This window comes from Pseudoalteromonas sp. L21, from assembly GCF_021728035.1.
GTDB classification, from domain to species: Bacteria; Pseudomonadota; Gammaproteobacteria; order Enterobacterales; family Alteromonadaceae; genus Pseudoalteromonas; species Pseudoalteromonas arabiensis.
Genome location: NZ_JAKKCV010000004.1, coordinates 245,378 through 302,812 on the forward strand (window position 1 = coordinate 245,378; position 57,435 = coordinate 302,812).

The window sequence follows — 57,435 nt, forward strand, 5'->3', positions numbered from 1 at the left end:
GGGGTAAGTAATGTACTGATTGCCGATGATGCCTCTTATGCTCATCAGCTAGCTGAAAACTTAGCGGATCTGGTTTTATCTTTAGCAGATAACTATTCACACATTGTCGCAAGCGCAACAACAACGGGTAAAAACTTTATGCCACGTGTTGCAGCACTTTTAGATGTTGCACAAATCTCAGAAATCATTGACGTAATTGATGCAGATACCTTTAAGCGTCCTATTTATGCGGGTAATGCGATTGCGACAGTTAAATCACTTGATAGCAAAAAGGTGATTACCGTGCGTGCCAGTAGCTTTGATGTTGCATCAGAGCAAGCACCAGTGTCTGTAACAAGTGTTACGGGTAAAGGTTCAGTTGGTTTGAGTGAGTTTGTATCAGAAGAACAAACTGAATCAGAGCGTCCAGAGCTGACAGCTGCACCTGTAGTTATTTCAGGTGGTCGCGGTATGCAAAATGGTGAAAATTTTGCACTATTAAATGGCATTGCCGACAAACTTGGCGCAGCCATTGGTGCTTCACGTGCTGCTGTTGATGCGGGCTTTGTACCAAATGATATGCAAGTCGGTCAAACGGGTAAAATTGTTGCCCCAGATTTGTATATTGCTGTGGGTATCAGTGGTGCAATTCAACACTTAGCGGGTATGAAAGACTCAAAAGTGATTGTTGCCATTAATAAAGACCCTGATGCGCCAATTTTCCAAGTCGCTGACTACGGTTTAGTTGCTGATTTATTTGATGTGTTACCAGAGCTAGAAAGCGCTCTGTAATTCATAACGATTCTGGTTGTTAAAAGCTGTTGCACTTAGGTGCGCAGCTTTTTTTATTTCTCGAGGTTAAAACTGAACCGGGAGGTAACCATGTTCTCGTATTTTATCTTTTACTTTTTGCGATTTAAATAAGGCTGCGAGTTTCACACCTATCTCCTTAGAACGAGGGGATTGTGTGTTTACAATTAAAATGAGCGGTCGTACAAAGGCATATTCACCATCACTTATGCTTTGCAAATTAGGTTTAACGCCATTTATTGATAGAGTCGTTACTTTATTGATGCGACGATCATTTTCAAGATTACTAATGGCGCCATACGAGTCATAGGCAATCGCATTTGGAATACGCTGAACTATACCAAGTGCTTGATTGAATTGGTTGTACAGTTCGACTTTTTGATTTGAAAATAAACCCCTATTACCTGCATTTTTGAGTCGTATAAAGTTACTTTCAGGGTCTTTGATATAGTCCAATTCTAAAAATTCTAAAAATACATCGAAGCTGCCATGATGAGTCGCTTTACTAAAAAGCAGTATTTCATCGTTTTTATTGCTTAATTCTGGCGTTAACTGAGAGGCGTCTGACCATTTAGTTATTTTTCCTTGATAAATATTTTTGAGAGTCGTGATACTCAAATTTTTAATATTTAGTTCGCTGTTAACTATAAATGTTAACGCATCTTGCGCAATGACTATCTGCCTTAAATGAGGCCATTGTTCTTGCTCTTGCTTCGTTAGGTACCGTGATGTTGTACCTATGTCGATAAGACCTTCAGCAATCGCTTTGACACCTTTGTCACTGCCCATCGGTCTTATCTGCAATGTGTTGCCTAAAGCGAGACTTATATCATCTTTGAGTGGGGTTAGTAACTCGGTCACAGACGTTGAACCCGCAATTAAAATAGGTTTTGTATTAATATCTTCATCAAGTGCGAAGCTAGACTTACCTAGAAAAATGAAAGTCAGTGTGAGTACTTTTAGTGAACGAACGAACATAACCAATAATAGATCCTTTTTTGGCAAGTCTTATGACTATAGAACATTAACTAAAAATTTCTAGAGTGAATTGTTTTATAATGATTTTTAGGCATAAAAAAACCAGCCAATAGGCTGGTTTTCTATAAATACTAAAATTAGTATGTTGCACTACCTTTAGTACGTGGGAAGGCGATAACGTCACGAACGTTGCCCATACCCGTTACATAAGCCACTAAACGCTCAAAGCCTAGACCAAAACCAGAATGTGGCACAGTTCCGTATTTACGTAGATCACGGTACCAGCTGTAGTCTTCTTTATCTAAGCCCATTTCTTCTAGGCGCTTATCTAATACATCTAAGCGCTCTTCACGTTGAGAACCACCGATGATTTCACCAATACCTGGTGCAACAACGTCCATTGCAGCCACTGTTTTGCCGTCTTCGTTTTGACGCATGTAGAACGCTTTAATATCACGCGGGTAGTTTTTGATAACGACTGGCGCATTAAAGTGTTCTTCAGCAAGGTAACGCTCGTGCTCAGATTGTAAATCCACACCCCATTCAACAGGGAATTCGAACTTCTTGCCGCATGCTTTTAAGATTTCGATAGCATCAGTGTAATCAACTTGAGCGAAATCTTTTGTAACGAACTCTTCTAAACGAGAGATCGCTGTTTTCTCAACACGCTGTGCAAAGAATTCCATATCATCACGACGCTCTGTTAATACCGCATTGAAAACATATTTCAGCATGTTTTCAGCAAGTTTTGCGATATCTTCTAAATCTGCGAATGCAACCTCAGGTTCAACCATCCAAAACTCTGCTAAGTGACGTGACGTATTTGAGTTCTCAGCACGGAAAGTAGGGCCAAAGGTATAGATTTTTGACATTGCTGATGCGTATGTCTCACCATTTAACTGACCTGATACTGTTAAAAATGCTTCTTTACCGAAGAAATCTTCACTGTAGTCGATATCACCTTTGTCTGTGCGCGGCAAGTTTTGCATATCTAATGTAGATACCCGGAACATTTCACCTGCACCTTCACAGTCACTTGCTGTGATGATTGGTGTGCTGATCCAGTAGAAACCTTGCTCGTGATAAAAACGGTGAATCGCTTGAGCTAAGCAGTTACGCACACGTGTTACCGCGCCGATGATATTAGTGCGAGGTCGAAGATGGGCGTGTTCGCGTAAATATTCAATGCTGTGACGCTTAGCTGACATAGGGTAGCTATCAGGGTTTTCTACCCACCCTAATACTTCTACAGTGTTGGCTTGAATTTCGAAAGACTGACCTTGGCCTTCTGATTTAACCAGCACACCCGTAATTGATACAGAACAACCGGCAGTTAAACGTGTAACTTCATCATAATTATTAAGTGAATTAGGTACTACCGCTTGAATAGGATCAAAACACGAACCGTCATGAACGGCTAAAAATGAAATTCCTGCTTTTGAATCGCGGCGTGTACGGATCCAGCCTTTTACTGTTACTTGGCTGTCTACCGCAACCTTGCCTTTTAATAGCTCTGAAATCGCTAAATGGCTCATCTTCACTCCAATGATATAAGTTGCCTAATATTTAATATGCTGTGCATTGCACTTGAATCGACTATCTTACCCTCGTAAATCAAATAAAAAAACATTTCAGGCATACTCTTTAGTAGTTTTTCTTGATTTGGATAAAATAGCAGCAATATTTGCGTAAATTTTGCGTTTATTTAAATTCTCGCTGCGCTAATTGGTTATTTTGTGGCATTATTAACAGTTCTCAATAGGATATAGGTCCTTTAGTCTTTAATTAATTTGTATAACAGGTGCTATGAAACAAGTTTTTATTCTTCGCGGCTTACCCGGCTCAGGTAAATCATATTACGCACAAAGCCTTGCTGATGAGCTGGTAGCAGGTAATGAAAGTGATTATGTCGTGTGCGCAACAGATGATTATTTTTACAATAGCGAAGGTGAGTATCAATTTGATAAGTACAAGTTATCTGAATACCACAACCTAAACCTAGCGCGTTTTATTAATGCCTTAGCAGAAGAAATCCCGTTAGTGATTGTTGATAACACCAATATCAAAAAGTGGGAATTTATTGCTTATGTACAAGCAGCCACTGCATTGGGTTATCAAGTAAAAGAAGTGATCGTCGGTGAAATCAAAGATAAGTCTTTACAACATCTTTACGCGAAGCGTTGTGAACATAAAGTTCCACTTCGAATGATAAGTAAAATGGCTTATATGTTTGAATGGTAACGTTTAAAGGAAAAGGAAGCATCAGCTTCCTTTTTTAATGTCTAGAGGGCGTGTTGACCTTTGTGGATTAAAATTTGTTCACTCTAGGGGCGATTTAATCGCGGCGCGAGATTTGTAACCTAGTGGGCTAAGTAAAAATCGAGCAACAAAGAGTTAATCGCCCCTAGAAAGAACCCGAAGGGCAGCGCGTGTTTGGCATTGATGCTGCGTTATCGCCTATTTATGTGGAACAATCACACTACATAGGCTCTGCCTTGCCTAAATACCAAACACACTGCTGCAAAATTAATCACAAAGGGTCAACACGCCCTAATACGCCTGTTGTTCAATGGCTGCAAAAATAGCATCGCACAACTTAGTTAAGCTTTGTTCATCGCTTATGTAAGGTGGCATCAAGTAAATTAATTTACCAAACGGGCGGATCCACACACCTTGCTCTATAAAAAAGCGTTGAATTTTTGCTACATCAACACTTTGTTTAAGCTCTACAACACCAATAGCACCTAATGTACGCACATCTACTACTGCATCGAGTTGCTTACATTTAGCAAGTTGTGTTGTTAGTACATCATTTATATATTTAATTTGCTCTTGCCAAGGCTGCTCTAACAGTAAATCAATACTTGCGCAGGCCGTGGCACACGCAAGCGGGTTACCCATAAACGTTGGGCCGTGCATTAATACACCGGCTTCACCTTCGCTAATCCCAACAGCGACTTTGCTGGTGGTTAATGTCGCTGATAACGTCATCATGCCGCCCGTTAATGCTTTGCCAACACATAAGATATCCGGCTCTATATTGGCATGCTCAACAGCAAACAAGGTGCCGGTGCGGCCAAAACCTGTGGCGATTTCGTCACAAATAAGTAAAACATCATACTTATCGCAAAGAATGTGCAGGTGTTTTAAGTAATCAGGATGATAAAAATTCATGCCCCCGGCATTTTGCACTATGGGTTCAATGATAAATGCCGCAACATCTTGATGATGAGCAGCAAAATAGCTTTCAAGCGTATCCGCTTCAGCAGGGCTAAACTCGCCATTAAATTTAGCACTCGGCGCAGGTACAAAAATATGTTCAGGTAAAAAACCTGAGTACATGCTGTGCATTGAATTGACCGGATCGCAAACGCTCATGGCTGCAAAGGTATCGCCGTGGTAGCCCTTTAGCGGCGTCATTAACTTTTGCTTGCTGGTGTATCCTTGGCTTAACCAGTATTGCAAAGCCATTTTTATGGCGACTTCAACACTCACTGAGCCGCTGTCGGCTAAGAACACTTTATCAAGTGAAGCAGGTGTCATACTTACCAACTTTTTACATAACTCAACAGCAGGCTCATGAGTTAAGCCACCAAACATAACATGGCTCATTTTGCTAACTTGCGTGGTGATTGCCTCATTTAAAACAGGATGGCAGTAACCATGGATGGCACTCCACCAAGAAGCCATACCATCTATTAGGCTTTCGCCTGTTTCTAAGAAAATACGATTTGCATTGGCATGGCTAACAGGGTACACGGGAAGGGGCTCAGTCATAGAAGTATAAGGATGCCAAATATGCTCCCGATCAAAATCTAAATCTATTGGTTGTTTATTAATCATATGTAAACTTTATATCGCTCCGATTCGTTGACAATGTTACGTCAACTCGTAGACTAAGCCAATCTAACCGTCCCAATAATTTAAAAAAAGAGACTATTATGGAGCACGCAGTTGTCCGTCACGATTGGACTCACCAAGAAGTAAAAGCATTATTCGAAATGCCGTTCAATGATTTGTTATTTAAAGCGGCCAGTGTGCATCGTGAAAACTTCAACCCAAATGAAGTACAAATTTCTACTTTATTATCGATTAAAACCGGTGCTTGCCCAGAAGATTGCAAATATTGCCCTCAATCTGGTCATTATAAAACAGACTTAGACCGTGAACGCTTAATGGAAGTTGAAAAAGTGGTTGAGCAAGCGCGTGTTGCCAAAGAAAAAGGCGCAACCCGTTTTTGTATGGGCGCTGCGTGGTCAGATCCGAAAGAACGTGACATGCCTTATATTTCAAAAATGGTAAAAGAGGTTAAAGAACTTGGCCTTGAAACCTGTATGACACTTGGCATGCTAGATAACGAAAAAGCCCATGCTTTAAAAGACGCGGGCCTTGATTACTACAACCATAACCTAGATACATCACCTGAGTATTACCAACAGATCATTACAACACGTACTTATCAAGACCGTTTAAACACTATCGATAACGTGCGTGATGCCGGCATGAAAGTGTGCTCTGGCGGTATAGTTGGTATGGGCGAGCAGGCAGCTGACCGTTTTGGTTTATTAATGCAATTAGCTAATTTGCCGCAACAGCCAGAAAGTGTGCCAATTAATATGTTGGTTAAAGTGAAAGGTACGCCACTTGAAGATGTCGAAGATTTAGATCATTTTGAGTTTATTCGTACTATCGCAGTTGCACGTATTATGATGCCGAAAAGCTATGTTCGTTTATCAGCGGGTCGTACGGCGATGAATGAGCAAATGCAATCTATGTGTTTCTTTGCCGGCGCTAATTCAATTTTCTACGGTGATAAACTACTGACTACAGAAAACCCAGAAGCAGACGCTGACATGATGCTGATTAAAAAATTAGGCATGAACCCAGAAACCCGTGAAGATTATTCCGATGAAGCGGTTGCAGCATCACTTTCATCAAAAGTTGCCGATAAAGCAACATCAGAACTATTTTACGAAGCGTAACATTTAAATGGCTTTTGAATTTATTGCCGAGCATCTTATCGAGCGCCAAGCCGATGCATTACTGAGACAGCGCCAACTTGTAGAGCAATCAAGCGGGCGCTTTATTGAAGTTGCTGGTAAACAATATTTAAATTTTGCCAGTAATGACTACCTTGGCTTTGCGGATGATTTTATAGAAATACAAGCGCAGCAACTAGGTAGCCATAGCTCAGCGCTAGTGAATGGTTATAATAAACCACAGCAACAGCTTGAGCAGCGTTTGTGCGAATTATTAGGCTATGAAAGCGCTATGTTATTTAACAGCGGCTTTAGTGCTAATAGCAGCGTATTAAAAGCATTGTTTCAAGATAAAAGCGTGGCGCAATCAGCTGCAATTTTTCAAGATAAACTCAATCATGCCAGCTTAATTGATGGTGGCCTTCATTCTGCCGCTGCTATGGTGCGGTTTAATCACAACGATCTTAAGCATTTAGAATCTCGGTTACAAAAGTCAAAAGCTAAGCATAAGCTTATTGTGAGTGAAGGGGTGTTTTCGATGGATGGTGATAAAGCTCCCATTGAAGCCCTGTGTAAACTTGCTAAACAATACAATGCTTGGCTGATGATTGATGATGCCCATGGTTTTGGTGTCTTAGGTGAGCAAGGTTTAGGAAGTTGTGAGGCAATCAAGCCCGATTTATTGATTATCACCTTTGGAAAGGCACTTGCAAGTAGTGGTGCGTGCCTGCTTGCATCAGAGCAGATGGTTGATTATATGCTGCAGTTTAATCGTGAATACATTTATTCAACGGCGATGTCACCACTGATGGCAAGTTGTACTCTTGAGCGACTCGAAAAGTTATTAAAAGCGGATAAGAGACGCTCTCAGCTTTCAGAAAATATTGCTTACTTTAAAGCGCTTGCCAAAGAGCATAACTTAGCATTAATGGAATCAACAACGGCTATTCAGCCTTTGGTATTGGGCGATGCAGAACACACGCTTGCCGTTGCTAATAAGCTTAAAGATAAAGGCGTATGGTTAACCGCTATTCGACCGCCCACGGTGCCTTTTAATACGGCACGACTGAGGATCACCTTAAGTAGCGCGCATCAACCTGACGATATAAAACAGTTGGTTGATTCGCTAGTGGAGTGTTTATGAGTGTTCAACTACAAGCGCCTATAAGTGTTCAACACAGTAATAAGCTAACAACACAAACTAAGTTCTCTAAAGCGGCTGCAAATTATGCGCGTCATGCCAGTGTTCAAAAACAAGCGGCTGCACACTTATTCAAAATGATGGCAAACAAGCATCAGCAAGGTACTTGCCTTGACTTAGGTGCAGGGCCTTTAGTTAACACGGCAATGCTTAAAACACATTTTGATACTGTACTGGCAATGGACTTAAGTCATTCTATGCTAAGCACAGATCAAGACTCGCGTTGTTTAAAAGTGTGTGCTGATATGGATAACTTACCTTTACAGCAAAATTCCTTTGATTGCGTATTTAGTAATTTTGCAATGCAATGGTCTGGGGATTTAAAAGCGCTATTAAAAAGTCTTTTTTATTCTCTAAAAGTTGGCGGTAAGGTTTATTTAAGCTGTGTTGTGGATGGGTCGCTCAAAGAGATCAAACAGGCATTCGCTTGTTTAGACGAGCAAAACCATATTAATCAGTTTCATAGTGCTAGTCACATTATCGAGTATGCAAAATTGGCGGGGTTTAAACTCAATTTTGCAGCCGATAGGTGTTATATAGATACCTATAACTCACCCATAGAAGCGCTGCGTTCTATTAAAGCTATTGGCGCTACATCATTGCAAACTAAGCAAAAACGCCAAGGGTTATTAACGAGGCAGGCACTTAATCGTGTTTGTAAGGCATACCCTCTGGTTGATGGGCATGCTAGAGTGAGCTATCAAGTTGTCCTTTTAGAACTAGAAAAATAGAATTAACTCAAAAATGAAAGAATTTTTTATCACGGGTACAGACACCGATGCAGGAAAAACCCATGTCACCAGTTTATTATTAAACTTACTGGCGCAACATAAGCAGCGTGCGGTTGGTTTTAAACCCATTGCAGCAGGTGCAGAAGAAGCATTTGGGCAGCTAGTTAATGATGATGCGTTAACCTTAATGGAAAGCTCATCAATTGGGGTAAAATACAACATTGTTAACCCCTTCACCTATGAGCCACCCATTGCACCGCATATTGCAGCTGCCCAGATAGGCGATAGACTGACATTTGACAAGCTCGATGCTGCTTATGCGAATGTAAGAGCACTCAATACCGATTATATTCTTACAGAAGGTGCAGGTGGTTGGTGTTTACCTATCAACGAAACCGATTTGCTCAGTGATTGGGTTAAATCACAGCAGCTTGATGTGATTTTAGTAGTGGGTATGAAACTAGGTTGCCTTAATCATGCATTACTGACAGCTGCTCATTTTAAAGCGCTAGGTGTTAATTGTGTGGGTTGGATTGCAAATCATGTAGACCCTAACATGCGTGAGCAAGACGCCAATTTAGAAACATTAAAATCAGCATTACCTTTCCCGCTTTTAGCGATTAGTCCATATACAGACGGCACCCCTAAATTAAAAATTTACAAAACCTTACTTGAAACTTTATCTATTAACCCATAATAATTGAGTTGTTACTTTTGACATACTCTGTCACAATTGGTTGCAATTAGTTCCTTGCAACCAATTGCATAAGCCCTAAACTGAGTTGGTAGAACACCCAGATAATTTTATTAACTAACGATTTTTAACCATGTCGTTAGTTAATACAATTGGTATGTTTATTCTGAGGTTTTTATGAAGCGTGTATTTTTGTTTCTACTGACTAACTTAGCGGTAATGCTAGTGTTAGGTATTGTGTTGTCTATTGTGATGAGCGTACTGGGTATTAGCCATCGCAGTTTAGGCGGCATTTTAGTTATTTCAACCGTATTTGGTTTTGGTGGCTCGTTTATTTCGTTATTTATGTCGAAATGGATGGCAAAAAAATCAACCGGTGCACATGTGATTGAACAACCTCGTTCTGAAACAGAACAATGGTTAGTTTCGACGGTAGCAGCGCAAGCGAAAAAAGCAGGTATCGCGATGCCTGAAGTGGCTATTTACGATAGCCCTGAAATGAACGCGTTTGCGACAGGCCCAAGTAAGAACAACTCGCTGGTAGCTGTGAGCACAGGTTTATTACACAATATGAACCAAGATCAAGCGGAGGCGGTATTGGCTCATGAGGTGTCACACATTGCAAATGGTGACATGGTAACGCTTACCCTTATCCAAGGTGTAGTGAATACCTTTGTTATCTTTATGGCGAAAGTATTGGCAGGTATTGTTGATAATTTCCTAAATAGTGATGAAGAAGAGGGCGGTAGTAGCTGGACTTACTTCTTGTTCGATATGATTTTCCAAGTGCTATTTGGTGTGCTAGCGAGTGTGATTGTTGCTTACTATAGCCGTAAACGCGAATTCTCTGCGGATGCCGGTGCAGCTAAATTAGTAGGTGCAGATAAAATGCGTAGCGCCCTTGAGCGTTTAAAACAAAACCACCCATCACAACTAGAAGGTTCAATGATGGCGTTTGGTATTGCAAGCGGTAAAGGTGTTGCCGAGTTATTCTCATCGCACCCACCTCTTGATGAGCGTATTAACGCATTACGTTAATCTTAAACACGAAAAAGCCAGCTTGATGCTGGCTTTTTTTATTGTTGGTTTTTCTCGCGCTCGAGTTGTTGTGGTAATAATACCTCAACAATTTCACGGGCCGGTAAGGTATACCTAACGCCATCGAACATCACAGAAGTGTGTTCATCAATACTAGTGATCCCTGTTAAGGTCCAGCCTTCGCCACGCTCTTTACAGTAAACTGTGGTGGTAGGTTGAATTACTTTAAATTCTTCACTCATCGAACTTAATCTAATTGCTTGAAATTGCGTTTATAGTAAGACAATAATGCTAGCTCATAAAGCAAAAAGAAGAAATTAACGTGTCAAGCCACGATGACTTAGCCTTTGACTTACGCCCCATTCGTCATAAAGATTGCCAAGCGATATGGAATATTTTAAGAGATCCCCGAGTACAATCGTTTAATGATTACGGTGCTGACATAACGAAAGGTGACGTGTATGACTTTATTCAAGGCGACATAGAACGTTTTTATAATCAACAAGGCATTCGTTTAGTTATTGTTTTACGAAGTAGTGGGCAAGTTATTGGCAGTGTAGGCATATTTAACATAATAAACGGGCAGGGCATGTTGGGATTTGAATTGTCATCGCAATACTTTGGCAAAGGAATAATGCAAAAGGTACTAGATATGCTGTTTGAAAAACTAACTTCCTTTGTAACGACACCACTAAACAGTGTGGTCGCTTTAGTTGACTCAAATAACAGCGCAAGTATTAAGCTTTTAAATAAATGCGGCTTTCAACAAAATCATGCTCATTGGATAAAGTACATTAAATAATTACTATAATAGTACAATCTTGTTCTGCTAGAATTGCTACTATAAAATAGCGCCTCATTTTTAAAAAGGAGCGCTAGCAACTATGGCAAAGGCCAAAGCAATTACCAGTATTGAAAGTTACGGCATTTACAGTCATTGGGATGCAAAAGAGAAAGACCTGCCTCAAATCACCGAATTTACAACAGACGTTCCTGCACAGTTAGATATTGAATTTGGTTTTATTGTTAATATTAAAAAAGCCAAAGGACAAAAAATTAAATTTTGCGTTTACCACCCAGATATCCCCGATGAAGATGGCGAGATCATGCCACCATTTGAAGGCGAGCAGTACATTAAAACAAACGATTGGCAGTTTTACTTAGGTGATACGATATGGGCACCTGTTTGTAATAAAGTAGGTATTTGGCGCATGACTATTGAGTTAAATGGCCATATAATTGCTGATAAATCCTTTAACTTATTAAAGGAAGCCGAAGGCACTGCCACTGATTTTTGGAAGCATCGCGGCTATTAATCTTCAAACCTGAGAGGGCTATGTATCAAGGAAGTTGTTTGTGCGGAAAAGTAAAAGTAACGATTGCTGGTGGCATAGACTCAATTATTCATTGCCATTGCTCGTTATGTCGTAAAAATTCAGGCACAGCCTACGCAACCAATGGCTTTATTCAACGAGATGGTTTTAACCTCACAGAAGGGCAACAGCATCTAAGTGCCTTTGAATTTAAACCCGGCAGAATTCGCTATTTTTGTAGCTGCTGTGGCTCACCGGTATATAGCGAGAATAAAGACGATTCAAGCCGTTTACGTATTCGCTTAGGTTTGTTAGATAGTGATTTAAACGAGCGTCCCATTAGCCATAACTTTGTAAGTTCTAAAGCAAACTGGGATACGTTTGACGCAGAAATTCCATGTTATGATGGTTTTGAACCAAGTAGAGGGAAGTAATCATTATGATAGTGAACACGCCAAAACCGCCTTATTACGCCGTGATTTTCACTAATACCTTATCTGACGATACCACTGGCTATGAAGAAATGGCGAATAGAATGGTGGAGCTCGCAGAGCAACAACCAGGGTATTTAGGCATGGAGTCTGTTCGTGATGGTTTGGGTATTACGGTATCGTATTGGCAAAGCTTAGATGCCATCAAAGCCTGGAAACAAAACGTGGAGCACTTAAATGCGCAGCAGCTTGGCAAAGATAAATGGTACAGCGCGTTTACAACGCGTATTGCTAAAGTAGAACGTGATTATTCACTTTATTAGTCATTAACGTTATTAATACATATAAGAACACATCATACTATATTTGTTTGCTTTAAACCTCAGCATAGCCTTGAATTAAAATAACTATAATCAAAGTAGGGCTCAATGAGCTTGGCTTTAACAATTAACCGGAACTTGTATATATACAGTTTAAGTTTCATCACTCACATAGTTAATAAAACGACCCTATTACTCGTTTTCCCTTAAATAAAAGCTAAGGCTGTTGAATTTCAATTGCACTGGTAATGAATTAGCAAGTTTGCTAAAAATAAACCAATAAGAATTCGAGCTTAAATACGGTCGAAAAGCGCAATTTTCTTTCTATAATCATGTTTTAGCTGCTGGGGTCTGAGTGATAGTTTTAGATGAACAAAGTTGGTCATGGTTATTATTTCAAAATGAAAAAAACATGTACCTGTCAGTTGTATGCGGTAGTGTTGGTATTTTTACAGTTGAAATTGAATTAACTCAAGCTGAAATAGCTTCATTTAATGCAATTGGTCGTACTTTTATTGATGAACTGGCAAGTGGTATATCTTTTTCCCCAGACTCCTATTTACATAGGAAATCAAACTTTAGAAATGAGTTTGATTTATCTATTGCTATAGATAAATGGAGAGAATCGGCAAAATCGTAGTTACACCAAGGTTGTATATGCGTAAATAAAATAGCCGGCTTTGTACGTGCTTTACAACTTATGGTCAACTTTTTAGCCGATTTCACGGCTTTGTGTTTCACGGAGGAATCCATAAACTATATGTTATATATCCTTGGCGGTCTACCCGCAACAGGTAAGACTGAACTTTCAAAGTTTTTAGCTTCTTCCTTGGGCGCAGTTCATATTCGCATTGATACTATTGAGCAAGAATTAAAAAACTGTGGTTTTAACAAGCTACATGACGAAGGTTACAAGGTAGCTTTTGCTCTTGCGTTAGAAAATCTAAAAAGCGGCCTTTGTGTTGTAGCTGACTCAACAAATCCAGTTTTGGAATCTCGAGAAGGGTGGATAAACGTAGCAAATAAAGCTTCATCACCCTATATAGAAATTGAAGTTATCTGCTCGAATAAAGCCGAACATCGACAACGTGTAGAAAACAGGCAAACAGATATTCGGAATCTTTTACTTCCATCATGGGAAAGTGTGATTTCAAGAGATTATCATTTGTGGGAAACAGCACGTATTGTCATAGATACTGCGGGCAAAAATCCTGAGCAAAGCAAGAAAGAGTTGAGTGAGTTACTCAGTAGACACAATAAAACATAACATGAAACCTGTGTTAGTCAGTAAAAGAGCATAAATGAAATGCTTGAAATTGATGTAACCAGAATTAGTTTATTGATTGGTATTGCGACCAAAAAGCAAAATATTTGAGCAGTACATAAAATAGGGTAGGTAAAAGCCCACCTAGATGGGCTTAAGCGTTAATTACTATTTACAGAGTGTAATTAAATCCGATAGCTATACCGTCATCTTCTGTTTGTGACATTTGAGCTTCTTGCTCAGCGTTATTACTCGAAAAGTCACTAAAATCTTTACGAGCTTCTATATACAAAATAGTATCTTTAGCCATAAAGTAGTGCGCGCCTATCACGGCAAATTGACGTTTAAATACATCTTGTGGGTCGGCGTTAAAGTTAGGTTGAATTACGTAATCATCACCTGCGTCAAATACGTTATAAGCAATAAAAGTACGAATGTCGTTATCAAAGCGATAGCTTAGGATAGACTCTAAACCGACAGCATCTTTTATCAAACGACCTAAATTATCTGTATCGTGGTTTTCATTTTTATTGATATTTGCAGAGGCATACCAGCCAGGTTTGTAAAAGTCACCATATGTTATACCTACACCGTAAATTAAATCGGTAACAAGCTGATCACGGCCATCTGCATAAACAATATCGAATTCACCTCTGTTAATACCGGCAGTAAGTTTTAGATTATCCGTTGCTCTATAGGTAACAGCTGCGCCATAAGTCGAGTTAAACTCAACATTTTGCGCTGCAGGATTACCTTGCTCAAATAATAATTCGCATGAACTGCGAGATATATCCGCGATGTCGCAGGTATAAAAGTCATCCGATTTCAGCTGAGCTTGCAATGCGACATGAAATTTCCCCCAAGTGTTACGGTATTGCAGTACTTTATCACCACGGCCTGTTCCATTTACCGCACCATCATCTTTATTGTATGTATAGACACCTGCAGCGTTACCGTCCCACACTAAACTATAATTTGTATTGTAGACCACGTCATACCATGCACCCCATTGCTTTCCTATTGTTACTTGGCCATAGTCATCGTGTTTTAGTCCTACATAACCTAATCGATTATATAAAAACTCATCTTGAATTGATTCAAAGCGGTTATTATAAATTATGTCTGTGCTACCAACAGGGTTTACACCCCATTCAAGTAGTGCAAAAGCTTGCCAGCCATTTTTTAATTGTCGTTTAAAATCAAAGTTAATGCGCGATGCACCGTTTACAATTTCGGTTTCACCTTGAGTGTTAATTACTCTTGCATCAATAAAGCCGCCAAAAGTGACACTGTTTGTTTCATCTTTATAAATCTCAATGGCATTTGCTGTTGGGATTATCGTTAAGCCAGCGAGAAAAATGGCAGCGTGTGTTCTTTTCATAAAGTACCTTGTTTAATTGTTGTCCCTAATAGGTCTAAATTAACTAAAAGAATGAGAATATCAAAGCTAAAATATATGAAAAAGTGAAAAAAAATCATGAAACTCCCGCTTTGTGAGGAAAATTTATTCATTTTAGGTTCACTATGTTGAATTATCAATGGCTTACTCTAGTTAAAAAATAGACACTTTCTGACTCAACGTTCTGAGCATTAGTTTGGTATTAGGGATTTCAGCACTTAACCCATAAATAAGGGTCATAAAGTAACAGTCCAACAAGATGGCGGCTTTTACATTATTAAACTGTGGTTGTTCAGAAAACACTAAAGTTTGAATTAACTCCATATGTCGTTGTTGAAATGTTTTAGAAAATAAACGTTCACTAAATAGCACTTTATAAAATTGATGATGTAAGCAATAAAATTGGTAAAAGTATTGTGCGTAATGATTGATCTTCAATCGGGGAGGGCGATGAATATCTGTTTCTTTAGCGCGCTCTAATACATCATTAAACCTCAATTCAAGGCATGCCTCTAAAATCGCGATCTTACTCTCAAAATGTTTAAACAAAGTACCGACAGCAATACCACAAGCAGAAGATATTTGACGTGTAGACGTATCATTAAATCCATGCTCTGCGAAAAGCTGCCATGCAGTATTTAGAATATGTTGATGTGTCTTATTATGATTGCCCATAGCTATTATATTGTTTTATTTAAAGTAATTGTAAAGTGAGCGCGTTCACTTATAAAAGTGAGCATGTTCACTAAAGATAGACCTAGTTAATTAAGTTGTAAAATGACTAGGTTGTTTTAAACAATCTTTCATAGCGTGCTAAGCGGCTTTAGTTTAAAATTGCACACAGTTTCGTTTTACTTTTTTACCCGCTGGAGGGTACCGCTATCATTAGTACAGCTAATATCACCATGCAATTTGGTGCTAAACCTTTATTCGAAAATATCTCAGCAAAATTTGGCGATGGTAACCGTTACGGTTTAATCGGTGCGAATGGCTGTGGTAAATCAACCTTCATGAAAATCCTAAGTGGCGAACTTGAGCCATCTTCAGGTAACGTCAGTACAGATCCAAACGAGCGTGTTGCAAAACTAAACCAAGACCAGTTTGCTTACGAAGAGTTTTCTGTAATCGACACGGTAATCATGGGTCATAAAGAGCTGTGGGAAGTAAAAAAAGAACGTGACCGTATTTACAGCTTACCTGAAATGAGCGAAGAAGACGGCATGCGTGTAGCAGACCTTGAAACTGAGTTTGCCGAAATGGATGGTTACTCAGCAGAAGCAAAAGCAGGTGAGTTACTGATTGGTGTAGGTATTGGCACTGAGCAACACTACGGCCCTATGTCTGAAATCGCACCGGGTTTTAAACTGCGTGTGTTACTTGCACAAGTGCTGTTTTCTGATCCAGACATCATGCTACTCGATGAGCCTACCAATAACTTGGACATCTACACTATTAAGTGGTTAGAAGACGTGTTAAACCAGCGCGACTGCACCATGATCATCATTTCGCACGACCGTCACTTCTTAAACTCAGTCTGTACACACATGGCTGACATCGATTACGGCGAGCTTCGTATTTACCCTGGTAACTATGATGAGTACATGTTTGCCGCAACACAGGCTCGTGAGCGTCTACTTAGCGAAAACGCGAAGAAGAAAAGCCAAATTGCTGAGCTTCAACAGTTCGTATCGCGCTTTTCTGCAAACGCTTCAAAAGCAAAGCAAGCGACATCACGTGCTAAACAAATTGATAAAATTCAGCTTGAAGAAGTTAAAGCATCTTCGCGTCAAAGCCCATTTATTCGCTTTGAGCAAGAAAAGCAACTATTCCGTAATGCCTTAGAGCTAACAAACTTAGCGCAAGGTTTTGATAACATGCTTTTCAGTGGCCTTGAAGGCTTAGTTGAAGTAGGTGAGCGTATTGCGATTATCGGTGAGAACGGTGTTGGTAAAACAACACTGTTAAATACCCTTGCTGGTCGTTTAGCACCAAAACAAGGTGAATTTAAATGGTCAGATAACGCTAATATTGGGTATTACGCACAAGACCATGCTGACGAGTTCGAACAAGATATGAACTTATTCCAGTGGATGGAACAATGGCAACAAGAAGGTGACGACGAGCAAGTTGTTCGTAGTTTCTTAGGTCGTATGTTGTTTTCACAAAACGACATTAAAAAGTCAGTAAAAGTTATTTCAGGTGGTGAGCAAGGCCGTATGTTGTTTGGCAAAATTATGATGCATAAACCAAACATCTTATTAATGGATGAACCAACCAACCACATGGATATGGAATCTATCGAAGCGCTTAACTTAGCACTTGAAGCATACGAAGGGACTTTGTTGTTCGTATCACACGATAGACAATTTGTATCATCACTTGCTAACCGTATTTGGGAAATCAAAGACGGCAACATTATCGACTTTAAAGGTACATACACCGAGTACCTAGCAAGCAAAGAAGCATAATGTGCTTATGAGTGATTAAAAGCCATGCATGTCATGGCTTTTTTGTGCTTCTAGAGTCGCATCTTGAGGTGGTTTGGGTATATAATACCCGCCACAAAATAAGGACAAAAGTCCGCTTTTTAGAAAACAATTTTAACTGAGGTGTATTTATGACAGTTGGCATTATTATGGGTTCCAAATCAGACTGGCCAACGATGGAACATGCGGCATTAATGCTAGAAAAATTTGGCATTGAATACGAAACTAAAGTTGTTTCTGCTCACCGTACCCCTCAATTACTTGCTGACTATGCAAGCTCGGCTGCTGAGCGCGGCATTAAAATTATTATTGCGGGTGCCGGTGGTGCTGCGCACTTACCTGGTATGGCTGCGGCATTTACATCACTACCAGTTTTAGGTGTACCCGTTAAATCAAAAACACTTAATGGTGTAGATTCATTATTATCTATCTGCCAAATGCCTAAAGGTGTTGCGGTAGGTACACTGGCTATCGGCGAAGCAGGCGCTGCAAATGCTGGACTTTTAGCAGCACAAATTTTAGGTTGTCAACAGCCTGAAATCTTCGCAAAAGTTGAAGCTTTCCGTAAAGAACAAACAGACACTATCTTAGCTAACCCTAATCCCGCAGAGTAATATGAATATTTTAATTTTAGGTGCAGGTCAGTTAGCTCGCATGATGAGCTTAGCGGGTGCACCGCTTGATTTAAATGTTGTTGCCTACGATGTGGGTAGTGAAAAAATCATTCACCCGTTAACCGGTGAAGTTCACAACAGCACATTACAACAAGCTATTGATAACGCAGACGCCATCACAGCAGAATTTGAACACATTCCTGATGATGTACTAACGCTATGCTGTCAAAGTAATAAGTTTTACCCAGGTAAAGCAGCGATTAAAACTGGTGGCGATCGCGCTCTTGAAAAAGCATTACTTGATAAAACAAATGTTGAGTGTGCGCCTTATCAGCTAATTACAGAAAAAGCGCACCTTATTGCTGCTGTAGAGCGCTTAGGTAAGCCGCTTGTGATCAAAACTTGCCAAGCGGGTTACGACGGTAAAGGCCAATGGCGCTTAAAGTCTGATGATCAAATTGACCAGATCTGGTCAGAAATGGCAGATTTCATCGCATCAGGCACCGTAACTGCGCCGCACTCTATTATCGCTGAAAAGATGATTCCGTTTGACCGTGAAGTATCTATTATTGGGGCACGCGACAAAGCAGGTAACACAGTAATCTATCCACTCACTGAAAACCAACACACTAACGGTGTACTAACACTTTCAGTAGCGGGTAAAGAAAAAGCAGCAATTCAAGAACAAGCTGAGGTTGCGTTTAACAAGCTTGCGCAAGAGCTTGATTATGTGGGTGTATTAGCAATCGAATTTTTTGATGTGCAAGGCACGTTATTAGTTAACGAAATTGCGCCACGCGTGCATAATTCTGGTCACTGGACACAGCAGGGTACGCATTGCTCACAGTTCGAAAATCATATGCGTGCAGTTGCTGGTTTACCATTAGGTAGTACAGAACTACTTCGTCCTACCGCTATGATCAATGTACTAGGCCAGCCTTCTGTTCCACACTCAGTACTTGCAACGCCTGACGTTACAAGTCACTGGTATGGTAAAACGGCTAAACCTGGTCGTAAGATGGGGCATATTAATGTCTCAGCCGATAATCTTCATCAACTGGGTGAGCGTTTAGCGGCACTTGCTGAAGTGCTGCCAGAACACGATTATCCAGGTGTCGCTGCTACCAGCACCCAACTTATTTTAAACTGATCAGTTTAAATTCTAAGGAGCCGAGTTCATCTCGGCTTTTTAATATCCTAATAGAATAATACCTCTTGTCTCAAAGCACTTGCGTCAGGTTTTTCTTGCTATAGACTAATATTTTTATATTAATATTAGCTTGTTATGTTACATCCTCGATTTAGAACAGTCGTATTTGCGTTTTTTATGGCGCTGTTTATGTCTGGATTTATGTCTTTAGTGATCAGCATTTTTAACGTTGGTTTAATTGATAACATTGCAACCATTTGGCTTAAAGCATGGGCTTTTGCTTTTTGTGTGGCATTTCCTACCGTTATTTTTGTCGCACCTGTAGTGCATAAGTTAACCAATAGATTGATCAGAGCACCGTTGTGATAGCCGAACGCCCAAAACAAGTACTATTTATTACGTTATTTTTAGCATCTGCTTTGCCATTTGTTGGCTCAGCTACGGCACTTGTAGTAGGTGCTTTGTTTGCCATGCTATTAGGTAATCCATTTGCAGCGCAGTCACAAAAAATGAGTAAATGGATGCTAAAGTTGGCGGTAATTGGCTTAGGCTTTGCTGTTGATTTTAGCCAAGTAATAGAAGTAGGGCGTAGCTCTATTGTGCTTACAATCGTTAGTATTACCGCGATTATTGGCCTTGGCGAAATTTTATCGCAGTTATTTAAGTTAAATAAAAATACTGGCGTACTCATCTCATTTGGTACTGCTATTTGTGGTGGTAGCGCCATTGCTGCAATGGCGCCTGTAATTAAGGCCAAAGATCACGAAGTGGCGATATCATTAGCCGTGGTGTTTTTATTAAATGCCCTTGGTTTAGTGTTATTTCCGATGATTGGTCATTATTTTGGCCTGACTGAGCATCAGTTTGGGGTTTGGGCGGCACTGGCTATTCATGACACGAGCAGTGTAGTGGGGGCTTCCGCGGCTTATGGCGCATCTGCGCTTGCCATTGCAACAACCATTAAGCTCACCAGAGCGATGTGGATCATACCGTATACGAGTATCGCAGGTGTATTTTGGAAGTCTGATGAAAAAGCCAGTATCCCTTTGTTTATTATAGGCTTCTTGGCTGCTGCGCTGATTAATTCAAGTTTTCCAGAGTTTCAAACACTGTGGCACGCCCTTAACATAGGTGCTAAGCAAGTTTTGGTAATGACCTTATTTTTAATCGGCAGTGGCTTATCAATTTCAGTTTTAAAACAAGCGGGCATTAAACCTTTTATCATGGCGATGATCTTATGGATCATTGTCAGCAGTATTATTTTACTACTAATAGTAGACGGATTTATTTCATGAAAAATTCCTTATTAAGTTCTTCAATAGCACTTGCTACAGGCTTGTTTGCTAATAATTTAGCGGCTGCAGATCTGCGTGTTGCCACTTTCAACGTGAGCATGGACGCCACAAATTATGCTAAAAAAGGTGAGGCGGTCGATAAAGATGCTTTAAGCAAAGCATTAGCGAGTAACCACCAGCAAATTCGCAACATAGCAGAAATTATTCAACGTGTAAGACCAGATGTAATTCTACTGAACGAGTTTGATTATATTGATGCTGAAAAAGGCATTAACGTTTTTCGCAAAAACTATCTGCAAGTACCGCAAAATAAGCAGGTTGCAATTGACTATCCATATTATTTTATTGCACCAGTCAATACGGGTTTAGCTACTGAATTTGATCTAGATAACGATGGTGTAAAGGGGCATTACAAAGGCGACGCGCAGGGCTTTGGCTTCTTTGAAGGGCATTATGCGATGGCAGTACTGTCACGTTACCCAATTGGTTTAGATAAAGCACGTACTTTACAAACATTCAAATATAAAGACATGCCAAATGCGCAAATGCCCATCGACCCTAAAACAGGTAAAAACTGGTATTCTGCTGAGGAATGGCAAGCAATCCACCTAAGCTCTAAATCATTTTGGGATTTACCGATTGATGTAAAAGGAAAAACGGTTCATCTACTAGCTTCACATCCAACACCGCCAGTTTTTGATGGTGATGAAGACCGTAACGGTAAGCGTAATCACGATGAAGTGCGCCTAATTGCTGATTACATCAATAATGCGAACTACATTTATGATGACAAAGGCCAAAAAGGGGGCTTAAAAGCGAAAAGCCGCTTTGTGATTGTTGGGGATTTAAATGCGGCACCTGAAGGTGGTAAAGCTCGTCCTGAAACAACTGACCAAATTTTGAAAAACCCTCTAGTGAATACTTCATTTACCCCTTCTAGCAAAGGGGCTAAACAGTCCTATAAAGAAGAATATGCAAAAAATTACACGGCCTATTGGCAAGCCCGTGCTGATTACGTACTCCCTTCTAATTACGGTATTGAGATCAATGACGGCGGGGTATTTTGGCCAGTAAAAAGCTCAGAATTATACCGTTTGATTAAAGATCGTAATGCCTCATCTGATCATCGTATGGTATGGCTTGATATTAGCTTGAAATAAGCTGTTATTAAACGGAAAAGTTTGGCTGTTTATCCTATAAAAATTGCTATTTCATCAGTGCTTCTGCTTAAATAAGGCGAATTATAATAACCCCGTAAGAAGCACTATGAAATTCAAAACCACTGCTAATAAAACGTTAGTGGCTCTCGCAGTCGCATCTAGCTTTATGCTAGCTGGTTGTCAATCAACCGCCTCAACACCTTCTGAAGAACAAGTAAACAATGTAGCCCCTGTTGTTGTTACCCCTGCTGACACAGGCTCAGCTGAAATCACGTTAGAGCAAGCAATGGCTCACCCTGATTGGTTAGGCCGTCAGCCAGAGCGTGCTTTCTGGAATGGTGATTCTAACAGCATTGTTTATGTACAAAAGCAACAGGGTAGTGAGTTACGTGATTTATATGTGCAAGCGGTTAATAGCCAATCTGCATCACAATTAACGTTAAACAAATTACACACCGTAGGTGCAAAAAACGCAGTTTACTCGGCTGATAAAAAGCAACAGGCTTATGCATTTGAAGGTAATATCTTTGTTAAAAACCTAAGCACTGGTCAAATTACACAAATTACACACGACAGCGCACAGCAATCAAAGCCGCAGTTTTTAACGGATGGCAGCCTTGCGTATCGCCAAGGTAATGCATTTTATAAAGTTGATTTGGCAACAGGTCGTCAAGTTGAGTTAGTTAACTTACACCTAGACGATGCACCTAAAGGTGTGCAAGAGCCAGACACGTATATTGCAAAAGAGCAGCACAAACTAATTGATTACATTGCGCTGACTCACAAAAACAAAAAAGATCGTGAAGCGCGTAAAGAGCAAATTAATGAGCAAAACGACAGTATTGCTAATTCACAGTTCTATTTAGGTAAAGATAAACGTTTGGCAGACGTGCAGCTTTCACCAAATGGTCAAGCTCTCGTTGCAGTTACCACTGAAAACCGCTCATGGCGCGATGAAGGCGATATCATGCCTAATTACATTGCCGATGATGCGCGCGTAAAAGCTGAAAAAGTACGTCGTCGCGTTGCGGATGAAAAACCAATCAGCTCAGATGTTATTTACATCGACCTTAAATCAGGCGAGCAAACAACCCTTGCATTCGATACCTTACCTGGTTTTGATGAAGACGTTCTTGCAGCTGTTAAGAAAGAAAACTTCGCTCGTGATGGCAAAACTTACAAGTCTGAAAAAGCGCCGCGTGCTATCAACCTAATGATGGATTGGGGTTGGGATCAAAGTGCAATCCAATGGAACACAGATGGTTCACACGTGGCTCTTATGCTTGAAGCATGGGACAACAAAGACCGTTGGTTAGCGACTGTTGATACACAAAACAACAAACTTGTTTCACAGCACCGTTTACATGACGATGCGTGGGTTAACTATGCATACAACGATTTTGGTTGGTTGAACAACTCTGATACGCTTTACTATCTATCTGAAGAGTCTGGTTACAGCCATATTTACAAAAAGCCACTTAACGGTAAAGCAACGCAGCTTACTAAAGGCCAATTTGTTGTTTCTAACTTAACGTTAACGGCTGATAACTCAGCAATTTACTACAAAGCTAACGTTGAGCACCCAGGTCTTTACGAAATCTATCGTGTAAACCCTGCAAACGGTGAGTCTGAGCAAATCACTAACCTTGATGGCATGACCGACTACCAGTTAAGTCCAGATGAAAGCAAACTATTGCTAACCCACTCTAAGATTATGTCGCCACCTGAGCTTTACGTTGCTGATGCAAAAGCAAATACCCAAGCAACTCAGTTAACGCACACGGTATCTGATGAGTTTTTAGCGAAGAAGTTAATTGCACCTAAGATTGTTGCTGTGCCTTCAAGCCACACTGATCAGCCAATTTACGCAAAAGTATATTACCCAGCTGATTATAAAGAAGGCGAGACAGGCAAAAACCGTAAAGCGGTTATCTTTAACCATGGTGCAGGTTACTTACAAAACTCACACATGGGTTGGTCTGGTTACTTCCGCGAGTTTATGTTCCACTCACTATTGGCTTCAGAAGGCTACGTAGTCATGGATATGGACTACCGTGCCTCTAAAGGTTATGGCCGTGATTGGCGTACAGCAATTTATCGACAAATGGGTACGCCAGAAATTCAAGATTTAGCAGACGGCGTAAGCTGGATGGCAGACAACGCTAACGTAGATACAAAAGCGGTAGGCACCTACGGTGGTTCATACGGTGGTTTCATGACATTCATGGCGCTATTTACACAACCTGATTTATTTCAAGCAGGTGCAGCGCTTCGTCCGGTAACTGATTGGGCTCACTACAATGGTCCTTACACGTCGAACATCTTAAATCACCCAGATGTTGACCCAATTGCGTATGAGAAGAGTTCACCAATTTATTTTGCGGAAGGTTTGAAAAATCGCTTATTAATCAACGCACCTATGGTTGATGACAACGTATTCTTCCAAGACTCTGTGCGCCTAGTACAACGTTTAATTGAGCTTGAAAAAGAAAACTTTGAAACAGCTATTTTCCCAGTTGAACCGCATGGCTTTGTACAGCCATCAAGCTGGTTAGATGAATACCGTCGTATTTATAAGTTGTTCAAAGAAACGCTTTAGTTTTTGGACTTATACAAAACAGCCACTTATTAGTGGCTGTTTTTATATGTAGACTTTAAAACATTTATAAATACTGGCAAAGCCAGTACTGTGCCACCAAGTGCACCAATAAGATGGGCATCTATAGCCACATTTGATGCAATTAATTGGCTTACTGAATCACTAGGGCCTGCAATTTGCTCCCAAATAACTTTCGCCCATGTGCCTACGAACAACAACCAGCCTGAAAAGAGGCCTGCTTGTACGTCTTTTATCGAGCCCCAAATTATTACACCATGCAGTAATGCACTAAGTCCCGTATAAATATAAATATCAGGGCAAAATAACCACACCCCTAATCCACACCAAAGTGCAAGAACAGCGATGTTAAAAGCGTATCTAAATGGTGATGTATGCTCAGCATGTAATGCCCATATTAAAAAAATACCAGCGCAATTTAAGAAAAGATGAGGCCAATTTGCATGAACGAATTGACTCGTGAAAATCCGCCAATATTCACCATTTGTAACTAACAACCGGTTAAATTCTAAATAATCATTAAGATTAAATGCCGCAAAAAAAGTGCTTAGTAAGATTAAACATAAAGGAGGAAGTACATATAGTGGTTTCAGGGGCAGGTTGATCATGTTATTTTTATGGCTTAGAGATTTTTTGCATATTGTGCACGTTTCACACCAAGATGCCAATTAAACAACCGGGATTTAGTTTTTATGTTTTTTAAAACCAAAGCACTTATCGTGCTCTCTTCTTCATTACTGTATTGTTCAACACTTTTAGCTGCACCGGCAAAAATTGAAACAAGAGAACCAGAAGCGGCAACGGGATTTGCTGATAAGCAGGTCGTTGAAGGCGATAAATATATGGTCGCAGCAGCCAATCCTTATGCTGTAAAAGCAGGGCAAAAAATGCTTGAGCTAGGCGGTACAGCAGTTGATGCGGCAATCGCCACTCAACTCGTTCTTACATTAGTTGAACCACAATCATCAGGCATAGGTGGTGGCACCTTTATGATGTACTTTGATAATAAGTCAAAGAGTTTAACAAGTTTTGATGGCCGTGAAACTGCGCCTAGTAATGCGGATGAAACGCTGTTTTTAGATGAGCACGGTAAAGCGGTAAAATGGATTGAAGCGGTGGTTGGTGGTCGCTCAGTGGGTGTTCCGGGTATTTTACATGCCTTTGCATCAGCTCATAAGCGCTACGGCAAGCTTTCTTGGCAAACGCTATTTCAACCTGCAATTGCGCTTGCAGAACAAGGATTTGTTGTGTCACCTCGCCTGCACAAGTTACTAGCTAAAGAACTAAACCCTGGTGTTACAAAGTTGCCCGTTATTCGTGATTACTTTTTTCCAGACGGAAAGCCGCTCGCTATTGGCACTGTTAAGAAAAACCCTGAGCTTGCAGCACTTTATAAAGAAATAGCAAAACGCGGTATTGATGCTTTTTACAAAGGCGAAAATGCACAACAACTTGTTCATGCAGTGCAAAATTCAATTGTAGCGCCAGGCACACTTCGCGTAGAGGATTTAGCAAGCTATCAAAGCAAAGAACGTGCACCTGTGTGTGTTGATTATCATCAATATGAAGTGTGTTCAATGGCTCCACCAAGCAGTGGGGGAGTTGCTGTGTTACAAATTCTAGCCTTGCTTGAGCACAAAGAAATGGCAAAGCTTGAACCTAACTCAGTACAAGCACTTCATTATTTTACTCAAGCATCGCGTTTAGCTTTTGCCGACAGAAATGTATACATGGGTGACCCTGATTTTATGGCAATCCCTACCGAAGGCTTGTTAAACAAAGAGTACATTACCAGTCGCGCTAAACTTATTTCAGAGAAAGATGTTCATGCCGAAGCAGGCACGCCACCTAACTCACTTGCTTATGCACAAGATGATGCGTATGAATTGCCATCAACAAGTCATGTATCTATTGTTGACAGTGAAGGCAATGCAGTTTCGATGACCAGTTCAATTGAGATGGCGTTTGGTTCAACAGTTATGGTAAATGGGTATATTTTAAATAATCAACTGACTGATTTTGCTTTATCGCCAACAAAAGATGGTAAATCTTTAGCAAATCGTGTTGAAGCAGGTAAACGCCCGCGTAGCTCAATGTCGCCAGTCATGGTGTTTAACAAAGACGGTAGCTTGCGCTTAGTGGTTGGTTCACCCGGTGGTAGTCGTATCATTGATTATGTAGCGCAAGTGGTTATTGGTGTTCTCGATTGGAATTTAGACGCGCAAGAGGCGATCAACTTACCACGCATTACAAACCGAAATAATTATACCAGCCTTGAAAAAGGCACCGAGCTTGCAAATCATAAAGCTGAATTTGTTAACCGTGGACACAATGTTCGCATCTTAGATTTAAACTCTGGTTTACATGCTGTTGAACTAAAAGAGGGTAAACTTTACGGCGCTGCTGATCCGCGTCGTGAAGGTATTGCTTTAAGTGATAAAAGCCATTAAAAACGTGCTCAGCAGCCTTAAAGCTGCTGAGTTTTCATGTATACTAAAGAGTATGCAGTTTAGAGCATAAAATTCATTTTCTTCAATGGTCTGACAAGGTGGATTGTCATTGCAATTTCACCTTCAACAGTAATAATGTCAGGTCATAATTATGACGCATCAAAGCTTGGAAATATGACTACAAATACCGATCCAAATTATCTATATATTCCTTATTCAGGCCCTGGCCTTATTGAAACGCCGCTATTAAACAAAGGCAGCGCTTTTTCACAAAAAGAAAGAGAAAGTTTCAACCTAGCTGGCTTATTACCTCCTCGTTACGAGACTATCGAAGAGCAGGTTGAGCGTTGTTATCAGCAATATTCAAGCTTTAGCGACAACCTAAATAAGCACATTTACTTACGCGCAATTCAAGATAACAACGAAACCTTATACTACCGCTTAGTGCGTGATCATCTTGAAGAAATGATGCCTATCATTTACACACCAACAGTAGGTGATGCGTGCGAAAAATTCTCGGATATTTACCGCAGTGCCCGTGGTTTATTTATTTCGTATGAAGATCGTTTTCAAATTGATGATATCTTACGTAATGCTACAAAAGGTAAAGTTAAAGTTATCGTTGTAACGGACGGTGAGCGTATTCTTGGTTTAGGTGACCAAGGTATTGGTGGCATGGGTATTCCAATCGGTAAATTATCACTTTACACAGCGTGTGGTGGTATCAGCCCTGCTTATACATTACCTGTAATGCTTGATGTTGGTACGAATAACGAAAAACTGCTAAATGACCCAATGTACATGGGCGCACGTCATAAGCGTATCTCACAAGACGAGTATGATGAATTCTTAGAATTATTTATTAAAGCTGTTAAACGTCGCTGGCCTAGTGTGCTGTTGCAGTTTGAAGATTTTGCACAACCGAACGCAATGCCTTTACTGAAACGTTACCGTAACGACATTTGTAGCTTTAATGATGATATCCAAGGAACAGCAGCTGTGACTGTAGGTTCATTACTTGCTGCATGTCGTGTAAAAGGTGCAAAGCTTTCTGAGCAAAAAGTAGTGTTTGTTGGCGCAGGTTCTGCGGGTTGTGGTATCGCTGAGCAAATTATCAGTACTATGGTTGCTGAAGGCATTAGCGATGAGCAAGCTCGTTCTCAAATCTTCATGGTTGACCGTTTTGGTCTACTTACTGAAGGTATGGAAGGTTTACGTGATTTCCAAGATGCACTAGCTCAACCGAAAGCACATTTAAGCGAGTGGACTTACAGTGGTGAGTACGCATCACTCCTTGATGTAATGCACTGTGCACAACCAGACATCTTAATCGGTGTATCTGGTCAACCTGGACTCTTTACAGAGCAAGTTATCCGTGCAATGCATGCATCTTGTGCACAGCCAATTATTTTCCCATTGAGTAATCCTTCGAAGCAAGTTGAAGCACTTCCTGCTGATGTAATCGAGTGGACAGACGGCCAAGCAATTGTTGCTTCAGGTAGCCCATTTGATCCTGTTAATTACAATGGCCAAGTATTTCCAATTCCTCAATGTAACAACAGCTACATCTTCCCAGGTATTGGCTTAGGCGTTATTGCAGCTAAAGCAACCCGTATTACAGATGCAATGTTAATTGTCTCGAGTGAAACGTTAGCAGAGTCTTCGCCTCGCGCTAATACCGGTAAGGGTAGTTTGTTACCTGCCTTAACTGAGATTCAGGCTTTAAGTAAACGTATTGCGTTTGCTGTCGCTAAAAAAGCGATGGAAGAGGGCGTTGCATTAGAATTAAGTGATGAAGCTCTATGGGCTGCAATCGAAAAGAATTACTGGTTACCTGAATACCGTAACTACAAACGTCGTAGTATTTAATTCTTAATTTCTATTCAGAAAAAACAGGCTTTTTAGCCTGTTTTTTTATCGTTATTAAAAAATTTGCGCAATCGCCTTGTTCATATTGAATTAACCCTTTAAGGTGATAATGAACGGAGTTTAAGTTAAGGAACATGAATTATGCGTAAGTTCGTTTTTGCCACAATTGCCAGTGCAATCAGTTTAAATGTATTTGCTCAATCAGCACCTGATTCACCTCATATCTACATTCAAGGCCAAGCAACCGTTACCGCTATTCCTGATAACGTCAAGCTGACAGTGGCTATCGTCGAAGTTGATAAAGACCTAATAGCAGCAAAAAATAAAGCTGACACCACTATGGCTAAAGCGATAAAGTTAGCCAAAAGCCAAGGTGTAGATGAAAAAGGTATTTATGCTTCTAATATCTCGATTGATAGACAAACCGAATACAACAGAGAAACAGGTAAACAAAATTTTGTAGGTTACCGTGTAACGCGAAGCTTATCTCTGACCCTAGAAGACTTAAAGAAATACCCAATATTATTACAGCAACTTGTTGATTCAGGTATTAATGAAATAAATCAAACTCAATTTGTTTCTAGCCGCTATGATGAGCTGCACAAACAAGCACAAAAGCTCGCGATAAAAGATGCCAAAGCAGCAGCAAAAGAGCTTGCAAGTGATTATGGTGTAGAGCTAAAAGGTTTATATACGGCTTCGAATAGTCCTCTAAAGACCGATGTACAACCGTATATGCGTGCTGAAAAAATGATGGTTGCCGCAGATGCATCAGGTAACTACGTGCCTGATGCCTATCAAAGTGGTGAAATCACCATCACGGCCAGTAGTTACGCTGTTTACCTTATCGAAAATTAATCTTCTGAATTGGTGGTAAATTTTGCCACCAATTTTTCCCCTTTGTCTTCAGATATTCTCGCAATTGCTTTTAGCATGTTGGTAATTTGCTCTCTGTCGTAATCATTACTTGTATTACGGTCTATATCCTCTACTATCGCTTCTAAATAAATGAACAGGCTCTCTGTGGCTTCACTGTTTTCAGAGGATCTGAATAGAATATTTTTAAACGCTTCGAGTACATTAACCATTACATAAGCATCACCCTTGGCGTAATTGCGTATAGGGGTAAAGTTATCGTGCAATAGCTCGTCAAAAGATGTTTCGTGCAGATATAAATACGGCTTATCACCCTCAGCATGCTTCAGCGAGTAGTTCACATCGCTAATATTGAGCCTTTTAATGAGTAGAATACTCAACATATCGATCGCTTTTACTGCCGTACCAGGATCATTAATGCCTGGGCTCATTGCTTTTACTGCGATTTCAGAAATTTGCGTCATACCATAGCGGTAATGGTCACGAATGTATTCTTCTATATAAAAAATAAAACAAGCAAGCAGCTCTTCTACAAGTTCAGGTTTATCTGATAAATCCGTATCACACTTTAAAAAGGGATAACCTTTAACCGTAAAAAAACCTTGTTTAACCGAGATATAAATTCTGATGTTATGTTTCTTACACAAAGCACATAATTTATCACTGTGTGCACCTTTAAAGTAACCTTCTGTTTTACTTTTAATGCTATGCCAATCATCAAAGCGAGGAAAGTCGTTAACAGGGTTCTCCTCCTGCATTGAAATAATACTCTTTAGCTCCGCTTTGGTATTCTTGAATAAATCGTTGAGAACATTATCCACTTGAATTGCTTTAGAAATTGAGTGAATAAAGTAAACAAAAAAGCCCAATGAAATAAGGCCAAAAATTAATGAAAACAAGATGCCCAGAGAAGGGATCCCCGTATCTCCATCCCCAATAGTACGGATATTAATAAGCATAATAATGGTGTAAATAATGCTACCTAAATAAAAACCCAGTACAAGTTGATGTGATTTACGAGTAATGAGGCCAGGAAGTACTCTGGGAGACAGGCTGGCACTGGCACTATTTAATACAACCATTACCATCGAAAAGCTAAACACAGTGAGTGAAATAATACTGCCTGCTAGTGTGCTTAAGATGGTTCTGGCGTTTTCTTCACTGTCGACCAGTAACACACCAATGAGCTCTTTAAATTCCATCGATAAAGACGAATACTCAATTGCCGTTGTCACTAAAGCAAAAACTAAAAACATCACCGAGAGCATAGATGGGTAAAACCCTATACTGCTTATCATTTCTCGGTAGTTATCAGCTAATTTTCTTGGCGTAAACATGCACTTCCTTAAGAACAGTTAGACTTTCGATATGATCAAGTCATAATAGTTGAGAATATACAAACAGCCTAGCAATAAACTTGGCTAAGCGTCTAATGTTAAATAAAAATTTGGAAAAAATGTGATTGTTTCAATATTTGCAGCCGTTTTGGCAATAATGTACATCCAGTTAAGTTTTAGGGTAATTAACCTACGCAAAAAAAAGAAAATCTCGTTGGGAGACGGCGGAGACAGCACATTAAATGCTGCAATTCGCACCCATGGAAATTTTATCGAATACGTGCCTTTTTCGTTGATTCTGCTATTTTTAGTAGAGTATCAAGGTCTTTCAAGCCATTACTGCTATGTTTTAGGTTTAATGTTAGTCGTCGGACGCATTTGCCACAGTTACGCACTAGCAGAAAATCAATTGAAATTCCGTGTTATTGGAATGGGGCTTACCTTTTTAACTATGATACTAAGCGCAGTTTTATTATTAATCACGCGAGTTATTTAGCTTATGCAAACGTCTGTTTTTACACTTGCCTTTCTTTTATGTTGTCAAAGCGCGCTTGCAAGTGTAGAAATGGACAACTCAACATCAAGCATAACTTCAGATAATCAAACGCTCCGTGTGGTGTACCCTAAGACCATGCCAAATTTAGATGAAGAGGTGCTTTATCCGCTCATTTTACTTCGCTCTGCTTTAGAACATAGTGGTGTAAAGTTCATACTAACTCCTTCTAAACACCTTCTAGGCCAAAGCCGTGTACTAAGACAAATAGAAGTTGGTGGAGAGATCAACGTCAACTGGACCATGACAACGATTGAGCGAGAGCAACGATTATTCCCATTAAGAGTGCCTTTGTTCAAAGGTTTATACGGATGGCGTTTACTTTTAACAACCCAATCGCAATTAAAGCAGCTAGAGCAACTGCACACGTTAGATGATTTAAAGACGGTTTACTTCGTTCAAGGGCAAGACTGGCCCGATACAAAAATACTTCGAGACAACGGACTCGTTGTATTTACCTCTTTAGATTATACGTCACTTTTTAACATGCTAAATAAAGGGCGAGGGCAGTTGTTTCCTCGTTCAATTCTGGAAGTTGATATAGAAAAAGCAATATTTGAAAATGACATGGAACTTGAAGTGTTACCACAACTCATGCTGAAATACCCAAGCCCAATATATTTCTTTTTTAATAAGAACAACACTAAAATTGCTGATGCAGTCACTAAGGGTATTAATATCATGCGTGAAAATGGCGAATTTGATCGCCTTTTTTATAAATATAATGGCGCAGCAATCAATAATGCCAGCATACACACTAAGACTATTATAGAATTAGAAAATAAAGATTTACCTCCATTAACCCCTGTAAGCGATGCTTCTTTGTGGTTAACCATACAGACTGTGAATGAAAAATAAGATATTTATAATCGGTTTGCCGCGCACAGGCACAACCAGCATATGCCATAGCTTTTTAGAGCTAGGATATAAAACAGCACACACGGCTTATACCCAACAATCAATCCACAACGCAGAAGTTATTGCCGATACCCCAGTGTTCAATGAATATAAACTACTCGACAAGCACTTCGATAATTGTAGATTTATTAATTTAGAGCGCGAGCTAACTAAATGGCTGCCATCTATAAGGCAACTGCTTACACGCATGCACACCAACTTAATGCGAGAAGATGGTGGCTTTAATACTCACCTTAAACGTTGTTACTTAGATACTTTTGGCTGTTTTAATTTGTCCGATATTGAATCTGACGAATACCTAACCCAGTGTTATAACCGCCACCAAAATCAAGTTTCTGAGTATTTTAGAGGGCGAGAGCACCAGCTCTTGTCTTTGAGTGTTGCTGATGAGCAAAGTCCTAAACTACTTCAAAACTTTCTTCAAACAGAGCAAACTATCACCTTTAAACCACTGAATATAGCGGGCAAAGTAACAGCTTGGAATGACATAAAACACCCTAACAAAGTGGCCTCTACACGAAATGGAAAAATAGATAAGTCACTGGGTTACAATCACAAGATTTTATAACGTAAATGCGCTAAAATCGCCGCCATTATTAGTTAAGTTGTTCGCTATTATGTTTGAATTAAAATATCACACGCCATTTGAATGGACTGAAGGTGTTCTTGCAGACTTTGATACCTTCTTGCAAGACCATGCCGCAGCTGAAAAAAAAGCTTCGGGTATGGCTATGTCAATGCTATCTCATTATCCAGATCGTCGTAAGCTGGTTAAAGCTATGACTGATTTGGCTTTAGAAGAGATGATTCATTTTAAACAAGTACTTAAGCTTTTAATGGAACGTGATGTTTCATTAGGTAATGATCAAAAAGATCCTTATATTAAGAATATTCGCGCATTATTCAGAAATGGCCGTGATGAGTTTTTAATGGACCGATTATTAGTCGCTGGTGTTATTGAAGCGCGAGGTCATGAACGTTTCTCTTTAGTTGCCGAGGCACTTCCTGCTGGTAAAGAAAAAGATTTTTATGTAGCTATCGCCAAGTCTGAAGAAAAACATAAAAACTTATTTGTTGAACTTGCATATGAATACTTTGACAAAACAGAAGTGGATACAAGATTAGAAGAGATCCTCGTTGCCGAAGCTGAAATATGTAAGAAGATTCCGTTTACAGCTGCACTTCATTAAAAATTCATAACGTATCATTCGGTAACCCTTGATACGTTAAACAACTTTTAAAAACAACAATTAAGTGTTTAGAGAATGCTCAAATCAAGACAAATTAATGAAATAAACAGTTAGTATTCATCTTACTGTCCTATAGTTAAAAGGAACTAACTTTAAGGACAGAAGCATGAAATGGATGATGACTTTCACCACGCTATCATTAATAGGAATAGTAGTTGCTGGTAACACAATTTACTTCGAGGTTGAGCACTTTCGTTCAAATGATACGCCTCGCGAAATAACGCCTAGTATGTATCGCTCACTTATGTGGCATAGTGGTATCTACAATAATGAAGAGTTTTTGCAAGTCGCTAAAAGCTGTTTTAGTGACGGTAAAATCGATACACGAGAATATGCAAAACTGACAAATCTAGCAAAAGAAATCAGTGGGCCAGTTATCTATTTACAAGAAACAAATGAGCAACTTTGGCATGCTCGTCAACAATACAAACAATACCTTGAAGAAAATACAGCCACCAGACTTGCCACTTTAAACTAAATGGAACTGTTCTGGTTAATTAAACGTTCAAGTTCCACAATAGTTGGCTTTCCGCCTAGATAGTTGGTATCTATATGGTAAGTGTTGCCAAGCCAATAGGGGGTTTGAGTCGTGTTATGGCCATGAATTGAAAAACTAATACTGGGATTATCTTCGACTATCCTCTGCTTTACTATTGTTCGTTCCCACAAAAGAGCGGAGACCGCAAGTTGTTTATCATTAGCAGGAACTAACCAATTCCAATTATGCGATACTGTGTGCGATAAACCAATTTTAGCCCCTCGATAATCCAATAAATATGAAAGAGGGCGATTGCGTAAGTAATTGCAAACAAATTCAAGTTCTTCATCACTCGTATCTATATGCCAGCGACCACCATTTTTAACCCATAACGAAAAGTAATCTTTATCGTGTGTAAGCAAAGATTCTAGCAACATATGTTCATGATTACCCAGCGACATGTAAACCCCCAACTCTATAAAGCGTTTGATGAGTTTTACACTATCAGCACCTCTGTCTATAACGTCACCAAGCGAAAATAGCACATCGTGGTTTTTATCAAAATTTACAGATTTAAGCGCTTGCTCAAACTTAGCCAAATCAGCGTCTAAATCGCCAATGACAAATACACGCTTATTAGCATCAAAATGAACTTTAACTTGTATTGGGTTTTGTAAGTGAGCGTCACAATTCACTAAATTCAAAATAGACTCCTTTAATTAGTCAATGAGTTAAGGGTAACATAACTCGTTGCTATTTAATCACTGGCTGGTTATCATTTAACCTCACCTTTAGGAGTAGATGCCAACATGAACAACTAAACCTGTTATCCAATTTCATTCTATCTTTTTGGACCAGCAGGGTTAGTAGGCGTTGCTCACTATCACTTTACATTATGTTACTTCTTGCGTGATCAACCGCTTATACCAATTCGCTTAATTAAATATATTATTGTGAATTGGTATCACTGCCCCTGTCATACAGGAGGCACTATGCCACACCTTCAAGCTTTTAATTTATGTTATCAACATGGCAATGGCGATGTTGTTTTTAACAAACTCTCATTTTCACTCACTGCTAAAGTCACTGCGTTAGTCGGAAGAAACGGCTGTGGTAAATCAATATTAGCGTCGATACTTGCTAAGCAAAGAGAACCTAACTCTGGCACGGTTGTTTGTAATTCAACCCTCGGTTTTTACTGGCAAATGGACGATGTAAAGCAAACGGATGACCAAACAATCGCAGAGGCTATTGGGCTAGAGCACATCTTTAATGCTCATGATGCGATAAGCCAGGGGCAAGTTACAGAGCAAAATCTAACTTTGCTCGAGGGGAATTGGGACTTAGCAGAGCGCTTTAACGCAGAGCTTTTAAGGCTCGATGTTAAAAACAAAGGCCACAACTCATTAAGTAAACATTTAAGCGGTGGCCAGCTTAGCCAATTAAAGCTTTGGGCACTATTTACCTGCATTAAGCCCGACATTTTAATACTGGATGAGCCATCAAACCACTTAGATGCAAAAGGCAAAAGCGGGCTTATAAAGCAAATAAATAGCTTTAAAGGGCAGATATTACTGATAAGTCATGACCGAGAACTGTTAGAAGAAGCGCATGAAGTTTGGGAGCTAACATCCCTTGGTTTAACACAATATTGCACGTGTTTTTCACAATACCATAGTCAAAAGCAGCAGCAAGTTGCTGCCCTTGAAAACAAGTTAAACCACATTGTTAAACAGCAAACTAAACTTAAAGCAGCAGAGCAATTACAAAAGCAAAAAGCACAAAAGCGAGCAAACCAAGGTGCAAAACTTAGAAAGTCTGGCAGCCAACCCAAAAAGTTGATGGATACTAAAAAAGATAAAGCCAGCGCTCATTTATCATCACAAAATAAAAATACCGCTAAACGAGAAGGCATACTGACTAGTAATAAACAAGAGCTTTCTAGCCAGCTTGAACAAACTAAAGCGCAGCAATTTTATTTAGCACAATCAAATAAAGCTAAGCATCATAAAGTACTTAGCCTGGAGGACGTTGTATTATCACACGGCACACAAAAGCCGTTAAATTTTCAGGTGTTCTGTGATGATAAAATTCATTTAGCGGGCGCAAATGGCACTGGTAAATCAACCTTACTTAAAACTCTGACATACGACATACCAGTAAAAGCAGGGCAGTTACATTGCAATCAAGCACTCTATTATTTAGACCAATATTTCACATTAATAAACAACCAACTAACCCTGCTTGAAAACATCATGACTCACTGTAAAAACCTAGATGAGAGCACAGTACGTACTTTACTTGCCAGTATGGGCTTTAGAAAAGACGCGGTTTTTAAACACGCCGCATTTTTAAGTGGCGGCGAAAAAATGAAGCTCGCCATGTGTATCGTCAGTAATATTGAAAGCACTGCATTTTTGTTATTAGATGAACCGGATAATCATCTCGACCTTGAATCAAAACAGCTTTTAGCTCAGTCATTACAGGGTTTTAAAGGTGGGTTTATACTCGTAAGCCATGATAAATACTTTGTAGAAAGCATCGGCTGCTGTAGGCAAATTGTGTTATAAGCTCGATGTGTAAAATTCCCATCGTTATTCATCGAATAACGACTCAGCCCCAATTAACGGGATTCGCCACATATTTAAGGCTAAAACCTAAGTATTACCCGCTTTTAAATGGCACGGTCAATGTAACAACAGTTAACGCTCTAAAATAAATCCAGTTTATAGAATAAGGAAAAATAAAATGAAAGATGAAAAGTACATATCATTAGTGTGTGATTGTCTATTGGCTTTTCAGATGCTTGAAGAGGGTTTAAAAATATCGATAATAGGATCGTATGAAATCATAGCTAAATCAACTCCCGAAGAAATTGATTTTAAGTTTGATTATGGCTCTATTGATGACTTAGCCCTTAAAATGCTGATAAAAAAGTATATTGCAGTAACAAGTAATAATGAGCTAATTCAGGCTTTAAAAAGTAAAGATCTTACAAAGTGGAGAAACTTTTTTGCTCACAATGCCTTTCACCATGAGTTAATGAAACGTAATTCTAAGAGTCAATATACAGAACACTCTTACGAGGATTTAATGTTAGTCCGAAAAAATACATAGATTAAACAATGACTTGACCAAAGAAGTTATAAAGCTTAGGAAAGTGAAAGATTCTATATAAAAGTTAACAGAGACTTCTTTAAGCTCCTAGACATGCTCGATCTAAAAATATTAGGGAATAATATATGAAGAAAAAATGCAATTCGCAAAGTGCATTCGCATTAATAAAATTCTTTACTCATAAGGAGCACTACTTAAGTTTTTTAGCAGGAACAAGTTTGTTCAGGACGCCTCATTATTATCGAACTTGTGAAGATATTGGAAGAGGTGATCGTAATGAATCTTGTGTACTGTTTTGGGAGCAAGGATTAAGCGGAATAAAACCTAAGTTCTTTAACCCAGACGGCACTGAAAATATCAATAAAGCCTTCAAAAGCCTTCTAGTTTATCCTATTCATGAGCAACATGATGCTTGGATGCAATCTTGGTCTATTATAGGTCCGAACAATGATTTCGATGGATCTTTGGAGAAGATGCAGCAAGAATTTGGCTCTTTTTTTGTTATCTTACCTGCTAAAAGGATTGAGGATTATGCACATTTAGTGGAAAAGTCTAGCGGGTTAAAAGTCAGATTTGGTTCTGTTCAATACTCAGAAGATCCAACAAAGCGGTCACTGACAGTAAAAGATTCTAAGTATAGTTATCAAAAAGAGTTCAGGTTCTTTGCTGGAGAGTGCTCTAAAGGAATGTTAGAAGACAAGTTTTTCAAATTACCTAAACTTGGAAAGTTGTTACTTGATGTTCAGAGCTTAGAACTCACTTCACCTAATGGTGTGATTACATATTGTTCTGTAGGGTACAAAGGTATAGTAACAGTGAAACCTTGATGGAATAGTGAAAAAACCGCACAAAGTGTGCGGTTAAGTTTAAGCAGTTTTTTTGTCACCGTATTTTAAAACAATATCCTTGAGGGCTAGTTGATCGCCCATTTTAATTAAGTCATTACCAATTGTTTTGAGGGTTTCACTGGCTTGGACTAAATCATGTAAGTGGGCTATTTGCTGTTCAAGGGATTCAGTCTCAGATTAGTTGTAATGTATCGATTGATGGTCAAAAACAGAAAACACATAAGAAGCGTAGGATACACATTTAAAACGAACGGGGAAACACCGACAATATGACCGAAAATAAAGTATTTAACATAATATAAATTATAGGAAGTTAACTATCTAAGCATAGTTCAACCTATCCGCTGCGCACACTAAGTCCAATACTAGACGGTATCGGACATTTTACTGTTGTTTTATCGTATTATTCATTTTATTAGTGTCTGTTTCTTGAGCTTACTTATCTCATGACTTATATTAAAACTATCAACTTGAGATGTAACGATAAGATGTAACAATATGGAATTTGTGAAGCCGTTGGAACCTATTTTGATAATTGATGATATGCAAGACATCAGAGATTATCTAAACCAAATTTTGACTGGTCTTGGCTTTGAAGATATTTTAGAAAGTCGAGATTTTGAATCAGCTAAAACTGTTATCGAAGAAAAGTCACCGAACGTTATCTTTCTTGATATTGAGCTACCTAATACTGATGGTACGGAAATTCTTGAATACTTAAACGACCACCACCCACATACACATGTTGTTATGTGCTCTGGCCATAACAGTCTTGAGAATGTTCAAAACACCTGGGAACTCGGTGCTAAAGGTTTTATCGCCAAACCATTCAACGCAAAAAAAGTCGACTCTGTTATGAAACGTCTAGAATTGATGGAAACCATAACAAATTAAGTAGTTTATGAATTCGACAATCCAACTCGTTATAGATGACCTATCAACGGTTATTTTCGTTAAGCAACAACAAATAAAACTCGCCTTAACGTGTTTATTTAGTGAAGGCCACCTGTTAATTGAAGATTTACCAGGTATGGGAAAAACCACGTTATCTCATGCACTTGCGGCTGTTCTTGGCTTATCGTATCAGCGAATTCAATTCACCAGCGATTTATTACCCTCTGACATACTTGGTACAAACATCTTTGATGCCAAAGAGCATAGCTTTTCATTTCATCAAGGCCCTGTATTTAGCCAAGTTGTTTTAGGCGATGAAATTAATCGTGCTGGTCCTAAAACGCAAAGTGCACTGTTAGAAGCAATGGAAGAAAAACAAGTGACGGTAGATTCTGTTAAGCACGCCCTACCATCACCATTTTTTGTGATTGCTACTCAAAATCCAGTGCATCAATCAGGCACTTATCCTTTACCTGAGTCGCAATTAGATCGCTTTTTTATGCGTATTAGTTTAGGTTTTCCTGACAAACACGCTGAAAAAAATCTCATTTTAGGGTTAAACAACCGTAACTACGATGACTTGCCCGTTCGTATTAATCCTGGTCAACTTGCTGTTATCCAAAAAGAAATTAATACGGTAACGATAAGTAATGCGGTTGTTGACTATATACTTGAGCTAGTTGCGTTTACTCGCCAAGATAACCACTTTGTAAACCCATTATCACCAAGAGCCAGTATTGCGCTTGCCCGTGCTGCAAAGTCATGGGCGTATATTGAAGGCCGTGATTTTGTGCTGCCTGAAGATGTGCAAGCGGTTTTCCCTAGCGTGACCGATCACAGGCTTGGTTTAAACGCTGGTGATAGCGGGTTTGCACTTAAACATGTGCCAGTAAGCTTATAAAACATGTTTAAGTGCCCTGCTTTTATTGAGCAATTTCGTCAGTCAATTTTTAATAAGTTATTAAAAAGCAAACATAGAACCAACGAAATTGAACTTAAGCATAAAACAATTTATGTATTACCCTCTAAACTTGGCGGGCAGTTTTTACTGATTGCGCTGCTTAATTTTGTGATGGGTATTAACTATCAAAACAACCTAATTTTAGCCATGGCGTATTTAATGGTGGTTGTTTTGGTGTTTACGATACTGACCGGCTATAAAAACGTTAGAGGTTTGTCAGTTAACTACCTATTTGTTAATGAAAGTTATGCGCCAAAAGCCCCTTTCGCGCGTTTTCAAGTTCAAGCTAAATCACACTGTGAACTAGTAAAACTCGTTAATAAAAACGTTGAATCTGAAACTGTGTCACTGCAAAGCAAAGAGACAAAAACAGTTGAAATAGCACTTAAATGTAGCGATCGTGGTGCTTATGACTTTGATAGAATTAAAATTATTAGTCATTTTCCATTTGGTTTAGTATCTGTTTGGAGTTATATAGAGCCAATAAGTACCGTTTTTGTTTACCCACAACCAATTACATCAGAAAAGCTCGATACTCAACTCCATGAAAATGACGAACATGATGGCGATAACGCACAAGTTAAAGCCGGTAATGATGACTTTTATCAGCTTACACCGTTTGTGCAAGGTACAGCACTGAATAAAGTATCGTGGAAACACTACGCTAAAACTCAGCAGCTATTAACGAAAGAGTTTACCAGTGATGCATCACAGGAATTAGCGCTTAATTTCAATATGTTAACTGGCAATAACGAACATCGTTTAAGCCAATTATGCTTTTTGGTAAACCAATTAACCGATCAACACATGGCGTTTTCGTTAACCTTGCCTAATAAACACATTGCAAAAGGCTTAGGGGTTCACCATCAAAGAGCCTGCTTACAAGCTTTGGCGGAGTTTTAATTATGAATACCCCGCTTATAAATACTGTTTTATCACTGCTTTTTATTGTTATCAGTGGTTTTTTGTTTACCGAAGTCCCTACTCTATTTTTAGCCATATTGGCTGGCTTAAGCTTTTTAAACCTGTTTTTAAGTAAGTTTTATAAAAAACTAAATGGATTGGTCGCGAATATTTTGGCTGCAGTTAGCTTAATAGCCTTATTTGTTCTGGTTGGTGTGAGCGATACGGTAAAGTTGTTTGTATCCATGATGCTACTTGCTAGCAGCTTTAAATTGCTACAAGCAAAAACAATTAAACAGTATCAAACCGTTTGTTTACTAGTGTTTTTTAACCTTTCAACTGTGTATTTATTTCATCAAGGGCTGTTCGAAACCTTGATTGTGAGTGTACTCTATATTGTTAACTTCGCAGTACTTGGCTACTTAACCAGTCCGCAAAGCTTTAAGGCCGCTAACAAGCAGAGTTTTAAAACAATATTACTAGCCTTACCCATAGCAGCATTTTTGATTTTGTTTTTACCTAAAATACCAGCATTTTGGCAGCTACCTGGGCCAAAGCTTGCGAAAACTGGCTTATCAGAACAAGTGAACCCCTTTTCGATTGCTAAATTAGCTGAGTCTGATGATTTGGTTTTTCGGGTAGAACAACAGCCAGGGCAAACTTTACACGCCCCCTATTATTGGCGAAGCCTCATTCATGATGAGTTTAATGGCAGTGAATGGTTAATATCGGACATTTTAAAATCTAAACAATTTAACCCTATTCGCCACACCATTAGCCGTAGTAATAGCATTGATTATCATGTTATTGCAGAGCCCTCATCTTCAAATTGGTTATTTGCCCTTGGCTTTGCACAAAGTGCTAATTCAGATGTGCACTCTACTTACAATGGTTTGTTAAAACGCAAAGGTAACTTAAACAAAAACATTAAATATGCGGTAACGAGTAGCCAAGCTTCGCTGAGCCTGAATGCCTTTGAAAAACGTTTATACACCCGCTTACCTAAAATGACTAACCCACAAACGACGGTGCTGGCAAATCAGCTGGCTGCTGAGCATGATAATGCACAAAGTTACTTTAACGCATTACTTAATTACTTTAATCAGCAGCAGTTTGCTTACACATTAACACCAACGCCAATGTATGGTGATAATACGTTAGACCAGTTTGTATTTGATACCAAACGTGGTTTTTGTGGTCATTATGCAAGCACGGCCGCATTTATGTTTCGTGTTGCCGGTTACCCTGCCCGAGTTGTGTCGGGTTATTTAGGGGGCGAACAAACTAAAGCCACTACGCTCAACATTTATCAATATGATGCGCATGCGTGGGTTGAAGTGTTCTTCGATGAAAAGTGGCACATATTTGATGCTACCGCTGTTGTTGCCCCGGAGCGTTTAAATGGTTCGTTATCACAGCTTGGTGATTTAAATGAAAGTTTTAACAACAATCTTAATTTTGGTTTAAAGCGCTGGAGCCATTTTAAAGCAATAAACTGGCTGCGTATTCAGCTTGAAGAGCTCGACTATAAATGGACTAACTGGGTGCTTACGTTTGACCAAGCATCGCAGCAAAGTTTATTTGATTCACTGTTTGGTAATAATTCAGCATGGCTAACGCCATTAGTTGTGTTAGGTACTTTATTACTGAGCTTTACAGGCTATTTTTTATATAGCAAGCGCCCAGTACAAAGTAGTGAACCATTGGTTGATGACATTACTTGGCTTTATCAGTGGGCTAAAAAGCAAGGTGTCTCACCTGTTTCTACCAACACACCACTACAAAATATTGCTTTGTTCAAACAGCAAAAGCCCGCAGTGAAGCCTTTTTTAAACGAATTTGAGCAAATAATCATCGAAGTACGCTATCAACAACAATCATATACTCAAAATCGCAAAAACCGTGTGCGAGTTCTGTTAAACTCTCTCAAAACAGCCAAATAGAGAACAATATGAATGCAGTAATTGTCGGCGTTATGTTGATGCTGGTTTTAACGCTTTGTCGAATTAATGTCATTGTCGCGATGACAGTGAGTGCTATTGTTGCGGGTCTGACCGCTGGTCTTGGTTTAACTGAAACTGTTAATGCATTCAATGATGGCTTATCGGGCGGTGCTGAAATAGCGCTTAGCTATGCGATGTTAGGTGCGTTTGCGGTTGCTATTTCTAAGTCGGGTTTAACACGTATTTTAGCGTCTAAGTTACTTAAGCAAGTAAACGAGAATAGTCATAAAGGCGAAACTACGCTTAGTTACCTTATTTTAAGTATTATTTTACTCTGTGCGATTTCATCGCAAAATTTAATACCTGTCCATATAGCCTTTATCCCAATACTTATTCCGCCATTGCTGATTGTGTTTAACAAGTTGCGCCTTGATAGACGTGCAATAGCATGTATTTTAACCTTCGGATTAGCCACTTCTTATATGGTGTTACCTTATGGTTTTGGTGGGATTTACTTATATTCCATTTTGCACAAAAACCTCACTGAAAATGGCTTAGATATCGTTAATACTCAAGTCCCCATGGCAATGATAATTCCAGCCATCGGGATGTTATTTGGTTTATTGGTTGCGGTATTTATTAGCTATCGAAAGCGCCGTAGTTATGAGTCTCATAGCTTAACAGAGCCACAACAAGAGGTGCTCATAGAACAGCCTAAAAAGGTACTGGTAGTTGGCATTACCGCTGTACTTTGCTCTTTAGTGGCGCAAAATATCAGTGGCTCAATGATCTTAGGCGGCCTCGTTGGAGTGGCCATATTTACCTTGCTTGGTGTTGTAAAGCTTGAGCAAAACGGCGATGTATTTAGTAAAGGCATCGCGATGATGGCGATGATTGGCTTTATTATGATCTCAGCACAAGGCTTTGCTTCAGTGATGAAAGCAACGGGTGATGTAACTTCGTTAGTCAGCTCTGCAGCGGCTATGATTGAAGGTAACAAACCCCTTGCAGCCGCATTGATTTTATTGGTTGGACTCTTAATAACCATGGGTATTGGTAGCTCGTTTTCAACAGTGCCAATTATAGCCACCCTATTTGTACCACTTTGCATGGAACTTAATTTTTCGGTAATGGCAACGGCGGCACTGGTTGGTACAGCGGGCGCTTTAGGTGATGCTGGCTCCCCTGCTTCTGACTCAACACTTGGACCAACATCTGGCCTAAATGCAGATGGTCAACATGACCATATTTGGGATTCAGTGGTACCTACTTTTATCCACTTTAATATTCCGCTACTAATTGCTGGCTGGGTTGCGGCAATGGTGTTGTAAATAGATAAACAGTGTAGCTTCTTTTTATGGGGCTACACTAAACTATTCTCAATAATAAAAAGAAAGAACTCCCTCATATATCTATCCCTTGTACACACCCTCTTAAATTATTTTTATAGTTGCTAAAGTTAACTTTAAAAAAATAAAGTATGATGTGTTCTTTTTATCTAATAAATTAAGCACCCGAAGGTACTTAATTTATTTATAACTTATAGTAAGTATTATTCGAAGCCGTTGATCATCTTATCGCAAACTACCGGAGTTGGTCTGTGGTTATCATCAACAGCTACAAACGTGAAGCTACCTGAAATAGCTAAATGCTTGTCATCTTTATGCATTCTTTCTAAAAAGATTTCTACGTCTACTTTAAGACTGGTATTGCCAACGTGAACAACTTTTGAAATTAGCTCGGCGAATGTACCTGCTGGAATAGCCTCTTTAAAATCAACACGATCAGACGAAATCGTTACAAGTGGCTTACGACAAAAACGGGTTGCTGCAATAAAGGCGACTTCATCCATCCAAGCTAACGCGTCCCCACCAAATAGTGTGTTATGGTGATTTGTACGGCCTGGGAAAACTGTTTTCGTTACTGACGTTGTTGAGTCAATAATACGCTGTGCAATAATAGCATCACGATCGATTTGTTGTGTCATAGTCTCTACTTTTCATTAGCTAATGTGTCTTGCATCATTAGCGCAGGGTCAAGGCGTTCGTTTTTCCAATTAAAACGCCAGTCTAAATGAGGGCCGGTAACTCGGCCTGTTGCGCCGATCTCAGCAATTTTGTCACCACGCGTAATTTCATCCCCTACTTTTACATCTAATTTGCTTAAATGAATGTAGGTAGAGGTAACACCATGGCCATGGTCAAGAATTAACGTGCCGCCAGAGTAATATAAATCTGCATCAGCAAACACCACCGTACCACTTACTGGTGCATACACTGGGCTGCCTGTTTTATTGGCAATGTCTAACCCAAAATGTGGGCGGCGAGGCTCACCGTTAAAGTAACGCTGGCTACCATAAACACCTGAAATACGCCCTGTGGCTGGCTTATAAACAGGATCTAAAAAGTAACGTAAGTCAGAATTTACTTGCCTAGCTTTACGAACAGCAACGGCTTCACGGCTAATACGTTCAGACACTTCTTTAGGTGGCGAAACATATTTTTTTGCAACACCGGTGATTTTATCGATTTTATAATCACGCTTGGTGATTACAATTGCTTTCTCGTGCTTCACACCAGCACTATCAACCCAAGAAAGAGTATGGTTTGTCTTAGCATCACGGCCAAAACCAAAAACAAATTCACCACTTGTTGAAAGCTTAAGTTGCTCGCCATTGAAACTAACACTTTTAGCGCCTTCAATTTGGCCAGTTACTAAACCGCCTTGAGTTAAATGTCCTTTTAATTCAACAGCACTGGCAGTTAAAGAAAACAATCCTGCAAACGCTGCTATTAGTAATCCTTTACGCATAACTTATAGACCCCTTGCCCACTCCTTCATAAGCGGTAATTTTTACTTCAGAGTCAGGGTACTGGCTTTTCACTTGTGAGCTTAGATAATCGGCAATGCATTCAACCGTGGTATCGCAAGGTAAAATGTCACAACGTGATTTATCAATCGCCATTTCAAAATAGCCTTGTTGTGATGTATAGGCAAAACACACATCGTTATCTAGTGCAGTTACATGCTTAAGGTCAGATTTATTGATTTCATCTTCTGCTGTCGCTAAGTAAATATCTTGCCATTTATCTGCCCATTCTTTTTGTAAGCGAGGCATCGCCATACCATCAAGGCTAATTCCAATTTGTGAGCGATGACCATGAATAATACGCTGGCAATTACCATCGTGCTTTTTGAGACCGTGGCTGTAATGATAGTAAAAGCTTTGGCTATGTTCTGGCTTTAAACTAATTTCGATTTTTTCGATATTATTAGGAAGCTTGGGCATTATCGTTTTAATTAAAAACTCAGTCACTGAGTTTTCATCAATAATATCTGCATCTATAGGACAAAAGGCTTGATTTGGTGCACTCATTGCTAAGTGATAATTATCACCGAAGTGACAATCTAGCACGCTGTGCTCTGCATGCTGTGTTAGTGAACCATTTAATTTTGCTGGTACAGCAAGTTTATGGTCAATACATTCATCAATAATGCCTTTAATTTGCTTTTTAACTAAACCAAAATCCAACACCATCGACTCATCATTCAACTGACCATGTAGAGTTAAATCCACAATCCAGCTCTCGCCAACTGCGCCGCGTTTATTACACAAGTAAGAAAAATCAATCACTGTTAGTGAGTTTACAAAAAGGATCATAAATTTCCTTTAGACTGGTTAAAGAATCACAGCAATTATAATGATTTTTACTTCACAATGCGCGGTTTTATCTCCCTTTATCTGTAACAGTTTAATTAAGTGGTCATAAAACAAGCTGAAAATATAAATTATTTAACTGCTCCGAGTTGTTTAGCGTACAAGTGTACGCTAAAGTACAGGGCAATTTCTAAGCGACGAATAAGAGTTATGGAACCTAAAAACAGCTATACAAAAGAAGAACTAATCCTTTGCGGTCAAGGTGAAATGTTTGGTGAAGGCAACTGCCGCCTACCTAGCGACAACATGCTAATGATGGATCGCATCGTTTCAATTACTGAAGATGGCGGCGAGCACGGTAAAGGCCAGATCGTTGCCGAGTTAGATATTAACCCTGATCTTTGGTTCTTTGACTGCCACTTTAAAGGTGACCCTGTTATGCCTGGTTGTCTAGGCCTTGATGCAATGTGGCAATTAGTTGGTTTCTTCCTTGGTTGGTCTGGTGGTCCTGGACTTGGCCGTGCACTCGGTGTAGGTGAAGTTAAATTCACAGGTCAGATCCTGCCAACAGCAAAAAAAGTTACTTATCGTTTAGACATGAAACGTGTTATCAAACGTAAATTATTCATGGGTATGGCTGATGGTACTGTAGAAGTAGATGGCCGCGTAATCTATGAAGCGAAAGATCTTAAGGTAGGTCTTTTCCAAGATACAACTGCATTCTAATTTTTACTTGTTTGCAGATACAAAAAAGCCCCTGCATGGGGCTTTTTTGCGTAAATTAACAGGTGCCTATATTAAGTTTTAAACATATTGCGGTTTTCAATTGCTTCGCGCCAGCCGCCTAACCATTCAGATTTAGGGTCGATTTGTTGATAAGGGCATTGATCTTTGGAACGGCCTGCCAAGCCTGCTTTATAACCTTGAGAATGAGCTCTTTCTAAACGATCTCTTTTCTGTCTCTTCATAGGTAATATCCTCACCTTTTATATTTATAGATATGTAGCGAAATTGACATCTACATTTAATGAATAGTTAATAAAACTGTTAAATTCAAATAGCAAAAAGCAATTAAATAAATTGACAATAACTAACATGCTGATGCTCAACTGAATTAACATTTTAAATGACTAAGTGGTCGTACCTCTCATCTAAAACCACCTATAAATACACTTAAATTAGGCTAAAAATTTTTATCTTTTTTAGCTTCATAATTGTGACCTAAGCCGTTTCGGCAAAGTTCCCATTTAAATTGTAATCATGACAAATTTATGATGATTACAATTTATGCAATTAATTACTTGCACATTAAAGACCAATCGGTCTAATATAGTATTCATGCAAACAAATAACTCTGTGCCAAGCCGTCGCGGCAGGCCACCTAAAATAGCGCGTTCAAATGCAGATACTCGCGCCTTATTAATTAATACGGGTTTAGCTGTATTAACCGAAAAAGGCTTTAGCGCAACCGGCATTGATTTAATTTTAAAATCAGCCCAAGTACCTAAAGGCTCTTTTTATCATTACTTCAAAAGTAAAAATGATTTTGGCTTAGCACTTATAGATGCTTACGACAGCTATTTTCAAGCAAAGTTAAAACGCCATCTAACTGATGAAAAAATAAACCCGCTTGAAAGAGTTGTACTGTTTGCTAACGACGCCAAACAAGGCATGGCAAAATTTGAGTTTAATCGTGGCTGCTTAATTGGCAATTTAAATCAAGAACTCAGTTACCTTGATGAGCCAATGATTGACCGTATTAAACAGGCTTACACCAGCTGGCAAGCTTTAATTGAGCAGTGCTTAGTTGACGCAAAGCAGCAAAAGCAAATACCTCAATCATCAGATTGTAAAATGCTAGCTGAGTTCTTCTGGATCGGCTGGGAAGGCGCTGTAATGCGCTCTAAACTTGATAAATCAAGTGAACCACTTACCCTTTATACAGCACAATTTTTACGCTTAATTTTATAAAGCCGTTTTAATACGGTTTTATTTCAACCATTAAAAGACGATCGGTCTAAAAGGAGTCAACATGACAACATCAGTAAAATCGGTAGTTATCAACAAAGATGATCAAGGCTACCGTGCCCAGTACACAGATTTCCCTGTAGAGAGCATCCACCAGCACGATGTAAATATTGATGTTGACTACAGTACGTTAAATTACAAAGATGCTTTAGCGATTACAGGTAAAGGTCCTGTGGTAAGAACATTTCCTATGATCCCAGGCATTGACCTTGCAGGCACAGTGACAGAGTCTAAGAGCGATGAATTTAAAATTGGTGATAAAGTCCTGTTAAATGGCTTTGGTGTTGGGGAAAAATACTTAGGTGGTCTAAGTTCAAAAGCGTCTATGAACAGTGACTGGCTTATCCCCCTACCCGCTAATTTAACACCAAAACAGGCAATGCAAATTGGTACAGCAGGTTATACCGCAATGCTCAGTATTATCGCCTTAGAAAAACAAGGTATCACACCACAAAGCGGCGAAATACTTGTCACCGGTGCTAATGGTGGTGTAGGTAGTTTTGCTATCTACTTATTAAATAAACTTGGCTTTGATGTAGTTGCAACAACGGGTCGAATGAATGAAGCAGAGCACCTAAAAAAACTAGGCGCAAAACGCATTTTATCTCGCGATGAATTCTCCAAACCTGGTAAACCACTCGCAAAAGAGCAATTTGCTGGCGCGATTGATTCTGTAGGTAGCCACACCCTTGCCAATGTGTGTGCATCGATTAAATACGGTGGTGTTGTAACAGCCTGTGGATTAGCACAAGGTATGGACTTTCCGGCAACGGTAGCGCCCTTTATCCTTCGTGGCATTAGTCTAATGGGAATAGACAGTGTAATGCGCCCTAAAGCCGACCGAATTGAAGCATGGCAACGTTTAAGTGAGTTAGTAGAAGCTGAGTACCTCGATGCTATTTCACAAGAAATTCCACTTTCTGATGCCGTTGCCAATGCCGAAGCCCTATTAAAAGGTGAAATTCGCGGCCGTGTAGTGGTTAATTGTAAAGAATAGGCGCGAATATAAACATTCTTTGCAAGTTAGCTATAAAACTAGGGTAAAGGCAATTATACTTACCCTAGTTTTGTAATACCGGACAGCCTAATGAGTAATAAAGAAATTTTCAGCAATAACCCACTGCAAGGTGTTGGTATCGAGCAAGTTGTGATAGAGCTTGTCGAACAATATGGCTGGGAATTACTCCACGCCTATATGCGTTTGAACTGCTTTAAGAATAACCCAGATGTTAAATCAGCGGTTAAGTTTTTACGTAAAACCCAATGGGCACAAGAAAAAGTCGAGAATTTTTATTTGTATCGTCTTAAAAACTTACCACGCCCTGACGATGTAAACTACGAATTACCACCTCGCGATCGTGTGATCCCTGCTGATCAAAAACCAGGTGAACCGTGTGAGCTTAGCTTTACTGATGCAAAACGCATTCATGAGAAAAAAGAAGCGAAGCAAAAAGCCCGTGCGCGTAAGCAGCGATCAAATGCGAGTAACCCTTGGGGTAATTGATCGACAAAAGCTGTAAGTTTTAAGCTATAAGTTGAAATGAGCCGCCTGTTGGGCGGTTTTTTTATGTGAGTTAGTAAGTTAAGAATTGAAGTGCTATCTAAACACGTCAATAATATTTGTTATTAATTTAAGGGCAACCTGATTATGTTAGACTGATTACATCATCAATAATTTGAGTTAAAAAGGATGTGTATGGCTAACTACAACGAGTCACCAGAACAAATCGCAAATGCAACGCAAGGTTATGTAATGCAACAAACAATGTTGCGGATTAAAGATCCAAAGCCTTCATTAGACTTCTACCAAAACGTTTTAGGCATGAAGTTATTGGGTAAATATGACTTCCCTAAAATGGAGTTTACGCTGTACTTTTTAGGCTATGAGCAAGACATACCAACAGGCACCGATAAGGAAAAAGCACAGTGGGTGTTTCGTCGCCCTGCTCTTATCGAGCTTACACATAATTGGGGCACAGAAAACGACGAGAGCTTTGCTGGGTACCATAGTGGTAATGATGAACCAAAAGGCTTTGGTCATATCGGTATTAGCGTGCCAGACGTTTACGCAGCATGCGAGCGCTTTGCAAAATACGATGTTGAGTTTGTAAAAAAGCCTGACGATGGCTCTATGAAAGGCCTAGCCTTTATTAAAGACCCAGATGGTTATTGGATAGAAATACTCTCAGCTGAAGGGATCACTGAGATAATTGAAGATCACAAATAAGAAAACCTTATATTAAAACCTGCCATCTAGCAGGTTTTAATATTTAATGAATTAGAAATCTTAGTATTTCATTTTTTAATAGTTAGAAAAGCCACAACTTTCATCATCGCTTGATACAGTAACGGAAAGTTCTTCATCACTGTTTTCAAAAACTAAAAAATTTATTGGCTTACAACAAACTTGGCAATCTTCGATGTATTGTTGATTTAAGTCTGCGGGGTCAAGTAAAACATCTATATGTTCTCCACAATATGGACATACAATCGTTTTTTCAGTTAATTGATTCATCAGTACGACTCCCTAAAATTGAGTTCTATACTAAGTAGATTGTTCTTACCTCTATGCTTTTCAACATAACCACCTTATTAAATATCAAAAATACCTATTAAGTAAGCTTAGTTGCCATAAACTACTCACTTTTAAGGCTTGCGCAGTTTAGATAAAATAAGACTATCAATATCATTACTAACGCCTCCTATGCTGCTATTGGTAAGTATGACGTAGCCTCTATTTTGGTCTGTAATCGACCGTATTAAGGCTATCCAACCTTGGTTGAATCCAGCGAACCCTAAACTTTTATTTTCTGAATCGACAACATAACTCATACTCCAGCGCCCCCCCGTGTTTGCTACAGGTGTAATCATTTCTGTAATTAGAGCTTGTGATATAAGACGGTAGCCATTGTATTTATTTTCCTTATTTTTAAGCACGGCTAAATTAAATCGTGCTAAATCAATAGCAGTTGTTTGTAAACCCGCAGCAGCTTGCTCAGCAAAGTAGATCATGGATGTTTTCTTGGCATTTTCATCATACGGTGTTGCTGACTTACTCATAACAGCAGGTGTTACATTAAATGTTGAGTTATTCATTCCGAGCGGCTCAAGTACATTTTTCTGCATATAGTCTTCAAAACTTAAACCCGATACATCTTCTATGAGTAACTGAACAATAGAGTACCCACCCCCTGAGTATGACCATTTTGTATTTGGTGTATGTATTAATTTTACATCGCCTGCACCATTATTCTTGCCATTTAATGAATCAACGATCGAAGGAACATCAGTCGGTGAGCCCCAGCCAAAATAAGGGCCGAGAGACAAGCCAGATGTATGCGACAGAACATTTCTTAACGTTACATTTTCTGTTCCAAACTCAGACTTAGGTATCTTCCAGCGTTTTAAATAATTATTTATTGGTTTATCAAGTTCAACTTTACCTTGCTCAACCAACTGCATAACCCCCCACGAAGTTACTACTTTTGATATTGAGCCCACATTAAACATGGTATTCTCTGTAATCGCTTTTTGACTTTCAATATCAGCAAAGCCATAAGAAAGAAATCCGGTAACCTCTTCGCCTTGAACAAAGGCAATGGCCACACCTGGGCCTTTATGCTTATCTAAAATCTTTGGTACAGCCTGATCAAGCTCGGCTTTAAGTTCTGAGAAATAAGTCGCGTCAGCTGCTTGAGCATTACTAATAACGAAAAAAACAATAAAAAATAATAATTTATTCATAACATCCCTTTAAAAAGCTAAATATCGTAAGTACACGCTTCTAAAGTAAGAATCTCTTTAATAAAAAACACCCTACTATTAATTATTTAAGTAAATTCCTATTAATATTTACAGCAATTTCTAATAACCTTGGTTTTTTGTTAGCCTCATGCCATCAACAACCATTACCCATTGGTCATCAACCAAGTGTGGTGCTTCTGTTACATCGAAATTAGTGGTTAAAAAAGCCACACCTACTACAAAGTCATCTCCTCTAAACTCTTTTAACGGCGCGTTTATGGATGTTGACCCTCCATCCTGAACCCTCTCATATACCACTGTTCCATCTTGGAGGATAAGCAAATACATTTCTTTGCTTTCCCACTCACCTACGTAAGATAACTTATCCGCTGGCAAAGGCTTGCTACAAGAAGTCAGAGTAAGCACAGCTAAAACAAGTAAAATAAGCTTTTTCATAATCCCTCACGATTAACTAAACATCACATTGTGCAATAACTAAGTAATTAAATACCAAAGAGTTTTATGCATTGCCTGAGCCAAGCGTAGAACAAAGTTTCGTTCCCCATCTTTTCTCATAAAAGGGCTTAATTTGAGTAAGCAAAAACTCACTCAAACCAGAGTCATTTTCTTTGATTTGATAAAAATCTATTGATTCACCTTTAGGTAATGTATCTATGGCGACAGAGCCTGCTTCTGTTATCACTTTTTTAGCGTCACCATCTGTTTCAATGCCAATTATTAAATGCGGCTTTTCATCAACGGATTTATCGTGCATTAAAGCAAGGTAGGCGCTATTCACATTTCTATGCTTTGCGAATAACTGAGTTAAAGAGTCAATCATTTTATGAGGATAATTAGCGGGCTCTCCCAGTAGGACTTTTGTTTCTTCCTCAACAACTCTTTGTACTGGAGACTGACTAATACCTGTGGTTAATAGGTGAGCCACTTCCTGTGGTAAAAACTCTTTACCATACTTTGACTTAGGATTGAGGAATAATGTAGCTCCTTGTGTCATTTCAAATAAAGAGCGGGCTGGCAGCATCAAATACGACTGTTCAGTATCAATGGATTTCTGAAGCACTTCTAAAGACGAAAAAAACGGGATTACAGATAAGCCATCGGCTCTTTGCCAGTGTTGTATTTGAATATGACTACCAGCTTCAAGATTGTTATGCCCATAAGCTTCTACTTGTTCTGTAGCACCCAGTAAAAACACGTTTGAATTAAGTAAGGTTTCACAAAATTGTGGCCGATGAGCAGGTTCATCTGCCGCAAGCCTTAATAGTTCTTCTAGTTTATTTTCTTCGATTATTTCCACAACTCTTCCTTAAGCTGGATTTCACCTAAAATGGCAGGTTGAAGCGAGTAATGCTTAGCTTTTTTATTTAGCTAATTTCAAAATTTTTTGAAATTAGCTGCTTGCATTAAACCACGATTATCGCGCGTGTACAAAAAGTGACAATATTTTACTTACTAAAAAACAATCTATCTCTAAAAATAAATGCTTGTTCTATATTTTTATTTTGGAAAGTTATATTTTCTAACCGTTTACAATGAGTCTTAATTAAAGAACTCATTCCATCAAAATTCTTTTTGGATCTCGTGGATAAAACTCATCGGCTTGTTTAGCACATAAATCAAATTCACGGGTATTTTTGTAAGGTAGTTTCATAAAGCCAGCTACACCTACATCAGTTATACTTACCGCATATTGCATCAACTTACTTAGCAAACGTTTAAATTCAGGCTCTTTACTGGCATCTAATAGTCGATAGTAGTGGTGTATCTTCATCCTATCTGGCAACGCTTCAAAAATGATACACCCCGTATGGTGTATTTGGTTTAGCTCAAATACGCACTTTATAACCTTTTTTGGGAGCTGCAATTGCTCATCAGGATCTTTACCATCTTCAAAGTAAGAATGTGGTCTGGTTACATCTGAAGCTTGTACATCCATCACTTCATAATCAAGTTCAGGTAAATGTTCAAATTTAAATGCGCCAGTGCCATCCCGTTCTAGCTGAATGGTCTTACGGGCATCAAATAAGCAACATTTAAATAGACCTTTTTGTTCAATCCCTTGGGCAAGCATGACGGTGTTGTTAATCGCATCTGTAAAGGCAGTGCCGAGTGTTTCATCATGCAGAATCAGCGATGATTCAACAAACAGTGAGTTTTCTTTCCAGTGAAAACTCAGACCCCCTACTACTGGGTACTTTGCTAGCCGGCTAATCGAGGCTAAAAATGCTTTTTCGGTGTCGCCGGTATCAAATAAAAATTCTTTGTAGTACCTATCGAGCTGGGCATCGTTTACATCAAGTAATTGTTGATTATGGTCGGCTTGTCGTAAAAATTGCTTTCGCGAGCTATAAACCACTGTATCTGGGTGCTCATCAAACTCACTAAACCAATAAGGAATATAAGGGCGAATTAGTTTACGGGGCAGCTCAGGTAAGTAAGCTTTGGCCATTGTAGGCATGTTACGCATAAAATAATCACCCGCACTATCGCGAGTGGCCTTATTTTTTGAAAGCATACCGTCAATAACTCGTGCAAGCTCCATAGGTAAATTTAGGCTTGTAGCCGGAATAACCGCAGCACCAAATCGGCAAGATTGGGCAGAGGCCAGTGCATAAAGAGTTGAGGCGACACCTTGCTCATCAAATCGTGGCGAGGACTGTCCACCTGACATTTGCTCATCACCAATAAAATACACATCACCCATGCGTGCATTCGTGGTGCTTATATCAGCAGACATAAGATCCATAAAATTGCTGGCAACCGGATTCCCTTCAGCGTCTATTTGCGCATAAACAGAGCTGCCCCAGTCTACCAACGACAATTTATTAGTTTGTTCATCATAAACAATGTTAGAAGGTTTAATATCACCATGTACAATCGGTTGCGGGCTGATGCCGTTTTTGTGTTCGCGTAAGTCAATAAGAACATTGCGAAGCTTAAGCGCCAGCGCCATGATTTTCGCTGCGCTAAAACGCCCCTGTTTGATGGAGATTTTTTCTAAGTCTTCACCTAGGGCGCGCTCCATCATTAAAATGCCTTGCTTTTTAATGCGCTCAAAAGCATAAAATTTTGGCACGAGCGGGTTATGCACTTGCGAGAGCATGTAGGCTTCGTCTTCTAAACGGTCACGTACACTCTGCGCAAGGGTTATGCGTGAAAACTTAAAGACCCAAGGCATACCTTCGTCATCAATACCCGCAAATACAAAGCCAAATGCACCAGAACCAATCAATTCAACATCGCTGTAACCAAGCAAGGTTAGCTGTTTAATACAAATGTTAAGCCATTGGCGGTGCTTTTTAGCATCATGGTGAGACAGCAAATAAACAGACTGTTCTTCATTGATATAAAAATTGCGGATTTGTTTGGAATTCACTGCATCTCTCAAGGTAGAAAACGACTTTAATTATTGAATGTAGGAAAGTTAATTACAAGGGCTGAGTTAAATTAAGGTTTGTTGCGACTTAAAGCAAAAAAACGGCAAGCAAAGCTTACCGTTTTGGGACTCAATGGGTAGTTGAAATTAAAGTCTTATACCACCGTCAATTTCTACAACACGACCGGTAAAGAAGTCGTTTTCTACAATGTACTGTGCTGTTTGGGCAATTTCTTGTGCTTCACCAAAACGACCCACTGGCGTTACCGCCATCATGCGTTGTTTTGCTTCTGGTTTCATTGCATCTGTCATCGCAGTGCGGATAACACCTGGTGCGATTGCACCAACACGGATACCAAAGCGACCTAATTCTTTCGCCCAACCCGTTGTCATCGCCACAACACCGGCTTTAGACGCTGCATAGTTAGTTTGGCCAATGTTACCAGCACGGGCAACACTCGACATATTAACGATAACGCCGCCTTTACCAGACTCAATCATATGGCTTGCAGCTTCACGACCGGCTAAGAATACACCGGTTAGGTTAACATCAATTACAGATTGAAACTGAGCCAACGACATTTTATCAACCACTTTGCCTTCTTTTGCTTTGATAAACATACCATCGCGTAAGATACCTGCGTTATTAATTAACACACCAATATGACCAAAGTCTTTGTTAATCGTGTTAAACGTTGCTACCACAGCGTCTTCATCGGTCACATTAGCAGCATACGCCATCACTTTTGTGCCATGTTTAGCAAGCGCTGATACTGCAGTATCAAGTACGTCTTGTTGCATATCGATAAGGGCGATGTTCGCGCCAAGCGATGCAAATTTTTCGGCCATCGCAAAGCCTAAACCTTGCGCACCACCAGTAATTACAATGTTGTTGTTTTTAATTTCCACAACAAACTCCTACTTCGAGAATAATTTAAAAATAGCGCTAAAATCATCACTACCTGCACCTTGATGCTGAAGCATAGTGTATAGATTCTTCGCCATTGACCCCATTGGGGTAGATGAATTACTTTGTTGAGCCGCTTCCATAGCAAGGCCTAAATCTTTAGCCATTAAATCAACCATGAAGCCAGGTTTATAATCATTACTTGCTGGCGCCGTTTCCATTACACCAGGGCATGGGTTGTAAAGCTCAAGTGTCCAGTTACGACCAGAGCTGGCAGTCATTATGTCGCTTAACACTTTTGGATCAAGCCCATTGTTAATACCCATTTGCAGGGCTTCACTGGTACCAGCCATTAAAATGCTCAGTAGCATGTTGTTACAGATTTTTGCCACTTGGCCAGCGCCAATATCACCAGCATGGAAGATGTTTTTACCCATATCAACTAAAGCAAGCTTAGCTTTTTCAAAATGGCTTTGCTCACCACCCACGATAAAGGTTAAAGTACCCGCTGTTGCACCTGCAACACCACCTGATACCGGTGCATCAACAAAATCAATGCCTTTTTGAGCAAGTTCGCGACCCACTTGACGCGCTGATTCTGCATCAATGGTTGAGCAGTCAATGACTAGGGTTTTGCTATCAAGTAAGTTGATAAGACCCGTTTCACCTAAGTAAAGCGACTTAACATGCTTACTTGCTGGTAGCATACTGATAAAAATATCTGCACCAATGGCACACTCAGCTGCGTCATTTGCAGCAACCGCACCTTTATCGGCAAGTTCACTGACTGCTGTTTTATTTAAGTCAAACACACGAACTGTGTGACCCGCATTAACAAGGTTTGC

61 protein-coding genes (2 of these 61 only partly in view) are annotated in these 57,435 nt (G+C 39.5%); 41 read left to right on the forward strand and 20 right to left on the reverse strand.

Annotated features, from left to right (window positions below; all coding sequences use genetic code 11):
* A protein-coding gene (locus L3V41_RS12920; RefSeq protein WP_062569119.1) for an FAD-binding protein crosses the window boundary here: on the forward strand, positions 1-771 show its 3' portion. Its footprint begins 156 nt before the window's first position; only the last 771 of its 927 coding nucleotides appear in the window; its start codon lies off the left edge, out of view; the stop codon is at positions 769-771.
* A gap of 66 nt (positions 772-837) precedes the next feature.
* Here the strand turns inward: L3V41_RS12920 and L3V41_RS12925 are convergent, their stop codons facing one another.
* Positions 838-1,767 carry a substrate-binding domain-containing protein gene (locus L3V41_RS12925; protein ID WP_062569118.1) on the reverse strand — a complete coding sequence of 310 codons (930 nt, stop codon included), beginning with the start codon at positions 1,765-1,767 and terminating at the stop codon, positions 838-840.
* Positions 1,768-1,904: 137 nt separating this feature from the next.
* Positions 1,905-3,302, reverse strand: a complete 1,398-nt coding sequence (asnS, locus tag L3V41_RS12930) for an asparagine--tRNA ligase (protein WP_062569117.1) — start codon at positions 3,300-3,302, stop codon at positions 1,905-1,907.
* 271 nt (positions 3,303-3,573) lie between these two features.
* Here asnS and L3V41_RS12935 point away from each other — a divergent pair, with 271 nt between their 5' ends.
* Positions 3,574-4,008: an ATP-binding protein gene (locus L3V41_RS12935; RefSeq protein WP_062569116.1), complete on the forward strand. Its 435-nt coding sequence runs from the start codon at positions 3,574-3,576 to the stop codon at positions 4,006-4,008.
* Positions 4,009-4,317: 309 nt separating this feature from the next.
* Here the strand turns inward: L3V41_RS12935 and bioA are convergent, their stop codons facing one another.
* On the reverse strand, positions 4,318-5,610 hold the full coding sequence (gene bioA / locus L3V41_RS12940; protein WP_237127879.1) for an adenosylmethionine--8-amino-7-oxononanoate transaminase: 1,293 nt from the start codon (positions 5,608-5,610) through the stop codon (positions 4,318-4,320).
* 98 nt (positions 5,611-5,708) lie between these two features.
* Here bioA and bioB point away from each other — a divergent pair, with 98 nt between their 5' ends.
* The 5 genes from bioB (at position 5,709) to htpX (ending at position 10,410) form a co-directional block, all read left to right on the forward strand.
* Complete coding sequence (bioB, locus tag L3V41_RS12945) at positions 5,709-6,749, forward strand: biotin synthase BioB (protein WP_054553903.1); 1,041 nt, start codon at positions 5,709-5,711, stop codon at positions 6,747-6,749.
* Positions 6,750-6,756: 7 nt separating this feature from the next.
* Positions 6,757-7,890 (forward strand): 8-amino-7-oxononanoate synthase, encoded by a 1,134-nt coding sequence (locus tag L3V41_RS12950; protein WP_237127880.1) that lies wholly within the window; start codon positions 6,757-6,759, stop codon positions 7,888-7,890.
* Positions 7,887-8,678, forward strand: a complete 792-nt coding sequence (locus L3V41_RS12955) for a methyltransferase domain-containing protein (RefSeq protein WP_237127881.1) — start codon at positions 7,887-7,889, stop codon at positions 8,676-8,678. Before L3V41_RS12950 ends, L3V41_RS12955 begins: the two co-directional genes overlap by 4 nt.
* A 13-nt stretch (positions 8,679-8,691) precedes the next feature.
* Positions 8,692-9,375 (forward strand): dethiobiotin synthase, encoded by a 684-nt coding sequence (bioD, locus tag L3V41_RS12960; protein WP_062569111.1) that lies wholly within the window; start codon positions 8,692-8,694, stop codon positions 9,373-9,375.
* 174 nt (positions 9,376-9,549) lie between these two features.
* The gene (htpX, locus tag L3V41_RS12965; RefSeq protein ID WP_062569110.1) at positions 9,550-10,410 is read left to right on the forward strand and encodes a protease HtpX; all 861 of its coding nucleotides are present in this window, start codon (positions 9,550-9,552) and stop codon (positions 10,408-10,410) included.
* Between the two features lie 38 nt (positions 10,411-10,448).
* Here the strand turns inward: htpX and L3V41_RS12970 are convergent, their stop codons facing one another.
* On the reverse strand, positions 10,449-10,652 hold the full coding sequence (locus L3V41_RS12970) for a hypothetical protein (protein WP_054561447.1): 204 nt from the start codon (positions 10,650-10,652) through the stop codon (positions 10,449-10,451).
* 80 nt (positions 10,653-10,732) lie between these two features.
* Here L3V41_RS12970 and L3V41_RS12975 point away from each other — a divergent pair, with 80 nt between their 5' ends.
* From L3V41_RS12975 to L3V41_RS13000, 6 genes are all read left to right on the forward strand, one after another.
* The gene (locus tag L3V41_RS12975; RefSeq protein WP_237127882.1) at positions 10,733-11,212 is read left to right on the forward strand and encodes a GNAT family N-acetyltransferase; all 480 of its coding nucleotides are present in this window, start codon (positions 10,733-10,735) and stop codon (positions 11,210-11,212) included.
* 82 nt (positions 11,213-11,294) lie between these two features.
* Positions 11,295-11,726: a DUF3859 domain-containing protein gene (locus L3V41_RS12980; protein ID WP_062569107.1), complete on the forward strand. Its 432-nt coding sequence runs from the start codon at positions 11,295-11,297 to the stop codon at positions 11,724-11,726.
* Positions 11,727-11,746: 20 nt separating this feature from the next.
* Entirely contained in the window at positions 11,747-12,157 is a 411-nt protein-coding gene (locus tag L3V41_RS12985) for a GFA family protein (protein WP_062569106.1), read from the forward strand.
* Between the two features lie 5 nt (positions 12,158-12,162).
* On the forward strand, positions 12,163-12,477 hold the full coding sequence (locus tag L3V41_RS12990; RefSeq protein ID WP_237127883.1) for an antibiotic biosynthesis monooxygenase: 315 nt from the start codon (positions 12,163-12,165) through the stop codon (positions 12,475-12,477).
* A gap of 352 nt (positions 12,478-12,829) precedes the next feature.
* Positions 12,830-13,114, forward strand: a complete 285-nt coding sequence (locus L3V41_RS12995; protein ID WP_062569104.1) for a hypothetical protein — start codon at positions 12,830-12,832, stop codon at positions 13,112-13,114.
* 120 nt (positions 13,115-13,234) lie between these two features.
* Positions 13,235-13,741, forward strand: coding sequence for an AAA family ATPase (locus tag L3V41_RS13000; RefSeq protein WP_193988831.1), 507 nt, complete (start codon positions 13,235-13,237; stop codon positions 13,739-13,741).
* A 169-nt stretch (positions 13,742-13,910) separates the two neighbouring features.
* On the opposite strand, the gene L3V41_RS13005 is transcribed toward L3V41_RS13000, so the two are convergent.
* Together L3V41_RS13005 and L3V41_RS13010 are read right to left on the reverse strand one after the other, a co-directional pair.
* Positions 13,911-15,119 (reverse strand): porin, encoded by a 1,209-nt coding sequence (locus tag L3V41_RS13005; protein ID WP_193988830.1) that lies wholly within the window; start codon positions 15,117-15,119, stop codon positions 13,911-13,913.
* 171 nt (positions 15,120-15,290) lie between these two features.
* Positions 15,291-15,812 carry a TetR/AcrR family transcriptional regulator gene (locus L3V41_RS13010; RefSeq protein WP_237127884.1) on the reverse strand — a complete coding sequence of 174 codons (522 nt, stop codon included), beginning with the start codon at positions 15,810-15,812 and terminating at the stop codon, positions 15,291-15,293.
* 206 nt (positions 15,813-16,018) lie between these two features.
* Here L3V41_RS13010 and L3V41_RS13015 point away from each other — a divergent pair, with 206 nt between their 5' ends.
* The 7 genes from L3V41_RS13015 to L3V41_RS13045 all read left to right on the forward strand — a co-directional run bounded on the left by L3V41_RS13015 (position 16,019) and on the right by L3V41_RS13045 (position 24,441).
* Entirely contained in the window at positions 16,019-17,605 is a 1,587-nt protein-coding gene (locus tag L3V41_RS13015) for an ABC-F family ATPase (RefSeq protein WP_237127981.1), read from the forward strand.
* Positions 17,606-17,754: 149 nt separating this feature from the next.
* Positions 17,755-18,237: a 5-(carboxyamino)imidazole ribonucleotide mutase gene (gene purE, locus L3V41_RS13020; RefSeq protein WP_054561454.1), complete on the forward strand. Its 483-nt coding sequence runs from the start codon at positions 17,755-17,757 to the stop codon at positions 18,235-18,237.
* A gap of 1 nt (position 18,238) precedes the next feature.
* Positions 18,239-19,387 (forward strand): 5-(carboxyamino)imidazole ribonucleotide synthase, encoded by a 1,149-nt coding sequence (locus L3V41_RS13025; protein ID WP_193988829.1) that lies wholly within the window; start codon positions 18,239-18,241, stop codon positions 19,385-19,387.
* Between the two features lie 135 nt (positions 19,388-19,522).
* Entirely contained in the window at positions 19,523-19,753 is a 231-nt protein-coding gene (locus L3V41_RS13030) for a DUF2798 domain-containing protein (protein WP_062569098.1), read from the forward strand.
* Positions 19,750-20,682, forward strand: coding sequence for a putative sulfate exporter family transporter (locus L3V41_RS13035; protein WP_083515304.1), 933 nt, complete (start codon positions 19,750-19,752; stop codon positions 20,680-20,682). Before L3V41_RS13030 ends, L3V41_RS13035 begins: the two co-directional genes overlap by 4 nt.
* Complete coding sequence (locus L3V41_RS13040; protein WP_237127885.1) at positions 20,679-21,842, forward strand: endonuclease/exonuclease/phosphatase family protein; 1,164 nt, start codon at positions 20,679-20,681, stop codon at positions 21,840-21,842. The genes L3V41_RS13035 and L3V41_RS13040 overlap by 4 nt, the downstream gene beginning before the upstream one ends.
* A gap of 106 nt (positions 21,843-21,948) precedes the next feature.
* A complete protein-coding gene (locus L3V41_RS13045; protein ID WP_237127886.1) occupies positions 21,949-24,441 on the forward strand; it encodes a prolyl oligopeptidase family serine peptidase in 2,493 nt (830 codons plus the stop codon).
* Between the two features lie 29 nt (positions 24,442-24,470).
* Here L3V41_RS13045 and rrtA read toward each other — a convergent pair whose 3' ends face one another.
* The gene (rrtA, locus tag L3V41_RS13050) at positions 24,471-25,067 is read right to left on the reverse strand and encodes a rhombosortase (protein WP_062569094.1); all 597 of its coding nucleotides are present in this window, start codon (positions 25,065-25,067) and stop codon (positions 24,471-24,473) included.
* Between the two features lie 84 nt (positions 25,068-25,151).
* On the opposite strand from rrtA, the gene ggt reads away from it, so the two are divergent.
* The 3 genes from ggt to L3V41_RS13065 all read left to right on the forward strand — a co-directional run bounded on the left by ggt (position 25,152) and on the right by L3V41_RS13065 (position 29,636).
* Positions 25,152-26,909, forward strand: coding sequence for a gamma-glutamyltransferase (gene ggt, locus L3V41_RS13055; RefSeq protein ID WP_237127887.1), 1,758 nt, complete (start codon positions 25,152-25,154; stop codon positions 26,907-26,909).
* Positions 26,910-27,083: 174 nt separating this feature from the next.
* Positions 27,084-28,778, forward strand: a complete 1,695-nt coding sequence (locus L3V41_RS13060) for an NAD-dependent malic enzyme (protein WP_062569404.1) — start codon at positions 27,084-27,086, stop codon at positions 28,776-28,778.
* A gap of 141 nt (positions 28,779-28,919) precedes the next feature.
* A complete protein-coding gene (locus tag L3V41_RS13065; RefSeq protein ID WP_237127893.1) occupies positions 28,920-29,636 on the forward strand; it encodes an SIMPL domain-containing protein in 717 nt (238 codons plus the stop codon).
* Here L3V41_RS13065 and L3V41_RS13070 read toward each other — a convergent pair.
* A complete protein-coding gene (locus tag L3V41_RS13070) occupies positions 29,633-30,991 on the reverse strand; it encodes a DUF2254 domain-containing protein (RefSeq protein WP_062569092.1) in 1,359 nt (452 codons plus the stop codon). The two genes, L3V41_RS13065 and L3V41_RS13070, sit on opposite strands and share 4 nt — an antisense overlap.
* A gap of 121 nt (positions 30,992-31,112) precedes the next feature.
* On the opposite strand from L3V41_RS13070, the gene L3V41_RS13075 reads away from it, so the two are divergent.
* The 5 genes from L3V41_RS13075 to L3V41_RS13095 all read left to right on the forward strand — a co-directional run bounded on the left by L3V41_RS13075 (position 31,113) and on the right by L3V41_RS13095 (position 34,190).
* The gene (locus L3V41_RS13075; RefSeq protein WP_237114087.1) at positions 31,113-31,487 is read left to right on the forward strand and encodes an MAPEG family protein; all 375 of its coding nucleotides are present in this window, start codon (positions 31,113-31,115) and stop codon (positions 31,485-31,487) included.
* Positions 31,488-31,556: 69 nt separating this feature from the next.
* Positions 31,557-32,402 (forward strand): transporter substrate-binding domain-containing protein, encoded by an 846-nt coding sequence (locus L3V41_RS13080; protein WP_228074460.1) that lies wholly within the window; start codon positions 31,557-31,559, stop codon positions 32,400-32,402.
* Entirely contained in the window at positions 32,392-33,030 is a 639-nt protein-coding gene (locus tag L3V41_RS13085) for a sulfotransferase (RefSeq protein WP_193988822.1), read from the forward strand. Before L3V41_RS13080 ends, L3V41_RS13085 begins: the two co-directional genes overlap by 11 nt.
* A gap of 49 nt (positions 33,031-33,079) precedes the next feature.
* Positions 33,080-33,652 carry a tRNA-(ms[2]io[6]A)-hydroxylase gene (locus L3V41_RS13090; RefSeq protein WP_193988821.1) on the forward strand — a complete coding sequence of 191 codons (573 nt, stop codon included), beginning with the start codon at positions 33,080-33,082 and terminating at the stop codon, positions 33,650-33,652.
* Between the two features lie 166 nt (positions 33,653-33,818).
* Entirely contained in the window at positions 33,819-34,190 is a 372-nt protein-coding gene (locus tag L3V41_RS13095; protein WP_237114086.1) for a hypothetical protein, read from the forward strand.
* Here the strand turns inward: L3V41_RS13095 and L3V41_RS13100 are convergent.
* Positions 34,187-34,885: a metallophosphoesterase gene (locus L3V41_RS13100; RefSeq protein WP_237127982.1), complete on the reverse strand. Its 699-nt coding sequence runs from the start codon at positions 34,883-34,885 to the stop codon at positions 34,187-34,189. The genes L3V41_RS13095 and L3V41_RS13100 overlap by 4 nt on opposite strands.
* 297 nt (positions 34,886-35,182) lie before the next feature.
* Here L3V41_RS13100 and L3V41_RS13105 point away from each other — a divergent pair, with 297 nt between their 5' ends.
* From L3V41_RS13105 to L3V41_RS13140, 8 genes are all read left to right on the forward strand, one after another.
* Positions 35,183-36,760 carry an ATP-binding cassette domain-containing protein gene (locus L3V41_RS13105; RefSeq protein ID WP_237127894.1) on the forward strand — a complete coding sequence of 526 codons (1,578 nt, stop codon included), beginning with the start codon at positions 35,183-35,185 and terminating at the stop codon, positions 36,758-36,760.
* A gap of 178 nt (positions 36,761-36,938) precedes the next feature.
* The gene (locus tag L3V41_RS13110; RefSeq protein WP_237127895.1) at positions 36,939-37,307 is read left to right on the forward strand and encodes a hypothetical protein; all 369 of its coding nucleotides are present in this window, start codon (positions 36,939-36,941) and stop codon (positions 37,305-37,307) included.
* A gap of 125 nt (positions 37,308-37,432) precedes the next feature.
* Positions 37,433-38,134, forward strand: a complete 702-nt coding sequence (locus L3V41_RS13115) for a hypothetical protein (protein ID WP_237114083.1) — start codon at positions 37,433-37,435, stop codon at positions 38,132-38,134.
* A 519-nt stretch (positions 38,135-38,653) separates the two neighbouring features.
* On the forward strand, positions 38,654-39,049 hold the full coding sequence (locus L3V41_RS13120) for a response regulator (protein ID WP_062569081.1): 396 nt from the start codon (positions 38,654-38,656) through the stop codon (positions 39,047-39,049).
* Positions 39,050-39,056: 7 nt separating this feature from the next.
* Positions 39,057-39,950 (forward strand): MoxR family ATPase, encoded by an 894-nt coding sequence (locus L3V41_RS13125; protein WP_237127896.1) that lies wholly within the window; start codon positions 39,057-39,059, stop codon positions 39,948-39,950.
* A gap of 3 nt (positions 39,951-39,953) precedes the next feature.
* Entirely contained in the window at positions 39,954-40,913 is a 960-nt protein-coding gene (locus L3V41_RS13130; protein ID WP_062569079.1) for a DUF58 domain-containing protein, read from the forward strand.
* A 2-nt stretch (positions 40,914-40,915) separates the two neighbouring features.
* Positions 40,916-42,856, forward strand: a complete 1,941-nt coding sequence (locus tag L3V41_RS13135) for a DUF3488 and transglutaminase-like domain-containing protein (protein ID WP_237127897.1) — start codon at positions 40,916-40,918, stop codon at positions 42,854-42,856.
* An 8-nt stretch (positions 42,857-42,864) separates the two neighbouring features.
* Positions 42,865-44,187 (forward strand): Na+/H+ antiporter family protein, encoded by a 1,323-nt coding sequence (locus L3V41_RS13140; RefSeq protein ID WP_062569077.1) that lies wholly within the window; start codon positions 42,865-42,867, stop codon positions 44,185-44,187.
* Between the two features lie 221 nt (positions 44,188-44,408).
* On the opposite strand, the gene L3V41_RS13145 is transcribed toward L3V41_RS13140, so the two are convergent.
* The 3 genes from L3V41_RS13145 to L3V41_RS13155 are packed head-to-tail and all read right to left on the reverse strand — an operon-like array spanning position 44,409 to position 46,517.
* Positions 44,409-44,843, reverse strand: a complete 435-nt coding sequence (locus tag L3V41_RS13145) for an acyl-CoA thioesterase (protein WP_062569076.1) — start codon at positions 44,841-44,843, stop codon at positions 44,409-44,411.
* Positions 44,844-44,848: 5 nt separating this feature from the next.
* Positions 44,849-45,667, reverse strand: a complete 819-nt coding sequence (locus tag L3V41_RS13150; RefSeq protein WP_193988811.1) for a M23 family metallopeptidase — start codon at positions 45,665-45,667, stop codon at positions 44,849-44,851.
* Positions 45,660-46,517, reverse strand: a complete 858-nt coding sequence (locus L3V41_RS13155; protein WP_193988810.1) for a 6-carboxytetrahydropterin synthase — start codon at positions 46,515-46,517, stop codon at positions 45,660-45,662. The genes L3V41_RS13150 and L3V41_RS13155 overlap by 8 nt, the downstream gene beginning before the upstream one ends.
* 207 nt (positions 46,518-46,724) lie before the next feature.
* Here L3V41_RS13155 and fabA point away from each other — a divergent pair, with 207 nt between their 5' ends.
* Complete coding sequence (gene fabA, locus L3V41_RS13160) at positions 46,725-47,240, forward strand: bifunctional 3-hydroxydecanoyl-ACP dehydratase/trans-2-decenoyl-ACP isomerase (protein WP_062569073.1); 516 nt, start codon at positions 46,725-46,727, stop codon at positions 47,238-47,240.
* 71 nt (positions 47,241-47,311) lie between these two features.
* On the opposite strand, the gene rmf is transcribed toward fabA, so the two are convergent.
* Positions 47,312-47,482 (reverse strand): ribosome modulation factor, encoded by a 171-nt coding sequence (gene rmf, locus L3V41_RS13165; protein ID WP_062569403.1) that lies wholly within the window; start codon positions 47,480-47,482, stop codon positions 47,312-47,314.
* 370 nt (positions 47,483-47,852) lie between these two features.
* On the opposite strand from rmf, the gene L3V41_RS13170 reads away from it, so the two are divergent.
* The 4 genes from L3V41_RS13170 to gloA all read left to right on the forward strand — a co-directional run bounded on the left by L3V41_RS13170 (position 47,853) and on the right by gloA (position 50,769).
* Entirely contained in the window at positions 47,853-48,485 is a 633-nt protein-coding gene (locus tag L3V41_RS13170) for a TetR/AcrR family transcriptional regulator (RefSeq protein WP_237115223.1), read from the forward strand.
* A gap of 61 nt (positions 48,486-48,546) precedes the next feature.
* Positions 48,547-49,539, forward strand: coding sequence for an MDR family oxidoreductase (locus L3V41_RS13175; RefSeq protein ID WP_237127898.1), 993 nt, complete (start codon positions 48,547-48,549; stop codon positions 49,537-49,539).
* 90 nt (positions 49,540-49,629) lie between these two features.
* Entirely contained in the window at positions 49,630-50,046 is a 417-nt protein-coding gene (locus tag L3V41_RS13180; protein WP_062569070.1) for a VF530 family DNA-binding protein, read from the forward strand.
* Positions 50,047-50,238: 192 nt separating this feature from the next.
* Positions 50,239-50,769 carry a lactoylglutathione lyase gene (gene gloA / locus L3V41_RS13185; protein ID WP_237127899.1) on the forward strand — a complete coding sequence of 177 codons (531 nt, stop codon included), beginning with the start codon at positions 50,239-50,241 and terminating at the stop codon, positions 50,767-50,769.
* Positions 50,770-50,844: 75 nt separating this feature from the next.
* Here the strand turns inward: gloA and L3V41_RS13190 are convergent, their stop codons facing one another.
* The 7 genes from L3V41_RS13190 to mmsB form a co-directional block, all read right to left on the reverse strand.
* A complete protein-coding gene (locus tag L3V41_RS13190; RefSeq protein ID WP_237127900.1) occupies positions 50,845-51,057 on the reverse strand; it encodes a CPXCG motif-containing cysteine-rich protein in 213 nt (70 codons plus the stop codon).
* A 131-nt stretch (positions 51,058-51,188) separates the two neighbouring features.
* Positions 51,189-52,286, reverse strand: coding sequence for a serine hydrolase domain-containing protein (locus L3V41_RS13195; RefSeq protein WP_237127901.1), 1,098 nt, complete (start codon positions 52,284-52,286; stop codon positions 51,189-51,191).
* A gap of 120 nt (positions 52,287-52,406) precedes the next feature.
* Positions 52,407-52,742 carry a hypothetical protein gene (locus L3V41_RS13200; protein ID WP_237127902.1) on the reverse strand — a complete coding sequence of 112 codons (336 nt, stop codon included), beginning with the start codon at positions 52,740-52,742 and terminating at the stop codon, positions 52,407-52,409.
* 64 nt (positions 52,743-52,806) lie between these two features.
* Positions 52,807-53,604, reverse strand: coding sequence for an enhanced serine sensitivity protein SseB (gene sseB, locus L3V41_RS13205; RefSeq protein WP_237127903.1), 798 nt, complete (start codon positions 53,602-53,604; stop codon positions 52,807-52,809).
* A 255-nt stretch (positions 53,605-53,859) separates the two neighbouring features.
* Positions 53,860-55,683 (reverse strand): serine/threonine protein kinase, encoded by a 1,824-nt coding sequence (locus tag L3V41_RS13210; protein ID WP_062569064.1) that lies wholly within the window; start codon positions 55,681-55,683, stop codon positions 53,860-53,862.
* 147 nt (positions 55,684-55,830) lie between these two features.
* Complete coding sequence (locus tag L3V41_RS13215; protein ID WP_130149847.1) at positions 55,831-56,592, reverse strand: SDR family oxidoreductase; 762 nt, start codon at positions 56,590-56,592, stop codon at positions 55,831-55,833.
* Positions 56,593-56,601: 9 nt separating this feature from the next.
* Positions 56,602-57,435 carry the 3' portion of a 3-hydroxyisobutyrate dehydrogenase gene (gene mmsB, locus L3V41_RS13220; RefSeq protein ID WP_237127904.1) on the reverse strand. The gene runs 57 nt beyond the window's last position, so the window shows 834 of its 891 coding nt (coding positions 58-891); its start codon lies off the right edge, out of view — the gene reads right to left on this strand; its stop codon occupies positions 56,602-56,604.

What these genes read in the sequence shown, in the direction of transcription:
- L3V41_RS13140 (WP_062569077.1), top strand. Translation starts at nt 42,865, where the DNA reads ATGAATGCAGTAATTGTCGGCGTTATGTTGATGCTGGTTTTAACGCTT.
- L3V41_RS13170 (WP_237115223.1), top strand. Translation starts at nt 47,853, where the DNA reads ATGCAAACAAATAACTCTGTGCCAAGCCGTCGCGGCAGGCCACCTAAA.
- L3V41_RS12990 (WP_237127883.1), top strand. Translation starts at nt 12,163, where the DNA reads ATGATAGTGAACACGCCAAAACCGCCTTATTACGCCGTGATTTTCACT.
- L3V41_RS13190 (WP_237127900.1), bottom strand. Translation starts at nt 51,057, where the DNA reads ATGAATCAATTAACTGAAAAAACGATTGTATGTCCATATTGTGGAGAA.
- L3V41_RS13080 (WP_228074460.1), top strand. Translation starts at nt 31,557, where the DNA reads ATGGACAACTCAACATCAAGCATAACTTCAGATAATCAAACGCTCCGT.
- L3V41_RS13155 (WP_193988810.1), bottom strand. Translation starts at nt 46,517, where the DNA reads ATGATCCTTTTTGTAAACTCACTAACAGTGATTGATTTTTCTTACTTG.
- rmf (WP_062569403.1), bottom strand. Translation starts at nt 47,482, where the DNA reads ATGAAGAGACAGAAAAGAGATCGTTTAGAAAGAGCTCATTCTCAAGGT.
- L3V41_RS13060 (WP_062569404.1), top strand. Translation starts at nt 27,084, where the DNA reads ATGACTACAAATACCGATCCAAATTATCTATATATTCCTTATTCAGGC.
- L3V41_RS13180 (WP_062569070.1), top strand. Translation starts at nt 49,630, where the DNA reads ATGAGTAATAAAGAAATTTTCAGCAATAACCCACTGCAAGGTGTTGGT.
- fabA (WP_062569073.1), top strand. Translation starts at nt 46,725, where the DNA reads ATGGAACCTAAAAACAGCTATACAAAAGAAGAACTAATCCTTTGCGGT.
- L3V41_RS13120 (WP_062569081.1), top strand. Translation starts at nt 38,654, where the DNA reads ATGGAATTTGTGAAGCCGTTGGAACCTATTTTGATAATTGATGATATG.
- L3V41_RS13045 (WP_237127886.1), top strand. Translation starts at nt 21,949, where the DNA reads ATGAAATTCAAAACCACTGCTAATAAAACGTTAGTGGCTCTCGCAGTC.
- L3V41_RS13025 (WP_193988829.1), top strand. Translation starts at nt 18,239, where the DNA reads ATGAATATTTTAATTTTAGGTGCAGGTCAGTTAGCTCGCATGATGAGC.
- bioA (WP_237127879.1), bottom strand. Translation starts at nt 5,610, where the DNA reads ATGATTAATAAACAACCAATAGATTTAGATTTTGATCGGGAGCATATT.
- L3V41_RS13105 (WP_237127894.1), top strand. Translation starts at nt 35,183, where the DNA reads ATGCCACACCTTCAAGCTTTTAATTTATGTTATCAACATGGCAATGGC.
- L3V41_RS13010 (WP_237127884.1), bottom strand. Translation starts at nt 15,812, where the DNA reads ATGGGCAATCATAATAAGACACATCAACATATTCTAAATACTGCATGG.
- L3V41_RS13070 (WP_062569092.1), bottom strand. Translation starts at nt 30,991, where the DNA reads ATGTTTACGCCAAGAAAATTAGCTGATAACTACCGAGAAATGATAAGC.
- L3V41_RS13005 (WP_193988830.1), bottom strand. Translation starts at nt 15,119, where the DNA reads ATGAAAAGAACACACGCTGCCATTTTTCTCGCTGGCTTAACGATAATC.
- bioB (WP_054553903.1), top strand. Translation starts at nt 5,709, where the DNA reads ATGGAGCACGCAGTTGTCCGTCACGATTGGACTCACCAAGAAGTAAAA.
- L3V41_RS13040 (WP_237127885.1), top strand. Translation starts at nt 20,679, where the DNA reads ATGAAAAATTCCTTATTAAGTTCTTCAATAGCACTTGCTACAGGCTTG.
- L3V41_RS13125 (WP_237127896.1), top strand. Translation starts at nt 39,057, where the DNA reads ATGAATTCGACAATCCAACTCGTTATAGATGACCTATCAACGGTTATT.
- bioD (WP_062569111.1), top strand. Translation starts at nt 8,692, where the DNA reads ATGAAAGAATTTTTTATCACGGGTACAGACACCGATGCAGGAAAAACC.
- L3V41_RS13150 (WP_193988811.1), bottom strand. Translation starts at nt 45,667, where the DNA reads ATGCGTAAAGGATTACTAATAGCAGCGTTTGCAGGATTGTTTTCTTTA.
- L3V41_RS12970 (WP_054561447.1), bottom strand. Translation starts at nt 10,652, where the DNA reads ATGAGTGAAGAATTTAAAGTAATTCAACCTACCACCACAGTTTACTGT.
- asnS (WP_062569117.1), bottom strand. Translation starts at nt 3,302, where the DNA reads ATGAGCCATTTAGCGATTTCAGAGCTATTAAAAGGCAAGGTTGCGGTA.
- L3V41_RS13130 (WP_062569079.1), top strand. Translation starts at nt 39,954, where the DNA reads ATGTTTAAGTGCCCTGCTTTTATTGAGCAATTTCGTCAGTCAATTTTT.
- L3V41_RS13135 (WP_237127897.1), top strand. Translation starts at nt 40,916, where the DNA reads ATGAATACCCCGCTTATAAATACTGTTTTATCACTGCTTTTTATTGTT.
- L3V41_RS13065 (WP_237127893.1), top strand. Translation starts at nt 28,920, where the DNA reads ATGCGTAAGTTCGTTTTTGCCACAATTGCCAGTGCAATCAGTTTAAAT.
- rrtA (WP_062569094.1), bottom strand. Translation starts at nt 25,067, where the DNA reads ATGATCAACCTGCCCCTGAAACCACTATATGTACTTCCTCCTTTATGT.
- L3V41_RS13115 (WP_237114083.1), top strand. Translation starts at nt 37,433, where the DNA reads ATGAAGAAAAAATGCAATTCGCAAAGTGCATTCGCATTAATAAAATTC.
- L3V41_RS13200 (WP_237127902.1), bottom strand. Translation starts at nt 52,742, where the DNA reads ATGAAAAAGCTTATTTTACTTGTTTTAGCTGTGCTTACTCTGACTTCT.
- L3V41_RS13000 (WP_193988831.1), top strand. Translation starts at nt 13,235, where the DNA reads ATGTTATATATCCTTGGCGGTCTACCCGCAACAGGTAAGACTGAACTT.
- ggt (WP_237127887.1), top strand. Translation starts at nt 25,152, where the DNA reads ATGTTTTTTAAAACCAAAGCACTTATCGTGCTCTCTTCTTCATTACTG.
- purE (WP_054561454.1), top strand. Translation starts at nt 17,755, where the DNA reads ATGACAGTTGGCATTATTATGGGTTCCAAATCAGACTGGCCAACGATG.
- L3V41_RS12980 (WP_062569107.1), top strand. Translation starts at nt 11,295, where the DNA reads ATGGCAAAGGCCAAAGCAATTACCAGTATTGAAAGTTACGGCATTTAC.
- L3V41_RS13145 (WP_062569076.1), bottom strand. Translation starts at nt 44,843, where the DNA reads ATGACACAACAAATCGATCGTGATGCTATTATTGCACAGCGTATTATT.
- L3V41_RS13085 (WP_193988822.1), top strand. Translation starts at nt 32,392, where the DNA reads ATGAAAAATAAGATATTTATAATCGGTTTGCCGCGCACAGGCACAACC.
- L3V41_RS13175 (WP_237127898.1), top strand. Translation starts at nt 48,547, where the DNA reads ATGACAACATCAGTAAAATCGGTAGTTATCAACAAAGATGATCAAGGC.
- L3V41_RS12985 (WP_062569106.1), top strand. Translation starts at nt 11,747, where the DNA reads ATGTATCAAGGAAGTTGTTTGTGCGGAAAAGTAAAAGTAACGATTGCT.
- L3V41_RS12935 (WP_062569116.1), top strand. Translation starts at nt 3,574, where the DNA reads ATGAAACAAGTTTTTATTCTTCGCGGCTTACCCGGCTCAGGTAAATCA.
- L3V41_RS13095 (WP_237114086.1), top strand. Translation starts at nt 33,819, where the DNA reads ATGAAATGGATGATGACTTTCACCACGCTATCATTAATAGGAATAGTA.
- L3V41_RS13110 (WP_237127895.1), top strand. Translation starts at nt 36,939, where the DNA reads ATGAAAGATGAAAAGTACATATCATTAGTGTGTGATTGTCTATTGGCT.
- L3V41_RS12950 (WP_237127880.1), top strand. Translation starts at nt 6,757, where the DNA reads ATGGCTTTTGAATTTATTGCCGAGCATCTTATCGAGCGCCAAGCCGAT.
- L3V41_RS12925 (WP_062569118.1), bottom strand. Translation starts at nt 1,767, where the DNA reads ATGTTCGTTCGTTCACTAAAAGTACTCACACTGACTTTCATTTTTCTA.
- gloA (WP_237127899.1), top strand. Translation starts at nt 50,239, where the DNA reads ATGGCTAACTACAACGAGTCACCAGAACAAATCGCAAATGCAACGCAA.
- L3V41_RS12955 (WP_237127881.1), top strand. Translation starts at nt 7,887, where the DNA reads ATGAGTGTTCAACTACAAGCGCCTATAAGTGTTCAACACAGTAATAAG.
- L3V41_RS13195 (WP_237127901.1), bottom strand. Translation starts at nt 52,286, where the DNA reads ATGAATAAATTATTATTTTTTATTGTTTTTTTCGTTATTAGTAATGCT.
- L3V41_RS13090 (WP_193988821.1), top strand. Translation starts at nt 33,080, where the DNA reads ATGTTTGAATTAAAATATCACACGCCATTTGAATGGACTGAAGGTGTT.
- L3V41_RS13030 (WP_062569098.1), top strand. Translation starts at nt 19,523, where the DNA reads ATGTTACATCCTCGATTTAGAACAGTCGTATTTGCGTTTTTTATGGCG.
- htpX (WP_062569110.1), top strand. Translation starts at nt 9,550, where the DNA reads ATGAAGCGTGTATTTTTGTTTCTACTGACTAACTTAGCGGTAATGCTA.